General features: G+C 62.6%; 57 protein-coding genes and 1 tRNA gene (2 of these 58 running past the window's edge). 35 read left to right on the top strand and 23 right to left on the bottom strand.

Going from position 1 to position 55,582, the window contains the following annotated elements:
- Positions 1–379 carry the 3' portion of a hypothetical protein gene (locus ACEWFR_RS03375; protein WP_374059713.1) on the top strand. Its footprint begins 206 nt before the window's first position, so the window shows 379 of its 585 coding nt (coding positions 207–585); its start codon lies beyond the left edge, outside the window; it ends in the stop codon at positions 377–379.
- Between the two features lie 388 nt (positions 380–767).
- Here ACEWFR_RS03375 and ACEWFR_RS03370 read toward each other — a convergent pair whose 3' ends face one another.
- From ACEWFR_RS03370 to ACEWFR_RS03355, 4 genes are all read right to left on the bottom strand, one after another.
- Positions 768–1,256, bottom strand: a complete 489-nt coding sequence (locus tag ACEWFR_RS03370; RefSeq protein WP_098723880.1) for a 50S ribosomal protein L11 — start codon at positions 1,254–1,256, stop codon at positions 768–770.
- A gap of 104 nt (positions 1,257–1,360) precedes the next feature.
- Positions 1,361–1,663 (bottom strand): divalent-cation tolerance protein CutA, encoded by a 303-nt coding sequence (cutA, locus tag ACEWFR_RS03365; RefSeq protein WP_374059712.1) that lies wholly within the window; start codon positions 1,661–1,663, stop codon positions 1,361–1,363.
- A gap of 109 nt (positions 1,664–1,772) precedes the next feature.
- Complete coding sequence (locus ACEWFR_RS03360; protein ID WP_098723879.1) at positions 1,773–1,964, bottom strand: HEWD family protein; 192 nt, start codon at positions 1,962–1,964, stop codon at positions 1,773–1,775.
- A 136-nt stretch (positions 1,965–2,100) separates the two neighbouring features.
- Positions 2,101–3,612, bottom strand: coding sequence for a phosphoenolpyruvate carboxykinase (ATP) (locus ACEWFR_RS03355; RefSeq protein ID WP_374059711.1), 1,512 nt, complete (start codon positions 3,610–3,612; stop codon positions 2,101–2,103).
- Positions 3,613–3,887: 275 nt separating this feature from the next.
- On the opposite strand from ACEWFR_RS03355, the gene ACEWFR_RS03350 reads away from it, so the two are divergent.
- Positions 3,888–6,473, top strand: coding sequence for a chromosome segregation ATPase (locus ACEWFR_RS03350; protein WP_374059710.1), 2,586 nt, complete (start codon positions 3,888–3,890; stop codon positions 6,471–6,473).
- Between the two features lie 115 nt (positions 6,474–6,588).
- Here ACEWFR_RS03350 and ACEWFR_RS03345 read toward each other — a convergent pair whose 3' ends face one another.
- Positions 6,589–6,720: a rubrerythrin-like domain-containing protein gene (locus ACEWFR_RS03345; protein WP_374059709.1), complete on the bottom strand. Its 132-nt coding sequence runs from the start codon at positions 6,718–6,720 to the stop codon at positions 6,589–6,591.
- Between the two features lie 236 nt (positions 6,721–6,956).
- Between ACEWFR_RS03345 and ACEWFR_RS03340 the strand changes: the two genes are divergently transcribed.
- The 3 genes from ACEWFR_RS03340 to ACEWFR_RS03330 all read left to right on the top strand — a co-directional run bounded on the left by ACEWFR_RS03340 (position 6,957) and on the right by ACEWFR_RS03330 (position 8,139).
- Positions 6,957–7,139 (top strand): hypothetical protein, encoded by a 183-nt coding sequence (locus ACEWFR_RS03340; RefSeq protein WP_098723876.1) that lies wholly within the window; start codon positions 6,957–6,959, stop codon positions 7,137–7,139.
- Positions 7,140–7,289: 150 nt separating this feature from the next.
- On the top strand, positions 7,290–7,880 hold the full coding sequence (locus tag ACEWFR_RS03335; RefSeq protein ID WP_374059708.1) for a class I SAM-dependent methyltransferase: 591 nt from the start codon (positions 7,290–7,292) through the stop codon (positions 7,878–7,880).
- 118 nt (positions 7,881–7,998) lie between these two features.
- Positions 7,999–8,139, top strand: a complete 141-nt coding sequence (locus ACEWFR_RS03330; RefSeq protein WP_141551609.1) for a rubrerythrin-like domain-containing protein — start codon at positions 7,999–8,001, stop codon at positions 8,137–8,139.
- A gap of 119 nt (positions 8,140–8,258) precedes the next feature.
- On the opposite strand, the gene ACEWFR_RS03325 is transcribed toward ACEWFR_RS03330, so the two are convergent.
- The gene (locus ACEWFR_RS03325) at positions 8,259–8,729 is read right to left on the bottom strand and encodes a hypothetical protein (RefSeq protein ID WP_098723874.1); all 471 of its coding nucleotides are present in this window, start codon (positions 8,727–8,729) and stop codon (positions 8,259–8,261) included.
- A gap of 137 nt (positions 8,730–8,866) precedes the next feature.
- Positions 8,867–9,310, bottom strand: coding sequence for a hypothetical protein (locus ACEWFR_RS03320; protein ID WP_374059707.1), 444 nt, complete (start codon positions 9,308–9,310; stop codon positions 8,867–8,869).
- A 164-nt stretch (positions 9,311–9,474) separates the two neighbouring features.
- Here ACEWFR_RS03320 and ACEWFR_RS03315 point away from each other — a divergent pair, with 164 nt between their 5' ends.
- Positions 9,475–10,266: an HAD-IIA family hydrolase gene (locus ACEWFR_RS03315; protein ID WP_374059706.1), complete on the top strand. Its 792-nt coding sequence runs from the start codon at positions 9,475–9,477 to the stop codon at positions 10,264–10,266.
- Between the two features lie 212 nt (positions 10,267–10,478).
- Positions 10,479–10,706, top strand: a complete 228-nt coding sequence (locus ACEWFR_RS03310; protein ID WP_098723871.1) for a hypothetical protein — start codon at positions 10,479–10,481, stop codon at positions 10,704–10,706.
- A gap of 128 nt (positions 10,707–10,834) precedes the next feature.
- On the opposite strand, the gene ACEWFR_RS03305 is transcribed toward ACEWFR_RS03310, so the two are convergent.
- Complete coding sequence (locus ACEWFR_RS03305; protein ID WP_098723870.1) at positions 10,835–11,290, bottom strand: acyl-CoA thioesterase; 456 nt, start codon at positions 11,288–11,290, stop codon at positions 10,835–10,837.
- A gap of 353 nt (positions 11,291–11,643) precedes the next feature.
- Here ACEWFR_RS03305 and ACEWFR_RS03300 point away from each other — a divergent pair, with 353 nt between their 5' ends.
- The 3 genes from ACEWFR_RS03300 (at position 11,644) to purM (ending at position 15,169) form a co-directional block, all read left to right on the top strand.
- Positions 11,644–13,413: a TraB/GumN family protein gene (locus tag ACEWFR_RS03300; protein WP_374059705.1), complete on the top strand. Its 1,770-nt coding sequence runs from the start codon at positions 11,644–11,646 to the stop codon at positions 13,411–13,413.
- On the top strand, positions 13,413–14,066 hold the full coding sequence (locus tag ACEWFR_RS03295) for a metalloprotease (protein ID WP_374059704.1): 654 nt from the start codon (positions 13,413–13,415) through the stop codon (positions 14,064–14,066). Before ACEWFR_RS03300 ends, ACEWFR_RS03295 begins: the two co-directional genes overlap by 1 nt.
- A 107-nt stretch (positions 14,067–14,173) precedes the next feature.
- On the top strand, positions 14,174–15,169 hold the full coding sequence (gene purM, locus ACEWFR_RS03290) for a phosphoribosylformylglycinamidine cyclo-ligase (RefSeq protein WP_374059703.1): 996 nt from the start codon (positions 14,174–14,176) through the stop codon (positions 15,167–15,169).
- Positions 15,170–15,295: 126 nt separating this feature from the next.
- Here the strand turns inward: purM and ACEWFR_RS03285 are convergent, their stop codons facing one another.
- Together ACEWFR_RS03285 and ACEWFR_RS03280 are read right to left on the bottom strand one after the other, a co-directional pair.
- Positions 15,296–15,799 carry a macro domain-containing protein gene (locus tag ACEWFR_RS03285; RefSeq protein ID WP_374059702.1) on the bottom strand — a complete coding sequence of 168 codons (504 nt, stop codon included), beginning with the start codon at positions 15,797–15,799 and terminating at the stop codon, positions 15,296–15,298.
- A gap of 201 nt (positions 15,800–16,000) precedes the next feature.
- Positions 16,001–16,324 carry a hypothetical protein gene (locus tag ACEWFR_RS03280; RefSeq protein ID WP_374059701.1) on the bottom strand — a complete coding sequence of 108 codons (324 nt, stop codon included), beginning with the start codon at positions 16,322–16,324 and terminating at the stop codon, positions 16,001–16,003.
- Between the two features lie 172 nt (positions 16,325–16,496).
- On the opposite strand from ACEWFR_RS03280, the gene ACEWFR_RS03275 reads away from it, so the two are divergent.
- Entirely contained in the window at positions 16,497–16,664 is a 168-nt protein-coding gene (locus ACEWFR_RS03275) for a hypothetical protein (protein ID WP_176548080.1), read from the top strand.
- Positions 16,665–16,781: 117 nt separating this feature from the next.
- On the opposite strand, the gene dpsA is transcribed toward ACEWFR_RS03275, so the two are convergent.
- Positions 16,782–17,327, bottom strand: a complete 546-nt coding sequence (gene dpsA / locus ACEWFR_RS03270) for a DNA starvation/stationary phase protection protein DpsA (protein WP_374059700.1) — start codon at positions 17,325–17,327, stop codon at positions 16,782–16,784.
- A 203-nt stretch (positions 17,328–17,530) separates the two neighbouring features.
- Between dpsA and ACEWFR_RS03265 the strand changes: the two genes are divergently transcribed.
- On the top strand, positions 17,531–19,000 hold the full coding sequence (locus tag ACEWFR_RS03265; RefSeq protein ID WP_374059699.1) for an aldehyde dehydrogenase: 1,470 nt from the start codon (positions 17,531–17,533) through the stop codon (positions 18,998–19,000).
- A 75-nt stretch (positions 19,001–19,075) separates the two neighbouring features.
- On the opposite strand, the gene ACEWFR_RS03260 is transcribed toward ACEWFR_RS03265, so the two are convergent.
- A complete protein-coding gene (locus ACEWFR_RS03260) occupies positions 19,076–20,206 on the bottom strand; it encodes a hypothetical protein (protein ID WP_374059698.1) in 1,131 nt (376 codons plus the stop codon).
- 83 nt (positions 20,207–20,289) lie between these two features.
- Here ACEWFR_RS03260 and ACEWFR_RS03255 point away from each other — a divergent pair, with 83 nt between their 5' ends.
- The 6 genes from ACEWFR_RS03255 (at position 20,290) to ACEWFR_RS03230 (ending at position 26,320) form a co-directional block, all read left to right on the top strand.
- Positions 20,290–21,255 carry a carbohydrate kinase gene (locus ACEWFR_RS03255; RefSeq protein ID WP_374059697.1) on the top strand — a complete coding sequence of 322 codons (966 nt, stop codon included), beginning with the start codon at positions 20,290–20,292 and terminating at the stop codon, positions 21,253–21,255.
- 84 nt (positions 21,256–21,339) lie between these two features.
- Entirely contained in the window at positions 21,340–22,512 is a 1,173-nt protein-coding gene (locus ACEWFR_RS03250) for a YhjD/YihY/BrkB family envelope integrity protein (RefSeq protein ID WP_374059696.1), read from the top strand.
- Between the two features lie 420 nt (positions 22,513–22,932).
- A complete protein-coding gene (locus ACEWFR_RS03245; RefSeq protein ID WP_374059695.1) occupies positions 22,933–23,355 on the top strand; it encodes a hypothetical protein in 423 nt (140 codons plus the stop codon).
- Positions 23,356–23,540: 185 nt separating this feature from the next.
- Complete coding sequence (locus ACEWFR_RS03240) at positions 23,541–24,560, top strand: metal ABC transporter substrate-binding protein (protein WP_374059694.1); 1,020 nt, start codon at positions 23,541–23,543, stop codon at positions 24,558–24,560.
- Positions 24,557–25,294 (top strand): metal ABC transporter ATP-binding protein, encoded by a 738-nt coding sequence (locus ACEWFR_RS03235; RefSeq protein ID WP_374059693.1) that lies wholly within the window; start codon positions 24,557–24,559, stop codon positions 25,292–25,294. The genes ACEWFR_RS03240 and ACEWFR_RS03235 overlap by 4 nt, the downstream gene beginning before the upstream one ends.
- Positions 25,295–25,300: 6 nt before the next feature.
- Entirely contained in the window at positions 25,301–26,320 is a 1,020-nt protein-coding gene (locus ACEWFR_RS03230) for a metal ABC transporter permease (protein ID WP_374059692.1), read from the top strand.
- 14 nt (positions 26,321–26,334) lie between these two features.
- Here the strand turns inward: ACEWFR_RS03230 and ACEWFR_RS03225 are convergent, their stop codons facing one another.
- The gene (locus ACEWFR_RS03225; RefSeq protein WP_374059691.1) at positions 26,335–26,802 is read right to left on the bottom strand and encodes a hypothetical protein; all 468 of its coding nucleotides are present in this window, start codon (positions 26,800–26,802) and stop codon (positions 26,335–26,337) included.
- A gap of 276 nt (positions 26,803–27,078) precedes the next feature.
- Between ACEWFR_RS03225 and ACEWFR_RS03220 the strand changes: the two genes are divergently transcribed.
- The 3 genes from ACEWFR_RS03220 (at position 27,079) to ACEWFR_RS03210 (ending at position 30,865) form a co-directional block, all read left to right on the top strand.
- A complete protein-coding gene (locus tag ACEWFR_RS03220) occupies positions 27,079–29,205 on the top strand; it encodes an acetate--CoA ligase family protein (RefSeq protein WP_374059690.1) in 2,127 nt (708 codons plus the stop codon).
- Positions 29,202–30,350: a phosphotransacetylase family protein gene (locus ACEWFR_RS03215; protein WP_374059689.1), complete on the top strand. Its 1,149-nt coding sequence runs from the start codon at positions 29,202–29,204 to the stop codon at positions 30,348–30,350. Before ACEWFR_RS03220 ends, ACEWFR_RS03215 begins: the two co-directional genes overlap by 4 nt.
- 221 nt (positions 30,351–30,571) lie before the next feature.
- Positions 30,572–30,865, top strand: coding sequence for a PRC-barrel domain-containing protein (locus tag ACEWFR_RS03210; RefSeq protein ID WP_098723854.1), 294 nt, complete (start codon positions 30,572–30,574; stop codon positions 30,863–30,865).
- Between the two features lie 18 nt (positions 30,866–30,883).
- Here ACEWFR_RS03210 and ACEWFR_RS03205 read toward each other — a convergent pair whose 3' ends face one another.
- Positions 30,884–32,344 carry a DHH family phosphoesterase gene (locus tag ACEWFR_RS03205; RefSeq protein ID WP_374059688.1) on the bottom strand — a complete coding sequence of 487 codons (1,461 nt, stop codon included), beginning with the start codon at positions 32,342–32,344 and terminating at the stop codon, positions 30,884–30,886.
- Between the two features lie 168 nt (positions 32,345–32,512).
- Between ACEWFR_RS03205 and ACEWFR_RS03200 the strand changes: the two genes are divergently transcribed.
- Positions 32,513–32,586 (top strand) — tRNA-Lys (locus tag ACEWFR_RS03200).
- 342 nt (positions 32,587–32,928) lie between these two features.
- Here the strand turns inward: ACEWFR_RS03200 and ACEWFR_RS03195 are convergent.
- On the bottom strand, positions 32,929–34,437 hold the full coding sequence (locus ACEWFR_RS03195; RefSeq protein WP_374059687.1) for a PQQ-binding-like beta-propeller repeat protein: 1,509 nt from the start codon (positions 34,435–34,437) through the stop codon (positions 32,929–32,931).
- A 488-nt stretch (positions 34,438–34,925) separates the two neighbouring features.
- Positions 34,926–36,410 carry a hypothetical protein gene (locus ACEWFR_RS03190; protein WP_374059686.1) on the bottom strand — a complete coding sequence of 495 codons (1,485 nt, stop codon included), beginning with the start codon at positions 36,408–36,410 and terminating at the stop codon, positions 34,926–34,928.
- Between the two features lie 1,101 nt (positions 36,411–37,511).
- Between ACEWFR_RS03190 and ACEWFR_RS03185 the strand changes: the two genes are divergently transcribed.
- From ACEWFR_RS03185 to ACEWFR_RS03175, 3 genes are all read left to right on the top strand, one after another.
- The gene (locus tag ACEWFR_RS03185) at positions 37,512–38,180 is read left to right on the top strand and encodes a helix-turn-helix domain-containing protein (protein ID WP_374059685.1); all 669 of its coding nucleotides are present in this window, start codon (positions 37,512–37,514) and stop codon (positions 38,178–38,180) included.
- 175 nt (positions 38,181–38,355) lie between these two features.
- On the top strand, positions 38,356–39,120 hold the full coding sequence (locus ACEWFR_RS03180; RefSeq protein WP_374059684.1) for an enoyl-CoA hydratase/isomerase family protein: 765 nt from the start codon (positions 38,356–38,358) through the stop codon (positions 39,118–39,120).
- Positions 39,121–39,234: 114 nt separating this feature from the next.
- Entirely contained in the window at positions 39,235–39,648 is a 414-nt protein-coding gene (locus tag ACEWFR_RS03175) for a hypothetical protein (RefSeq protein WP_374059683.1), read from the top strand.
- A gap of 156 nt (positions 39,649–39,804) precedes the next feature.
- On the opposite strand, the gene ACEWFR_RS03170 is transcribed toward ACEWFR_RS03175, so the two are convergent.
- From ACEWFR_RS03170 to pyrB, 4 genes are all read right to left on the bottom strand, one after another.
- On the bottom strand, positions 39,805–41,040 hold the full coding sequence (locus tag ACEWFR_RS03170) for a hypothetical protein (protein WP_374059682.1): 1,236 nt from the start codon (positions 41,038–41,040) through the stop codon (positions 39,805–39,807).
- 261 nt (positions 41,041–41,301) lie between these two features.
- Entirely contained in the window at positions 41,302–42,147 is an 846-nt protein-coding gene (locus tag ACEWFR_RS03165; protein ID WP_374059681.1) for a hypothetical protein, read from the bottom strand.
- 327 nt (positions 42,148–42,474) lie between these two features.
- Positions 42,475–42,963: an aspartate carbamoyltransferase regulatory subunit gene (gene pyrI / locus ACEWFR_RS03160; RefSeq protein ID WP_374059680.1), complete on the bottom strand. Its 489-nt coding sequence runs from the start codon at positions 42,961–42,963 to the stop codon at positions 42,475–42,477.
- Positions 42,956–43,900: an aspartate carbamoyltransferase gene (gene pyrB, locus ACEWFR_RS03155; RefSeq protein ID WP_374060050.1), complete on the bottom strand. Its 945-nt coding sequence runs from the start codon at positions 43,898–43,900 to the stop codon at positions 42,956–42,958. The genes pyrI and pyrB overlap by 8 nt, the downstream gene beginning before the upstream one ends.
- A 232-nt stretch (positions 43,901–44,132) precedes the next feature.
- Here pyrB and ACEWFR_RS03150 point away from each other — a divergent pair, with 232 nt between their 5' ends.
- Positions 44,133–44,759, top strand: a complete 627-nt coding sequence (locus ACEWFR_RS03150) for an RAD55 family ATPase (protein ID WP_374059679.1) — start codon at positions 44,133–44,135, stop codon at positions 44,757–44,759.
- A 118-nt stretch (positions 44,760–44,877) separates the two neighbouring features.
- On the opposite strand, the gene ACEWFR_RS03145 is transcribed toward ACEWFR_RS03150, so the two are convergent.
- The 3 genes from ACEWFR_RS03145 to ACEWFR_RS03135 all read right to left on the bottom strand — a co-directional run bounded on the left by ACEWFR_RS03145 (position 44,878) and on the right by ACEWFR_RS03135 (position 48,363).
- On the bottom strand, positions 44,878–46,104 hold the full coding sequence (locus tag ACEWFR_RS03145) for an RNA-guided endonuclease InsQ/TnpB family protein (RefSeq protein ID WP_374059678.1): 1,227 nt from the start codon (positions 46,102–46,104) through the stop codon (positions 44,878–44,880).
- Between the two features lie 180 nt (positions 46,105–46,284).
- Positions 46,285–47,280 (bottom strand): hypothetical protein, encoded by a 996-nt coding sequence (locus ACEWFR_RS03140; protein ID WP_374059677.1) that lies wholly within the window; start codon positions 47,278–47,280, stop codon positions 46,285–46,287.
- Between the two features lie 105 nt (positions 47,281–47,385).
- Positions 47,386–48,363: a peptidylprolyl isomerase gene (locus ACEWFR_RS03135; RefSeq protein ID WP_374059676.1), complete on the bottom strand. Its 978-nt coding sequence runs from the start codon at positions 48,361–48,363 to the stop codon at positions 47,386–47,388.
- 88 nt (positions 48,364–48,451) lie between these two features.
- Here ACEWFR_RS03135 and cyaB point away from each other — a divergent pair, with 88 nt between their 5' ends.
- The 9 genes from cyaB to ACEWFR_RS03090 all read left to right on the top strand — a co-directional run.
- Positions 48,452–49,009 (top strand): class IV adenylate cyclase, encoded by a 558-nt coding sequence (cyaB, locus tag ACEWFR_RS03130; RefSeq protein ID WP_374059675.1) that lies wholly within the window; start codon positions 48,452–48,454, stop codon positions 49,007–49,009.
- A gap of 80 nt (positions 49,010–49,089) precedes the next feature.
- A complete protein-coding gene (locus tag ACEWFR_RS03125) occupies positions 49,090–50,295 on the top strand; it encodes a methionine adenosyltransferase (RefSeq protein WP_374059674.1) in 1,206 nt (401 codons plus the stop codon).
- 361 nt (positions 50,296–50,656) lie between these two features.
- Complete coding sequence (locus ACEWFR_RS03120; RefSeq protein ID WP_374059673.1) at positions 50,657–50,896, top strand: hypothetical protein; 240 nt, start codon at positions 50,657–50,659, stop codon at positions 50,894–50,896.
- Positions 50,889–51,143, top strand: coding sequence for a hypothetical protein (locus tag ACEWFR_RS03115; protein WP_374059672.1), 255 nt, complete (start codon positions 50,889–50,891; stop codon positions 51,141–51,143). The genes ACEWFR_RS03120 and ACEWFR_RS03115 overlap by 8 nt, the downstream gene beginning before the upstream one ends.
- On the top strand, positions 51,125–51,589 hold the full coding sequence (locus tag ACEWFR_RS03110) for a hypothetical protein (RefSeq protein WP_374059671.1): 465 nt from the start codon (positions 51,125–51,127) through the stop codon (positions 51,587–51,589). Before ACEWFR_RS03115 ends, ACEWFR_RS03110 begins: the two co-directional genes overlap by 19 nt.
- Before the next feature lie 130 nt (positions 51,590–51,719).
- On the top strand, positions 51,720–51,962 hold the full coding sequence (locus tag ACEWFR_RS03105) for a hypothetical protein (RefSeq protein WP_374059670.1): 243 nt from the start codon (positions 51,720–51,722) through the stop codon (positions 51,960–51,962).
- A 143-nt stretch (positions 51,963–52,105) separates the two neighbouring features.
- Entirely contained in the window at positions 52,106–53,359 is a 1,254-nt protein-coding gene (locus tag ACEWFR_RS03100) for an MFS transporter (RefSeq protein ID WP_374059669.1), read from the top strand.
- Between the two features lie 96 nt (positions 53,360–53,455).
- A complete protein-coding gene (locus ACEWFR_RS03095; protein WP_374059668.1) occupies positions 53,456–54,634 on the top strand; it encodes a tRNA sulfurtransferase in 1,179 nt (392 codons plus the stop codon).
- Between the two features lie 348 nt (positions 54,635–54,982).
- On the top strand, positions 54,983–55,582 hold the 5' portion of the coding sequence (locus ACEWFR_RS03090; protein ID WP_374059667.1) for a DUF5804 family protein. It continues 27 nt past the right edge of the window; only the first 600 of its 627 coding nucleotides appear in the window; the start codon lies at positions 54,983–54,985; the stop codon falls past the right edge of the window.

Genomic DNA, 55,582 nt, shown 5'->3' with positions numbered 1-55,582 from the left:
GTGTATCGGGTTACCGGCGCTACTCGTCGTCGCCGGCCTCGCGAGCACGGGGTATCTCATCGCGGACACGAGCGTCGGGATCTTCTTCGGAATTCCGATGGTAATTCTCGGTGTAACGGTCCTGCCGGTGGTGACGGCGATCGGCTTCACCGCGATCGGCCGCACCATCGCCTCACGGTTCGGTGCCGATCGGCTGTGGGTCGGCGTCCTCGTTGGCGCACTCATCAGCGGACTCGCTGGCCTGTCGCTTCCGGCGACCGTCATTCTCGCCGGCCTCGCGGGCGCACTCGGACTCGGTGCGAGCATTCGTGTCCTGTTCGGCGGCGTCGGGACGGCGCGGCCGGACGACCGAACCGTTCCGCCCGCGAACAAGATCTGACGTTCCCGACTCTTTGACGTGCTCGAATCGGCCGCTAACCCGATCAGTACACGTATCGTACACCGGTTCCTCGGCCGTCACTGGTCATCCACACGTCGCTGATTCGCTCCGTGACGACCGCAGTCAACACGCGAGATTCGACCAGCTCGAACGTCACTACAGACAGTCGCGAAAACGAAGCGGCGATTTCGGCCCGCGGGGTACGCTTCCGCGCCGTCCAGAAGAACAACGAAGCGCGAACAGCGTGAGCGCTTCGAGCACTTGCGGTCTACGCTTCCGCTTCGGCCGCAAGTACGAAGAAGTATTTGCTACGTCGTAGTTCAGGCGCTCGCCTCAGCGGCGAGCACAACGAAACACTCACTGCGTTCGTGTTTCGAGCGTGTCCGGACTACGCTGCCGCTTCGTCCGCAAGCACGTCGTCGTATTCGCCGTCGTCGACGAGTTCCTTGAACTCGCGGGCGTCGTTGCCCTCGATGGTGACGCCCATCGACGCGCAGGTGCCGACGACTTCCTTCGCGGCGTTGATCGTGTCGTAGGCGAGCAGGTCGGGGTGTTTCTGCTCGGCGATCGTCTTGACCTGTTCGACGGAGAGGTCCGCGACGAAATCCTTCTGAGGCTCGCCGCTCCCGGTCTCGAAACCGGCCTCGTCCTTGACGAGCGCCGCCGTCGGCGGGACACCGACGTCGATCTCGAAGGAGCCGTCGTCGTCGTAGTCGACGGTGACGGGGACTTCGGTGCCGTCGAACGCTTCGGTCTGATCGTTGATTTCCTGTACGACAGCCTGCACGTCGACGGGGGTCGGTCCGAGCTCGGGACCGAGCGGCGGGCCAGGGTTGGCCTGACCGCCCGGAACGAGCACTTCGATGGTTCCAGCCATACCCGTCACAACCCGTGCGCGAGTTTTAAGGGTTGCTACTTCGGGCAGTCATCGCCTGTGAGCGACTGACGTGCGACCGACCGACTGGGCCTCGAGCGCGAGGGCTACTCGACGCTCTCCGCTCGCCACGTCGCAAACGACTCGAGGGCGTCGTCCTCGTCGAATCGCTCGAGACAGGATACGTCGTCGGAATGCAGATCGCAGACGCGTGCGACGAGATCGTCGTGCGCCTCGTCGGTCGTCTTCGCGAGGAGAATCGCCTCGTCGTCGCGGTGGATCTCGTCGTCCCACCGATACGTCGAGTTCGTCGACAGTCGATTCACGCAGGCAGCGAGTCGCTCCTCGACCAGCGTCTCGGCGATGTCGTCGGCCGCCGCTGACGGCGCCGTGATGTAGACGGTCGGCATGGATGAAGCGACGCTCGAGACGGGGAAACGGGTGCTGTCACAGTGCGGGGACGACCGTTCGTCGCGTCGGGGGTGACCGGGTATCGGGGCGACCGGGTGTCAGGGTCGCTCAGGTATCCGGACCATCGACCGGATTGAACGTGCCGTTGATATCCCACTCGTGAATGCAGTGTGGATTGCCGACCTGTTTCTCCCCGTCTTCGCGAGCGAGTTGCCACGCCCCGAGGGTTTCGTCCCATACTTCACCGCGACCGCACTCTTCGCAGACTCTCGCGGTCGGTTTTCGTACCTGTGCGCTCATTATCGAACCGTGGGAACTCGACACATATAACGGTATTCGTGTGCGGCAAGTGCTGCCCCGCCGGTCGGGGGGCGATAGCAAGTCTGAAAACCGGGTGCCCCGCTCTTGGGGCGACTCTCGAGCGATAATCGAGCGCTCAGTAGACGGCGTCTTCGATCTCCTGACGGAGGTCGTCGAACTCGGCGAGGTAGTCGCGACGCTCGGCGCGCAGGTCCGCGAGCGCGTCGTCGTAGTCGTCGACGTGGTCCGGCACGTAGTAGTCCTCGATGTCGAGCCCCGGGATCGAGTCGGGGATCGTCAGGTCCGTTCGCTCGTCGTCGGTCCACTCGATGGTGCCGCGAGCGGCCTCGGTGAGGATCGTCACGGACTCGGTGACGCCGATATCTTTCGATTTCTCGCCGAGATAGCCCGTGTTGATGACGTAACAGTCGATATCGAGAATGTCGATCAGCTCGTGGAAGATGTTCCCCTCTTTGCCTTCCGAGCCGATAATGAAGGGGTTGGTTCCGACGACGCGGATTGACTCGCCGGCGCGCGCCGGATCGCCCGCGCTGGTTTCGATCGACTCGCCGAGCATGAACGCGACGGCGGCCTGTTCCTCGTCGAGTTTGGCCACCGGGGGCATCAGCGGGTTTCGGGTGATGAAGAAGAGCTGATCCATCCGGCTGAGATCGATCTCGTCGTCGGCGCTCTCGAGTTCTTCGCGCTGGACGACCGCTCGCGAGTTAGAGGTGTGCCGGTCCTCGTCGAAGTGGATAGTTCCGTCGTCGTCGACCGCGACGTTCTCGAGGATCGCCGACTCGGCGGTCGCGGCCTCGTAGAGTTCGGGTTGCTCGTCCTCGCCGAGGCCGATCGTCTTGATGTACAGTCCCTCGCCCTCGCTGCCGGCGACGGAGCCGTCGGAGAGGAGGCCACAGACGTCGTCCTGTAGCATGGACGCGTCTTCGGGCTCCTCGAGCCAGCAGCCATGGGAGGTCAGCGTGGACTTGCCGGTCGCGGAGAGGCCCATGAACACCTGCCCGACGGTCTGGAGTTCCCCCTCGTCGTCGCGGACGCGGACGCGTTTGCTCCCTGCGTGGAGCCCGAGCCCGCCCTGCTGCTTGATTCGATACATGAACAGTCGGAGGAACGATTTCTTGGCCTCGCCGGTGTAGTCACTGCCCAGTACTGCGGTGAATCCGGTGTCGGGAAGGATGCGAATCGCGGTCTCGTCGTAGTCGGGCAGCTGGACGGTGTACAGATCGGGATCCCGTCCGTCGGACGGCTCGAACAGGCTCGCCCACGCGTACGCGATTCGAGCATATTTGACAGGGATGAAGAGGCGACAACAGAACGTCGCATCCGGATGTCGTCCCATCAATCGGTCGATGCAAAGCAGTTCGATGTCGTCAGTGCTGTCGACGGCGTCGTCGATCAGACCGTGGTCGCGGTCGTCGAATTCGTCGTCGACAGCGTTCTTCGTTCGATCGGCGCTTCGAGAGCGGAACTCGCTGACGTACGACGGCGACCCGAACTCGGTCGTCGTTTCGTCGGGCTCGGCGAGTTCGCGAAGTTCCTCGAGCGACGGATTGTACCGGACGTTCGACGCTGTGGTCGGATCCGGAAGCTGACGGACCAGTGGACGGGACTCCGTCCCGGTTTCAGACATACACGTGATCCACCATCATCCTGATAGTTAAACGTGAGGATTTCTCTCCTCGTGTGCTACGGTCTCACCAGGGACGATGTGTCGTACGCTGTCTGTGCCCCGGTAACGGACGGGATACCCGATTTCGAGTCCCCCCGACAAACGACCCGTGTGCAGGAAGCTCACAAGTATTCAGATGTGAGATAATTCTCGGGGGGATCTCTCGCTCCGAGCCGATTTTCATATCTGGTACTTCGGGGGCAACTTCCAAGAGGGCGGTTCGAGTTGCCGGGGGCATGCATTACGGTCTCGACATCGGACCGGGGGCAATCCGGGCCGCCACCGACGCCGGCGACGGCCCGACGATCGACTCGATCCCGCCGGTCGTGGTACCGGTCGACGAGGGAGATCTCGAGGCGGCCGGACCTTCGGGGGCCGGCAGCACCGTCCGGGTGGACGGAACGACGCACGCGGTCGGCGCTGCCGCTCGAGCGGTCGCCGACGCCGATGTCGCCGCGAACACGGAACCGGAGTCGCTGTTCGCGGCCGGCGTCCTCGCGACGGAGACTGCGGTGGACGCGTCGACCGCGCTGAACGCGCTCCTTGACGACGTGATGGGCGATGCCACGGACGGGCGCCTCTGTTACACGACGCCGGGTTCGCTCGTCGACGCGGCGGTACCGACCGACGCACACCGCGAGGCCGTCGAGTCAGCGCTGGCAGATCGCGGGGTCGACGCGACCCCGATCAGCAAGGGCTTCGCCGTCGTCTACGATCAGCTCGCGGCAGACAACTACACCGGGCTCGGAATCTGTCTCGAGTCCCAGACGACGAGCGCAGCGTTGGCGTACTACGGCGTGCCGGCGATGGCCGTGACGATCGCGAAAGGGCACGAGTGGATCGTCGAGCGCGCGGCCGGGGAGACCGGGCACGCGCCGGCACAGGTCGCCGGTGTGCTCGAGGAGTTCGTCCTCGATCCCGACGCGGCGGCGGGCGATATCGAGAACGCGCTTGCGGGAGCCTACGACGCGCTCGTCGCCGAACTGATCGATGCGGTCCGAGCGGAAGCCGACGAGACCGATGTCCAGCAAGGGCTGTCAGTTCCCATCGCGATCGGCGGCGACGGGGCGATCGAGGGCGTCGAGTTTCTCGTCGGCGGCCGGTTCGACGCGGCGGCACTGCCGTTCTCCGTTCGGGGCGTTCGACTCGCGGACGGCCCTGCCGAGAGCGCCGCCAGGGGTGCACTCGCCGCCGCTCGAGACGACGTCGAGGCCGACGATGCGGTCACCTGGTCCGAATCCGCCACAAACAGCGACGGGACTGGCGACATCCCGAACACCGCCGACGTGACCGCGGGAGCCGAGAGAGCCCAACAGACCGAACTCGCGTTCGACGAGGCCGAAGCCGGCGACGTGGCCTCCGATCGCGAGGACGATGCCATCGACCAGCTGTTCGACCGGCTCGCAAACCGCGACGACGAGGTCCGGTCCGTCCGCGAGCGTCTCGAGGCGCTGTCCGAGGACCTCGAGTCCGTCGAGGAACGGACGGTCGCCGCCGACGAAGTGGACGAACTCGACGAGCGCCTCGAGTCGTTCGCCGACGATCTGAGCGACCTCGCGGCCGAGAGCGAGACCCACGCGAGCGACTCGGCCGTCGCCAGTCTCGACGCCGAAATCGATCGCCTTGACGACGAACTCGAGGCGCTCTCGGACGCGCTCACAGCGATCGAGGACGACATCGACGACTCCGACGATGCGCTCGCGGACGTCGCGTCGACCGCTGCAGACGAACGGGCCGATCTCGACGACCGGCTCACCGATCTGGCGGGCGACCTCGAAGCCGTCACCGACCGGATGGCAACGACCGACGAGGCGCTCGATGAGGTGCGGACGGACCTGGAAGACTTCGAGGCGACTGCCGCGACCGAGGCGGCCCTCGAGACCGTCGAGGGAATCGCCTCGCAACTGAGCGACGACGTCGACGACCTCGAGGCGGCCATCGAGCGAACCGGGACGCGCATCGACGGGGTCGCCGGCCGTCTCGAGGAACTACCGACGCGTCTCGACGACGTTTCGGACCGCCTCGAGCGACGATCCGACCGAACCGACGCGCGCTTCGACGCGGTCGAGGCGACGATCGACGAGGAGATCGAAAGCCTCGAGACGACAGTTTACGATCTCGACGAGACGATTTCGACGGTGACTGCGCACCTGAACGATCTCGAGACGCGCGCGGCCGGGACGGAGCGGGTCGACGGTCTCGCGGCGGACCTCGAGACCGTCGACGGACGGATCGACGACGTTCGGGCGACACTCGAGGGAGAGATCGCGACCCTCGACGACGACCTCGACTCGATCGCGGAGTGGATCGACGATGTCGACGCCGGCGCGAACGAAACTGCCGTCACCGGACTCGAGGACGACGTGTCGGCCATCGCCGACCGCCTCGAGTCGCTCCGGACGGACCACGACGAACTCGTCCGGACCGTCGAATCCAGTCCGGACGAATCGGCGGTGCAAGCGCTCGAGGAAGTGCGGACGCTCGACTCCGATATTGATTCCCTGAACGAGCGGATGGCCGCGGTCGCCAAGCAGCATGCGAGTCTCGAGGAACGGATCGAAACGATGGGGACACGGATCGGAGAGATCGAATCCACCGACGGTCGAGACGACGAAATCGAGGCGCTCCGGACGGAACTCGAGGCCATTCGCAGCGAGGCGATCGCGACGCCGGCGCTCCCGTCATCGATTATCGCCGGTGGTGGGGGTGCGGGCATCGTCGCCGGTAGCGCCACCGCCCTCGCCGGCAACGGTGCGATCGGAGTTGGGGCCGCCCTCGTCGGACTCGTCCTGATCGGCGTCGCGATGGGGCTCGCCCGCTGATGGATAGTTCGGTGGTCCCAACCGCTGACGCGGCGTCGCGGGAACCACAAAACAGGGCCACTTCGGCGGCACCGCTCGAGGGAACCGACATCGTACTGACCGGCGCGGGACTCGGCTACTCGCGGATCAACTCGACGTTTCGCATCTCGCCCCCGCACTGCTGGCAGGTGCTGAGGAGTTCGTCACCGACCGTTTCCCGTCGGCCACAGTGGACGCACACGTACTCACGTTGCTCCTCGAGCGTCATGTGGTAACATACATACTGGTTTGGGTTAACTCTTTCTGTGGTAAATCCGCGCCAAACGGACACCGAGGCCGATGGCCTGACCGCGACCGCTGCCGCTCGTCTCGTTCAGTGAATTGAACTCGACTGAACCGATTCGAATCGACGGGGCTATACTATTGTCATTATATGCCATACTAATTATAATAGTTCCTAACGGACGGGACTTATATGATAGTTCCTGAAAGATTCCGGTACCGATGACAGCCACCACGTCGACAGACTGGAGCGACCCGATCACCTGTCCGTTCTGCGGAGACGAGCTCGCCTCGCCCGGTGCCGGATTCGTCGATCACATTCACGACAATGCCGAGTGTGAGAACGGGTTCGAACACTGGCGGGAGAACATCGCCGGTGACCTCGCGGGCGAGTGGACCGGGTAAGCCGACAGCCGATCGGTCGACGTTCGAGTCGGTTCGGTTTCCTCGCTTTCTCCGATCAGTCTGAGCGCTGATGACTGTTTTACCCCCGTTTACGTCGTGTCCCGTACTCGATAACACAACGCGGAAGTCCAGTCGGCCCGGACCAGTCGTATGGGCTATCACACGTTTCCGGTCGATCGCGCGGACGCGCTCGAGGATCCCGGTCGCTACCGATACTGTTCTCGCGAGGAACTACTGGCGATGCTCGAGCCGTCGGCCGACGGCGTCGTGGCCGATCTCGGCTCGGGAACGGGATTCTACGCGGACGACGTCGCACCGTTCGTCGAGACGCTGTACGCCGTCGACGTGCAATCTCCGATGCACGATCGGTACCGGAAGAAGGGCGTCCCCGAGAGCGTCGAGTTCGTCACGGCCGAGGTTTCGTCACTGCCGTTCGACGACGATCACCTCGATGGCGCGTATTCGACGATGACGTACCACGAGTACGCGCCCACGACGAGCGGGGGTGCAGAGACCGCGAGCGACGACCGCGGGTCGATCGACGAACTCGCACGCGTGATCCGTCCCGGCGGCCGACTGGTGACGGTCGATTGGTCCGCCGACGGTGATCCGGAGATTGGCCCGCCCCTCGAGGAACGGTTCGGACTCGACGAAGCGACGACCCAGCTCGCGAACGCCGGCTTCGACATTGAGCTGGCCTCTGACCGACCGGCGACTATCGCTATCGTCGCGACGCGCTGACGACAATATTTGTACGATCGGTCAGTATATTATCGGATTTGGCCACTTCTAGTTGTCCGATCGCGATAAAAAGTATTTGTACGTAACGCTTTTCCACGATGGTGTGTGACTATCTACCATGGTATACGACGATCCGTACACGCCCGAACGAGCGTACTACGAATGCCTGGACTGTGGCCACCGCGAGACGACCGACTCGCTCGAGTCCTGTCCGGAGTGCCACGGTCGCGTCCGAAACATTGCAGTCGCACGAGAGTGACGGCATGGCCAGTCTCTGACGACTGGTTCAGTTCCTCCGACGAGCAGTGGGGCTGGCGTGGTTCGTCCTCGCGTCGGTCCCACTGCGCTCGTCTTTCGCTCGAGGACGCCACTGCAGACTCAATCGAAGTCGGGCAGATCCTCGGGCGGCTCGTACTCGGCCTCCCAGTCGACGTACTCCTCCTTGAGGATGACCGAAACGATCTGGCCGAACTCGGTGAGTTCGGCGTTGATCGACGACACCGTCCCCCAGGTATCGAGGTCGGGATGATACTCCCGGGCCTGCCAGTCCTCCGGAATGCCGGGCGCGTGATAGCCGACACGATCGGCGAAGTCGTCCCAGAAGAAATCAAACCCCGCGAAGAGGTCGAGATCGCGAGCGATTCCGTACTCCCGCTCCTCGAGATCGGTGTCCGCGCGCCACTCGTCGAACGCTTCCGTCCAGGCCCCCTCCTCGAGAAACCCCTGTAGCTCCTCGCGGCGGTAGTCGATCTCTTCGTCCCCGTCGGCGCTGACGGTCGCGTCCTCGTACTCGTTCGGGTCGACGAACTCCAGTTCCGGCGGCTCGGGGGGTTCGACCTCGAGTGTCATACGCGGTCGTTGGTCGGGTCGCCGGATAAGAATTCCCACGTCGCGTTGGACCAGTCACGGCCGGTCGTCCCGCGATGCCGTCTCCGTGGATGGTGAGACGACGCGCTCGAGTGACGGCTGTCGCCCTGCTCGGCTCGTCACTCCCAGGTGTAGCCGAACTCCGATCCGTTGCGAAGGATGTAGTCGTTTTCCAACACTTCGCTTACCGTCCGACCGAGCGAATCTAACTCCTCTTCGATATCCTCGACGTCGTCTTCGTCGAGTCCGTCGTGGGCTGCATCGTCCGGAACCGTCGGTGCGCGATAGCCGACGTCTTCTGCGGACTGATTCCAGTAGAAGTCAAACTCCTCGATCAGTCCAAACTCGAGGACGGTCTGAAACTCGTCCTCAGCCATGTAGGTGTCTGCAGCCCATTCGTCGAAGGCGTCCTCCCAGGCACCCGCTTCCAGAAAGTCGGACAGGGCTTCTCGGCGAGTGTCGTCGCCAGTCCACTCCTCGGGTTCGTCGACGGCGTCGTAGTCGCCTGGGTCCTGCGGTCCACTGAGCGTCGGCGGATCGGGAATCTCGACATCGAGTGTCATAGCTACTCGTTCGGTCGGCAGCGGTATGGGCTTTCCCGTCGGGCAGCCAGCTTCGCCCGTCGTATCGGTACTTAGCGACCAAATGTCGACTCTGGGCCCGACGATTCGTGGACGCACAACCCCTATCCAAACACTCAATCGCCGGCCGACCGTACCGGCGGGCAATGACAGCATACGAGGCGGTGATCCTCGACGTCGACGGGACGATCGTTCGAGGCGAGGAGTTGCTCCCCGGTGTGACCGATGGCTTGCGCGCACTCGAGACGGCGGGCTGTTCGCGACTTCTCTTCTCGAACAATCCGACGCGCGGGGCCGACCACTACGGCGAGCAACTCGCGCCTCACGGAATCGACATCGATCCGGCCACCGTTCTCACCTCCGCGACCGTTTCGGCGGAGTATCTCGCGGCGACTCACCCCGACGAGCGGGTCTACCTCGTCGGTAGCAAACGACTCGAGGCGATCCTCGACGACGCGGCCGTCGAACTGACGGCCGACCCCGACGCGGCCGAGGTCGTGCTGGGATCGTTCGACAAGGACTTCTCGTACGGAACGCTCTGGGAATCGCTGCGGGCGCTCGAGGGGGATGTCCCCTTCTACGGCACCGATCCCGACGCGACGATCCCGATCGACGAGGGGGAGATTCCGGGCTCGGGTGCGATTCTCGCCGCGATGGAAGCCGTCGCCGGCCGCGAACCGGATGCAGTCCTGGGAAAACCGTCATCCATCGCGGCCGCGACGGCCATGAACCGGCTGGATGCCGATCCCACGAAGACCCTGGTCGTCGGCGATCGGCTCGACACCGATATCGCGCTCGGGAATCGTGCCGGCATGGAAACCGCCCTCGTCCTCACCGGCGTCACCGATCGCGCAGCCCTCGCCGCGGCCGATGTCGAACCCGATCACGTCCTCGAGTCACTGGCTGCGGTCGAGACGCTCCTCTATCGTAGCCACTGAACGTCAATGTACACCTAATCGCATAACGACGTTGCGATTAGTGTGTAATTCGTTTCAGTGGCTACTATGGGCCCGTGAGCCCCCACCATCGCGTTTTTGCGGTGCTGTCTGCTCTGGTTGTACTGTCCGCATGTCCTCGTGCTCGGCAGATCGACCGCCTCACCGCACATTCAAGAGACATATTTATCCGTCATAGTCACCATATAGAACATATGAGAGAACGTATAACAGCAGTGTTGCTTCGCGCACGGTACGCAGCGATCGGCGCGGCAGTCGGTGCGGGAATCGGCGGACTGTTCAGTCGAAACGCCGCGAGCACCGGCGGTGCGATCGGCGGCCTCGTCGGTGCCACCGTCGCGGAAACGCGCGGGACCCTCGAGGGCGCCCTCGAGGAGGTCAAAGAGCGCGACCCGCGAACTGATTCGGTCGACACCGAGTAGTCGGGTTCGACTCTCCCGATCGTATTCGAATCGAAACTCGCTCTAGAACGTCCCCATCCTCACGGCGATCGGAACTGCTCTGGTTCGCGGCCGGAATCCGCGACACCCGTTCCAGATCGACCAGCACCTCACGAACCGTCGGCGGTCCCCGCCTCGCTCTCGAGCGCCGCCCGCCGCAGCCGCTCGCCCTCCTCGGTGGTGACGGTCAGATCGGGAACCGTCGTCGGCGAGCTATCGTCGTCGATCGCCACGTAGACGAAGTACGATTCGGTTGTCTGCTCACGTTCGCGCGTCCGCAGGTCCTCGCGCTCTGTGATCAGCCTGACCTTCACGCTCGAGGTACCCGCATCATAGACGTAGGCGGTGATGAACGCCGTGTCGCCGACAGCGATAGACCGCTCGAAGTTCATCTGATCGACGCGGGCGGTGACGCAGGTCTCCCCCGAAAACCGCATCGCCGACATCGCACCGACCTCGTCCATCCACTTCATGACGTGGCCGCCGTGGGCCGTCTCCAGCATGTTGGCGTGGTTGGGCTGTACCATCTCCCGGTTTTCGATCACCGTCTCGATGAGGTCCGTCATCAGCCGACGTTTTTCGACGCCGGCAATCAGTCTTGCTTTGACCGGATCGCGACACCCCCGAGTAGCCGGCGATCGCTGTCAGGGAAGTGGCGATCACCCGCTGGGAAGCCGTGATCCCCCTCGGCCAGTAGTGATCGCTGCCGGCGTTGGGCTCGAGACCGTAAATGGGTCCGCTGAACGCGTGACCCCGATCGAACGCGGGAATCGGTGGCGACCGTCGGCCCGCCGTCCCACCGTCCCACCGTCCCACCCCATTGATCCAGGTCTCGCTCGTCCGATCGGAGCTACAGTCTCGAGATGGGGACGCTTCGCGGTTCGATACTGGTAAAAGTCGCCGCCGAGTTGAGCCGGTAATGAGCGATGCAGGCGAGGCCGACGTGCCGGAGCCGCCAGCCCCTCCCGACCGCGAGCGCGGCTCCGTCGAGGTCCTCGGGACGGCACACGTCTCGCAAGCCAGCGTCGACGAAGTTCGCGAAACGATCGACCGGGAGGACCCCGACGTCGTCGCCGTCGAACTCGACGACGGTCGCTACCGGCAGATGAAAGGCGGGACGCCCGACGACATCGAAGCGGAGGATCTCCTCTCGGGCAACACCGTCTTTCAGTTTCTCGCCTACTGGATGCTCTCGTACGTCCAATCCCGACTAGGCGACCAGTTCGATATCGAGCCCGGAGCCGACATGCGAGCCGCCATCGAGTCCGCCGAAGCGAACGGGAGCGGCGTCGCCCTGGTCGACCGCGACATTCAGGTGACGATCCAGCGCTTCTGGAGCCGCCTCACGTTCACCGAGAAGCTGAAGATGGTCGGCGGACTCGCGCTCGGGGTGACCGATCCGCGAACGATCGGCCTCACCTTCGGTGCCGTCACCGGGATGGTCATCGGGCTCATCTTCGGCGCGTTTCTCGCGCCCGTACTCGGCGTCGGTGACCTCTTGTTATTCGGCGGGCTCGCCTCCACTCCGCTGCAGTACGCCGGCGGCGCCGCCATCGGCGCGTTCGCCGGCCTCTTCGTCGGTCTCATCTTTCTCCCCTCGCTCGAGTCCGTCGAGCAATACACAGGCGGCGCCCTCTCCGGCTTTTCGGGACGATTACTCGCCGGACTCGCCATCGGTATCGTCGGCTGTCTCGCACTGGTCGCGACTGGGACGTTTGTCGGACCGTTCTCCGCGGCGAGCGTCGAGAACATCGGCGTCTACGCGGTTCGCGGAACGGTCGGAACGCTGGCCGGACTCGGTATCGGCGTGACCATCGGTGCGATCCTCGGTCTCTCCCTCGACACGTTCGGCGGCGACGTCGAGGAAATCGAGGAGGTCGACATCGAGGAGATGACCGACGGCAACGTCGTCGACGCCATGATGGAGGAGTTCCGCCAGTTCAGTCCGGGCGGCGCGAACGCCCTGATCGACGAGCGTGACGCCTACATCGCATCCAACCTCCACGAACTCCGCGAGCAGGGGTACGACGTCCTCGCCGTCGTCGGTGCCGGTCACAAGGCCGGCATCGAACGACATCTGCTGAACCCCGAGGGAATTCCGTCGACCGAGTCGCTGTCCGGCACCGCCTCGAGCCGCCGGTTTTCGCCCGTGAAGATCGTGGGCTACCTGATCATGGTCGCCTTCTTCGCCTTCTTCTTCCTGTTGCTCATGGCGGGGGTCAGGAATACGTTCCTGCTGAAGGTGTTCGTCGCCTGGTTCCTGTTCAACGGAATCTTCGCGTTCACGCTGGCGCGGCTGGCCGGCGCGCGCTGGACCAGCGCGGGCGTCGGCGGCGCGGTCGCGTGGCTGACGAGCATCAACCCGCTGCTCGCGCCGGGCTGGTTCGCCGGCTACGTCGAACTCAAATCCCGACCGGTCAACGTCAGGGACATCCAGACGCTCAACGAGATCATCGACGACACTGATCGACCGGTCGACGAGGCCATGTCGGCGATGTTCGATGTGCCGCTGTTCCGGCTGATCATGATCGTCGCGCTCACGAACATCGGGAGCATGATCGCGACGGCGCTGTTCCCGTTCGTCGTGTTACCGTGGCTAGCACCCGAAATCGGTGGCGTCGACGCGCTGATGGGGCTGTTGCTCGAGGGCGTCGAAAACAGTCTCGAACTGCTCCGGGGGCTGCTGTAATGAGCTATCGAACCGAGCGGGATCCCGATCCCAAACTGGCGTTCAGCGACACGGAACTGCGCGATCTCGCCATTGCTTGGATCGCGCTGAGCGTCGCGTTTGCGCTGATACGAGCACCGTTCCACAGGGGAGTAACCAGTTTCGAAGAGTTCGTGCTCTCGATCGGAGTGAGTTTCCTGACCGTGGGCGTCGGATTCCTCCTCCACGAACTCGCACACAAAGTCGTCGCGATCGAACACGGTCAACTCGCGGAGTTTCGAGCGGACTATCAGATGCTTGTCCTGGCGCTTTTGGGTGCGGTCGTGGGGTTCCTGTTCGCCGCACCCGGGGCGGTCTACCACCAAGGCCAGATCACGACGCGAGAGAACGGGCTCATCGCGATTGCAGGACCGGTGACGAACCTCCTGCTCGCCCTCCTTTTTCTCCCGTTACTGCTCTTTTACGGAGCCCCCGGCTTCTTCGCTGGCATTCTTGGGGTGATAGGACAGATGGGAATCGTCATTAATCTCTTCCTGGCCGCGTTCAACATGATTCCCTTCGGGCCGCTGGACGGGAAGTCCGTCCTCAAGTGGCACAAGGGCGTCTTCGCACTGGTGTTCGTTCCGAGCGTGGTGTTGGCCGTGTTCGCAATCGCCCGCCTCGGACTCTTCTGATACTCCCTCGAGACGAATCTCGACGATACCTCGAGCACTCCCCTCGACAGTGTCGATCCCTCCGCCGGACCGGTGACCTTTTGCTCGCCCCGAGAGGTCCTTCGAGTATGACCGACACGGACGACGAGGAAACCGACGAGGACCGACTCACGTACGCCGAGACAGGCGTCGACATCGACGCGAGCGAGGACGCGACCGCGGCGCTGCTCGAGGCCTTCGGGAGCGACCTGCGGACCGAGTACGCCGGCCTGCTCGATATCGGCGACCGGTATCTCGCGCTGGCGACCGACGGGGTGGGGACGAAACTGCTCGTCGCTGAGGCGATCGAGGACTTCTCGACGATCGGCATCGACTGCATCGCGATGAACGTCAACGACCTCGTCGCAGCGGGCGTCGAACCCGTCGCATTCGTCGACTACCTCGCGATCGACGAGCCCGACGAGGAGCTCACGAACCAGATCGGCGAGGGGCTCGCGGTCGGCCTCGAGCAGGCCGATCTCACGATGCTCGGCGGCGAGACGGCGGTCATGCCGGAGGTCGTAAAGGGGTTCGATCTGGCGGGGACCTGCGCCGGCCTGGCCGACAAAGACGAAATCTTCGCGGGCGAGGCCGAGGTCGGCGACGTGCTGGTCGGCTTCCCCTCGAACGGGATTCACTCGAACGGGTTGACTCTCGCTCGCGAAGCGACGACCCGCGAGCACGAGTACACTGACGAGTTCCCGCTCGATCCGGAGCGGACGATCGGCGAGGAACTGTTGCGGCCGACTCGAATCTATACGGATCTGCTCGAGCCGATGCGCGAGCACGAGGTTCACGCGGCGGCCCACGTCACGGGTGGCGGCTGGACGAACCTGCTTCGGATGGGCGAGCACGAGTACATGATCGAGAATCCGCTGCCCGCTCAGCCGGTCTTCGAGTTTGTCCAGGAGGAGGGCAACGTGACCGACGAGGAGATGCACCGGACGTTCAACATGGGCACCGGGTTCGTCGTCGCGCTGCCCGAGGACCAAGCCGACGGGCTGGTCGCGGTGACCGACGGACAGCTCATCGGCCGCGTCGAAGACGGCAATTCGGTCGAGATTCGCGGGCTGTCGCTGACCTGATCCCTGGAAACGCGGCTACACGATCTGAGGGCGTTCCAGTCAGGCGCGTTCGGCGGGACGATACTACAGCGGTGATCGCGGCCACAACCGAGTCACAGACGGGGGGTTTCCGTCTCCAGTCCTCGCCTACACGGTTTCGCCCGTCGCTTTCCTGACCGTCTCGACCTCCTCGTCGCTGTAGGCGATGAACCGCACGTCCTCGAGCGAATCGGGCTCGTACGCGGCGATTTCCTCGCCGATGATCGCGGCACCGTCGGCGAGATCGAATCCGGCGACACCACAGCCCAGCGCTGGAATCACGAGCGACTGGCAGCCCAGTTCGTCGGCGTTCTCGAGGGCGTTGTGCGTGGCCTTCCGGATGCTCGACGCGGTCGCTTCGCCGTCACCGTAGTGGGGCATTGCGGCGGCGTGGATGACGTACTCGGCCTCGAGATCGTAGGCGTCGGTGACCGCGACCGCACCGAGGTCGACGGGACCCTGCTCCATCGCCGCTTCGTTGATCTCGTTGCCAGCACCGCGTCGGAGCGCGCCGGCGACGCCGGAGCCCATCCGGAGGCTCGTGCCGGCGGCGTTGACGAGCGCGTCGGCGGACTGTGCGGCGATATCACCCTGGATGACGTCGTACTCCATATTCGGAGGTTCCGTATCGAGGCCAATGAAACTGATCGTGAGACGGCGAATTGAGCCGGAAGCAGCGTGCGTTCGATTCCCGCACGGGGTTCGATTCCCTCACGGGAGTCGACGCGCATCAGACGGAGTACTGACAGTCAGTTTCGTCGCACCTGCATGGCGGACCGCGGGGGCGCCGGGACACGGTAACAGCAGACCGTCTCAGTCCGTCCGAACCCAGTCGGTTCCGGTCGAACCGGGCGAGATATCGGCGTTGGCGAGTCCGTAAAACTTCTCGCGCCCGACGGGCGTTCGAAGGCGGAGGACGCACGTGTAGTCGGTCACTTCGAACGCGGTCACGGTTCGAGCGGAACGTCGGTGTGCGAGCCGAAAGAGCGACTCCGTGCTGGTGTCGACGGTCACGCGGCTGCCGAGGGGCCAGCTCAGCGACTCGACGCGTTCGGTGTCGACGTCGAACAGGTGAGCGATCAGGTGCCGTCCGCGCAGACCCATTGCTCCCTGTGAGCGGTTCTCGTGTGAACTCATATGATGGGGATTTTGTCGCATCGGGAAAAAGGATGTTATCTCCGCGCGAGATAACCCCACGGGCTCGACACTACTCCGCGCGAATCACCGGTTCGATTCCGAAACCCGTCAGCTCTCAGTATCCTAGGTCGACCAAAACCTTTTTAGATTTAGGCTCACCTAACTCCACGTGATGGACGTGCCCGCTCGCAGGGAGGACCCTGAACACGACGAAACAGTCGAAGAGCCGGCGGCGGTCGTGACGAGTCACGAGACCCGCCCCGGAAAGATCGTCTTTACCGAACGAGACAACTGCGACGGCTGGATCGCGACGGATCTGGCGGTCGACCTCGAACGCTGAGCGCGCCCCCGCTCGAGGTCTCGCTCGGTGCGACAGTATCGCGACGCGAACGCTCTCTCGTTCTGCGAAAAATCGGTTGCCGCTAGCGACCGTCGACGCGGTTTCGTGCTCGAATCCTCAGTGGGTCGCTTCCTCGAGCACCAGCGTGTCGTCCTCGAGGTAGTGCTCGAAGTGGTGGCCGTCTTCCTCGAGCGTGACGAGGATCTCTCGGAGGATCTCGGCGGTCGCGGGATCGCCCAGGTTTTCGGCGAGTTCGATACTGCCGCGCATCGACTCGATGATCTCGCCGTACATCTCGAGGTCGTTCTCGAACATCGTTCGGATGTCGTAGACGTCCTCGCCCTCGAACTCGACGGTCGCGCGGTCTTCCTGGTTCGACGGTCCCGAAACGGGGACGCCGCCTAGCGCCTGCGCGCGCTCGGCGATCACGTCGGCACCTTCCTCGACGTGTTCGTAGGCCTCCTCGAGGAACTCGTGGAGGGGCAGGAACTCCGCGCCCTCGACAACCCAGTGGTGTTTCTTCAACTGGTGGTAGAGGACGTAGGAGTTGGCCAGTTCCGTGTTGAGCGCGTCGACGATTTGCTCGGCCTTTTCCTGCTCGAGGCGAAGTTCGTTCTCCTCGACGCTGTCTGCCGATTGGCGGACGGTCTTTTGAGTACTCATCCTACTCTTCAGTAGGCGCGCATTCCACATAAAGCCTTCCCCTGAGTGAAGATTTCTTTGGTATACCTAAAGTTGTTTTCTCGATATACAGCTATTTATTCGCCCGGGAGGTCTGAACGTGTTACCGAACGACACCATCAATATATTCTTTATTTTTTCGAGTCTGAGTAAACATTTTCAGTGATGCGCTCCAAGGGACGACTATGGCAACCAGAATCGCACAGCGGCGAGAGCGGCTCTACGTTGACGGCGAGTGGCTCGAGACCGAGAACGTACTGTCGGTTTCGGACCTCGCCGGGGGCGGGACCTTCGCGCAGGTCGCCGCAGCAGGGCCGACGGAGGCTCGAGCCGCCCTCGCGGCGGCCCACGAGATCAAACCAGAGATGCGGGAGACCACGGTCGTCGAGCGCGCCGAGTGGTGTGAAACGATCGCTGACCGACTCCGTGAGCGCGAGGAAGAGATTGCGGAAGGTATCGTCCGCGAAGCTGGAAAACCGATTTCGTCGGCTCGCGGCGAGGTCGGACAGGCGGCCGAGCGCTTCGACCGAGCAGCCGAGGAAGCGCGCAACGTCGTCAGCACGGGCGAGTATCGCGAGGGATCGACGGCGGGTCACGAGGGCTGGCAAGCGATCGTCAAGCACGAGCCGATTGGTGCCGTCCTCTGTATCACGCCGTACAACTATCCCCTGGCGACGACGGCGTTACAGGTCGCGCCCGCGATCGCGGCCGGTAACAGCGTGCTGCTCAAGCCCGCCAGCAAGACCCCCATCTCCGCAGCGATCCTCGCCGACGTTATCGCCGACGTCGACGGGATTCCGGACGGCGCGTTCAATTTCGTCCCCGGTCAGGCCAGCGAGATCGGTGACGTGCTCGCCGGCGACGACCGCGTCAACGCGATCGCCATGACCGGCTCCTCGGGCGCGGGCAAACACGTCGCCCGCGAGAGCGGCATGGTGAACCTGCATATGGAACTCGGCGGCAACGCCCCGGCGGTCGTCTTCGACGACGCCGACCTCACCGACGTCGCGGGCAACTGTGCCAAAGGATCCTTCAAGTACGCCGGCCAGCGCTGTTCGGCCATCTCGCGCGTGCTCGCCCACGAGTCGATCCACGACGATCTCGTTGACTTGATCGACGGCCAGATGGACGCCTGGCAGGCCGGCGACCTCTTCGACGAGGACACCGCCTTCGGTCCGCTCATTAGCGAGGACCAAGCCGACTGGGTCGAAACGCTTGTCGAGGACGCCCTCGAGAAGGGAGCCGACCTCGTCCGCGGTGGCGAGCGACGCGCCCCCGAGGGCGTGCCGGACGAACTCGCCAACCAGTTCTTCGAACCGACGCTGCTCGCGAACGTCCCGCACGACGCCCGCATCGTCGACGAGGAGCAATTCGGACCCATCGCCGCGATCACGACCTTCGAAGACGAGGCCGAGGCCCTCGAGATCGCGAACGGTTCCGACCTCGCGCTCGACGCGGCGGTTTTCACGAGCGACTACAAACGCGCGATGCGGATGGCAGAGCGCATCGACGCCGGTGCGGTCCGGATCAACGGCGCGCCGAGCCACGGCCTCGGGGACGTGCCCTTCGGCGGCAACAAGGACTCGGGGATCGGCCGCGAAGGCCTCGACGCCTCGATCCACGCAATGATGCGCGAGAAGAGCATTATCCTGTAGGCCGGCCGACTGCTATCAATTCGCTATCGGTTTCGACACGCTGTTCCCATCTCGAAAGCGCTCTCTGAGCCTCTCTCAGAACGAGACGGGTTCGGTTATGAGGACGTTCTCCTCGCCGTCTCTGACGGCGACGACGGTGATCGTCGCCGACGTGCCGGACTCGTACTCGATCGTCTCGGCCTGGCCGACCTCGGTCAACTCGACGCGGACCCCGCTCTCGTCGCGCACCTCGACCCGTTCTGCGGTGCCACTCGAGTGATACATCACGACGACCGCGTTCGGTTTCCGATTGGTATCGAGGCTCACCCCTGCATACGGTTCCGTCGGTTGGCTACCGCGTTCGGCGAACATGTCCTGATACTCGTACTCCTCGGTCGGGATCGTTTGCGTCGCGAAGCCGACGTTGCCATCCGTTTCGACCGTCACATCGTCGGGCTGGTCCGTGAAAGATTCCTCAAACTCGTCCGTTCCATCGGCGTCGACATAGACGGCGATACGTGAATACATCGTCGTCTTGGCACCGAGCGTCCACGAAACGGCGGCCCCGGCACCGTCGTCGCCCCCTTCGTATTCACCCCATAGGAACGTACTGTCGCCGACTCGATCTGTCAACTTCGCGAAGTTCCCGTGCGTATCGATTCGGCGATCGGTTCCCTCGACGCCCGCCTTGAGGATCGCCTCGAGATTCGCGCCGTCGGTAGGGCTGACGACAACCGTCTCCGCGGAGACGGCGACAGAGACATCGTCGCGCTCGAAGACCTCGAAATCGCCGGCCGCCGACTCGAGGTCGGCGTCGACTGCACCGGGATCGAACGAGCCGGAAACGACGACGTTCCCGGCAACGCCCTCGGAACCGAACCTGCACACGGAATCTACTGCCGACTCGCCGTCCGTTACCTGCTCGACGACCTCGCGACTCTCTCCGTCCGGCAGCGTCGGAACGGATTCGACCACGTCCGCTCGCAGCTCGTTCTTGTACTGCCGAACCGCAGTGAGGTCCCGGTAGTGAAACAGGAGTTCCGAACTCCCCGATGCGGGGACCCAGCGCTCGAGGAGAGACAGGTCGCTCCCATCGTTCCCGTCGCTCTCGTCCGGTTCCTCCGAGTCAGCGGCCTCGTCATCTGAAAGGCGGTCGAGACAGCCCGCACTCAGTGCGGTGAGGCTTGTTCCGGCCGCGAGCAGTCTGCGACGTGAACTGTATTTCATACAAGTATATTACGTTTGTAATCGCCCTTGTATATAGCTTACCTGTCGACAGAACTACCGCCGTCGGCGGCGGACACTCGAGCATGTCCCACGACGTCCTCGTCGCCGGTGAAACGCTCATCGACTGGATTCCAGAGCAGTCTGGGCCGCTCGAGGACGTCGCCAGTTTCGAACGCCGCCCTGGCGGGGCCCCGGCGAACGTCGCCGTCGCGCTCGCCCGTCTCGAGCGCCCGCCGCTGTTCTGGACTCGCGTCGGGGCGGATCCGTTCGGCCGGTACCTCGAGCGCATCCTCGAGAACACCGGTCTCCCCATTCGGTTTGTCGAGCGCGATCCGGGTGCGAAGACGACGCTCGCGTTCGTCACCCACGACGAGACCGGCGAGCGCGCGTTCACCTTCTACCGGGACGGAACCGCCGACACGCGCCTCGAGCCCGGCCGGATCGACGACGAGACGCTGGCCGACTGCGAGTGGGTCCACGCCGGCGGCGTCACCCTCTCGAGTGGGCCGTCGCGCGCGGCGACGCTCGACCTGCTCGAGCGAGCCGCGGCCGCGGGCTGTACGGTCTCGTTCGATCCGAACCTGCGGCCGGAACTGTGGCCGAACCTGGAGACGTTCGCGAGCGTGGTGGGCGACGCGCTCGCACACGTCGATGTCTGTCTCGCGACGGCGGCGGAGCTCGAGGCGCTCGGTTTTGATGGTGGGTCATCGACCGAACACGCGCGGGCAGCGATCGAAGGCGGACCGGTCCACACCGTCTTCGTGACCAGGGGTGACAAGGGTGCGGTCGCCGTCGCGGACGACGGCGCGCCGTGGGCCGCGAACGCAGTTGCTCACCCGGGGTTCGATGTCGAGACTGTCGATACGACGGGGGCCGGTGACGCGTTCGTCGCCGGAGCGATCACCGCCCTGCGGAACGGGCGAGCGCTCGCGGACGCGGTGGCGTTCGCGAACGCGGTTGCCGCGACAGCAACCACTGGCAGGGGAGCGATGGCGGCGGTACCGACGCGCGAAGCGGTGCGCCCGTTGCTTGAGGACAGGTCGGATTGATGGATCGACGTTCGGAGCACCGACCAGGTGAACCGCGTGGTTGCAAGCCGGAGTCCTATCCGGATTTGTGGCGGAGAATGCGGTATGGGTATCAACGTTCGCGGCGCGGTTCCCTTCGCGAAGTCGGTCGTCGCGGGGATCCAGGAGAAGAACGTGACGTTCATGGCCGCAGGAATCGCCTATCAGGCGTTTATCTCGCTGATTCCGCTGCTCGTCCTCGTCTTCTTTCTCGTCTCGTTCGTCGGTGACGAGGCGCTCGCCCAGCAGGTCTCTTCGATGACCGAAGGATTCCTCCCCGAGAGTGGGCAGATCATCCTCGAGGACGGGATCGAAGGCAATACCGGCAGCGTCGGCACGTCGATCATCGGGCTCGTCGCACTCGTCTGGGGATCATTGAAGATCTTTCGGGGATTGGACACCGCTTTCTCGGAGATCTACGCGTCGACCGAGGAGAACTCACTCGTCGATCAACTACAAGACGGTGCCGTCGTCTTCGGGACGATCGGCGTCGCGCTGGTCGCCGCAGCGATGACCACCATTGCGTTCGCGTTCTTCCCAAACATTCCCTTCCTCGGAGTGTTGAACCCGCTGTTGCTCGTGGTCGGGCTGACGATCGCATTTCTCCCGATGTACTACTTCTTCCCCGACGTCGATGTCTCGGCCCGGGAGGTACTCCCGGGCGTTATCGTCGCCGCCATCGGCTGGGCTGCCCTTCAGGCGCTCTTCCAGATCTACGTCGCCATCTCGAGTAGCTCCGAGTCGGCCGGCCCGATCGGGGCGATCCTCCTCTTACTGACGTGGCTCTACTTCGGCGGCCTGATACTGCTCGTGGGCGGCGTCGTCAACGCGACACGGTCTGGGCACATCGAGATCGAATCCGACGAGACGGCCGCCGGAGACGGATCGCTCGAGACGATTCCCGAAGATGCGGACCGCGATCCCTTCGTCACTTCGAACCGGTACGAACGCGACCGTCTCGAGGCTCAACTGACCGAACTCCGGCGGGAGCGCGATCAGTTGCGAAACGACCGGGACGCCCAGCGAACCCGTCGGTACCGACTCGAGGATCGCGTCGACGACCTCGAGGTCCGGATCGATCGCCTCGAAGCGGACAAGGGGGAGCTCGAGGACGAGAACGAGCGACTTCGGCGCGAACTCGCGGCCCGTCAAGGACCGTCGTGGCGACGGCGGGCGCGCGGCGTCCTGCGGCGAGCCCGGACGCTAACCGTTGGGTCCGTCGAGAGTCGAAACGAGTAGCGCTGGACCGGTAAGCCGTCGACCGGTAGAGAACGAGTTCCTCGTCTCGAGCTGCTATCTGCGGTGCGATACAGCAACCTCTTTTACCTGGGTCCTCCCTCATTCGCTTCGCTCCCTCGGTCGAACCCCGGTAAAACCCGTTGATGCTGTCAGAACGAACGCGTTCTGACTGCTAATCAGAACCGGTAAGCGGTTCTGATGATGCCAAAAGACCGCCGTCGCGGGGTTTCACCCCGCTCCGGCGGAAAACCGCTCGCGTTGCGAGCGGATGCTTGCATACCGCCCCGCGTTCAATGCACACGGCTACGCAGCGGATAATTCAACCAGAATCCAGCGAAACGGACCCAGCGGGAGCGATTATCTACCATGGGTTCGATTCGAGTCGGGACATCTTTGTAAGTCCCCGTTCCACCGAAAGCCGTGTCCCATCCAGTTCGTGACGCTCGGCGACGGATTCAGACGGATCACGCGCCGATCGTCGCTGGGATCGACGCCTGCGCTGACGCGGTCGCCGACCCCTGGGATACCTCGAGAACGACGGACAGCCACGCGGTCGCCGACGGACTTCGCCGACTCCTCGAGGAAACCGGAATACTCGAGGCCCTGCCTGGGGTCCTCGCCGACGCGGTCGAGGCTACTGGCTACGACCTCCGGGCGAGTCCCGTGGCGGGACCGCCCTACGTCGTCGTGACGAGTTGCGGCCCCGTCCTCCGAGCGACGATCGATCCCGGGCGGCTCGTGATCCGATTCGACGCGTTCGAGGTGGTTCGCGATTCCGATCCGGACCGCCCGTCGGCCTATCGTCGACTGGACGGGACGCAACTCGAGGTCTCGCTCGAGTGATCGTATCGTAGGTCGTCCCAACCCGTCGACGACATAGGATTGACTTCGCTCGAGACGACCGGACTACTAACTCAGTTCGCTATATCGCCAGTTATTGTTAACAGACTCGACCATCTCGCGTTGCAGTTAACAAAAACCACTCCCAGGATAATAACTCTTATACTCCGGCGGGACCAGTCCCGAGTATGAACCCGACACGACGCGCGCTGCTCAAAGGGGGAGCCGGCGCGCTCGCGGCCGGCACCGTCGCCGGCTGTCTCGACGACATCGACGCGACGAACGCGGACCTCGAGACCGGCTACGCCGCCTTCTTCACCCTCTGGGACTGGGCCGAGCAGGTAAGCGGCGACGCGGTCGATTTCGAGAACCCGGTCGGAACCGGCCAGCCCGGCCACGGCTGGTCGCCGAGCGGCGATCTCACTCGTGACATCGCCGACGCCGGCGCGTTCGTCTACTTCGATACGCCGGAATTTTCGTGGGCCCAAGATATCGCGGCGACACTCGAGTCCGACTACGATACCGTCGCCGTGATCGACGGGTTCGAGGGACTCGAGGGGGAACTGCTCGGCTGGGACCACGAGGTCGACGCCCATGCTCACGACAGCGAGGACGACCACGGCGACGAGACCCCCGACGGCCACGATCACGACCAGTCGTCGGTGGATCCCCACGTCTGGCTCGACCCCGTGCTCGCGGAGGATATCATCGATACCATCGCGTCGGGACTCGCCGATGCCGACCCGGACAATGCCGAGACCTACGAGGAAAACGCCGCCGCGTACACGGACGACCTCGCAGCCCTCGACCAGCGATTCGAAGACCTTGTCGACGCAGCTGACCGTCGGATCGCCGTCTTTGCCGGCCACGACTCGTTTACCTATCTCCAGGAGCGATACGGGTTCGAAATCCACACGCCAACCGGCGTCAGCCCACAGGAACCGAGTCAGAGCGATATCTCGGCGACGGCCGAGCTGGTCGACGAGGAGGGAATCGAGACGATCCTCTACAGTCCCTTCGAGGACCGCGACGGACAGTACCCGCCGCTCGTCAACACCATCCTTCGGGACACCGACGCGACCGACGCGATGGCGATCACGCACCTCTCGGGCACCCTCGCGACGTGGCAGGACGAGGGCTGGGGCTACCTCGAGCAAATGGAAGAAATAAACGTCCCCGCGTTCAGAGAGGCACTAGACGCACAGTGACCGTCGTCGACCTCGAGAACGTGACGTTCGCCTACGGCGAGCAGCCGGCGGTGAAGGACGTCTCGTTACGGGTCGAAGAGGGCGATTTCCTCGGGCTGATCGGCCCCAACGGCTCGGGGAAGACCACCCTCCTACATCTCATGCTCGGACTGCGCAGTCCCGACAGCGGCTCGATCGAACTATTTGGCGAACCCGTCGATGCCTTCGACGACGGCGAGCGGATCGGCTACGTCTCCCAGCAGGCGACCAACCGCGGCGGCTCGATGCCGGTCACCGTCCGCGAAGTCGTCACGATGGGCCGGTTCGCCCACGCGGGCCATAGCCGACTGACCGATGAGGATCGCGAGACCGTCGACGAGGCCCTCGAGACGGTCGCCATTGCCGACCTCGCGGACCGGCAGGTCAACCAGCTCTCCGGTGGTCAGCGCCAGCGGGCCTACATCGCACGCGCGCTGGCCTCCGAGGCCGACCTGCTGGCGCTCGACGAACCGACCGTCGGCGTCGACGCCGAATCCCGCGACGCGTTCTACCAGTTGCTCGAGTCGCTCAACGAGTCGGGGATCGCGATCATCCTGATCGAACACGACATCGGCGTCGTCACGGACCGGGCGAGCCGGATCGCCTGCATCAATACAGAACTGTACCACCACGGCGACACTGAATCGTTCGTCGAGAGCGACGCGCTGACCGAGGCCTACGGCGCGACGGGACAGGTCGTCCACCACCACCACTGAGATCCGATGACGAAGCACAACTCTCACCGTCGTCGGCTCGAGCACGTCGGAATTGGCCTCACCGCAATCCTCGCAGTCGCGATGGTTGGCCTCCTCGCTATCGACGCGTTGCGCGGGGTTCCCGTTGTTGGCGAACTGTACGATCAGGCCAGAATTGCGGGCTGGTGGGCGGATTACTACCTCGGGACGAACGTCTTCTACCATCCGTTCATGTGGCGTTCGATCGCGACGGGGATCCTCATCGGGGTCGTCGCGCCGCTGGTCGGCACCTATCTCGTCCATCGGGAGATGGCGCTGATCGGCGAGACGCTGGCACACACGGCCTTCGCCGGGGTCGCGGTCGGCCTCCTCGTGAGCGCGACGACGGGCTGGGACGGTTCGCTGATGCTCGTCGCGCTGGTCGTGGGGATTCTGGGTGCGCTCGGGGTCCAGTGGCTAGCTGAGCGGACCAACACCTACGGCGACGTGCCGATCGCGATCATGCTGACCGGCAGCTTCGCCGTCGGCACGCTGATTATCAGCTACGGCCGCGGGATGACCGGATTCAACGTCGAGGGCTACCTCTTCGGAAACATCTCGGTCGTCACTCCCTCGGGCGCGCGACTGATGGCCGTCATCAGCGTGGTCGTCGTGGTCGTCACCGTCGCGACCTACAAGCAACTCCTGTTCATCACCTTCGACGAACAGGCCGCCCGCGTCGCGCGGCTCAACGTGACGTGGTACAACACCCTGTTGATCGTGATGACGGCCGTCGTCGTCGTCGGCGCGATGCAGATCCTCGGCGTGATCCTCGTCGCCGCGATGCTCGTCGTCCCCGTCGCCGCGGCCACGCAGGTCGCCCACAGCTTTCGCGAGACGCTCTACTGTTCGATCCTCTTCGGACAGGTGGCCGTCATCGGCGGCTTCGTCTTCTCGGTTTCCCAGGGACTGCCCACCGGCGGCTCGATCGTCGTCGTCGCCATCGCCTGCTACCTGCTCGCGATTTTCGCCTCGAGCCGGTCGACGGCAGCCATTTCGACTCGCTGACGGGCCGTGAACCGTTACGTGCGGGCTCGAGTCCGAGATCCGTCGAGGAGTTGAAAGACGACGCCGAGCATCGAGCAGCCGATCCCGATCGGGACGAGTACGAGCCCGATTCCGGGCCCCCACGCGGGACCGGGGACCAGTATGTTGAACACTCGTGCGACCAGCACGGGGACGACCAGCAGAAGAATTGAGAGGCTCCCGGCGACGGCCCCTATCGTGAGCGCCCGTTGCGACCGTTCGGATGGCTCCCGCAGACGCGTGACGAAATACAGCGATCCCGATTCCACGAGCGCGAGGAGGCCCGCAATCACGGACAGCAACACGAAGATGCCGGTAAGACCGGCCGCGAACCCGTCACCGGGCGGGTTTTCTGGAATCGCCGCGAACAGCAACGCCGCGGTCAGGAGGCTGACCACACCCAGCGCTGCGGTGCCGGCAGCGACAGTTCCGGACCGACGGAGAGATGTCGATGAGATACACACTACTACTGACAGATGTGTGATAAACGTTGCGCGTTACAGCAGACGGGTGTGGATCTATAGTAGCCACTGCAAGTCACTGCATACCTAATCGAACGACTGCGTTGCGATCAGTGTGTGAATCGTTTCAGTGGCTACTATATTTCGCCTCACTCGGCATCGTGTGACGATACCCGGTGTCTCGAACGACGACCGACGGCCGTCGTCCGGAACCGTCCGACTTCCATTCGGCTGGAACACGCCGCACACTTAACACGCTACTTCGCTAACCTGCGAACGATGGGACGGTTATCTGCACTCTTCGATCCCGAGACCGTCGCCGTAGTCGGCGCGACCGACCGCGAGGGCGCGGTCGGCCGGGCGATCCTCGAGAACCTGCGCGACGAGTTCACGGGCGAGGTCGTGCCGGTCAACCCGTCGCGCGATGAGGTGCTCGGGCTCGAGTGTTATCCTGACGCGTCGAGCGCGCCGCCGATCGATCTGGCGGTGGTCGTGGTTCCGCCCGAGATCGTGATCGAGTCGATCCGCGACCTCGCCGAGGCGGGCACCGAGAACGTCGTCGTCATCACTGCCGGTTTCTCCGAGACGGGCGGCGAGGGTGCCGAGCGCGAACGGCGACTCCGCGCCGTCGCCGGCGAACACGACCTCAACGTCGTCGGGCCGAACAGTCTGGGGATCATGGCCACGTCGAACGGGATGAACGCCACGTTCGGCCCCGAGAGCGCGCTCGAGGGCTCGATCTCCTTTATGAGCCAGTCGGGTGCGTTCATCACCGCCGTCCTCGACTGGGCCAACGAGCAGGGAATCGGGTTTCGAGACGTGGTCTCGCTGGGCAACAAGACCGTCCTGGACGAGACGGATTTCGTCCGCGAGTGGGGTGACGACCCGGAGACCGACGTCATTATCGGCTACTTAGAGGACATCGGTGACGGTCGGGGTTTCATCGAAGCCGCCCGCGACGTCAGTTCGGACACCCCGATCGTGCTCGTCAAATCGGGCCGGACGAGTGCCGGCGCGCAGGCCGCCTCCTCGCACACCGGCGCGATCGCCGGCAGCGAACGGGCGTACGAGGCCGGTCTCGAGCAGGCCGGGGTCATCCGTGCCCGCTCGGTCCAGGAACTGTTCGACTACGCGCGGGCGCTTTCGGGGCTTCCAGAGCCCGAGACCGACGGCGTTGCGGTCGTGACTAACGCTGGCGGTCCCGGTGTCCTGACGACCGACGCCGTCGGCGACTCGTCGCTCGAGATGGCCTCCTTCAGCGACGAGACGATTGACGCACTCGCGGAGGCGATGCCCGACGAAGCCAACGTCTACAACCCGATCGACGCGATCGGCGACGCCGACGTCGACCGGTTCGGCGAGGCCCTCGAGATCGCGCTCGAGGATCCGAACGTCGGCAGCGCCGTGGTCGTCGCCGCGCCGACCGCGGTCCTGTCGTACGACGACCTCGCCGAGCGGGTAATCGAGACGCTCGAGGCCCACGAGACGCCCGTCGTCACGTGCCTCATGGGCGGGAAACGGGCTCGCGACGCCGAGGAAACGCTACGCGAGTCTGGGGTTCCGAACTACTTCGATCCCGCTCGAGCGGTCTCGGGACTCGACGCGCTCGCTGGCTTCCGCGATATTCGCGAGCGGACGGTCGACGAGCCCGTGACGTTCGACGTCGATCGCGAACGCGCCCGCAAGATCCTGGCGCGCGTCCAGCGGCGGGACGACAACCGCCTCGGCGTGGAGTCGATGGACCTGCTCGAGGCCTACGGCATCCCGACCCCGCAGGGGGAGATCGTCGACGACCCCGACCGCGCCCGCGAGGTCGCCGAATCGATCGCCGGCGATGTCGTCCTGAAGATCGTTAGTCCCGACATCTCGCACAAGTCCGACATCGGTGGCGTCAAAGTCGGTGTGGCGGACGAGGACGTTTACGACGCCTACGAGGACGTGGTCGCTCGAGCGCGAAACTACCAGCCCGACGCCACGATCATCGGCGTACAAGTCCAGGAGATGCTCGACCTCGAGTCCGCGACCGAGACCATCGTCGGGATGAACCGCGACCCGCAGTTCGGCCCATTGTTGCTGTTCGGGCTCGGCGGCATCTTCGTCGAAATCCTCGAGGATACCTCGGTCCGCGTCGCGCCGATCGGCGAGGGCGAGGCCCGCGACATGGTCGATGAGATTCAGGCGGCACCGCTGTTGCGCGGTGCACGCGGCCGCGAGACCGCCGATATCGAGCGCGTCGTCGAGACGATCCAGCGACTCTCCCAGCTGGTGACGGACTTCCCGTCGATCCTTGAACTCGATATCAACCCGCTCGTGGCCGGCCCGAAGGGCGTACAGGCGATCGATCTGCGACTCACCGTCGATCCGGATGAACTCGACGCAGACATATCCGACACGGAGGAACCATGACCGACACCGATCCAGAACCCGATTCCACGGACATCGAAACCGATACTGATACCGAAAGCGGCACCGACAGCACGTCCGGCGACACACCCGTCGAGACGCTGCTCGTCAGCTCGCTCGAGGAAAGCACCGGCAAGACGGCCATCACGCTGGCGCTCGCCCGGCTCGCGCGGGACGAAGGGGACAGTGTCGGCTATATGAAACCGAAGGGGACCCGGCTGCAGAGCAACGTCGGGAAGACCCTCGACGAGGACCCGCTGCTCGCCCGCGAACTGCTCGAGTTCGAGGCCGAGATGCACGACCTCGAGCCCGTCATCTACTCACCGACGTTTATCGAGCAGGCGATCCGCGGGCGCGAGGATCCGGACGAGCTGCGCGACCGCGTCCGGGAGGCGTTCGAGACGCTCGCGGCCGATCGCGACCGGTTGTTCGTCGAGGGCGGCGGCCGGTACGATGTCGGCGGGATCGTCGACCTCGCGGACCCCGATGTCGCCGACCTCCTCGATGCGCGCGTGCTGCTGGTTGCGCCCTACGAGATCCCCGCAGATGTCGACGACGTCATCGCCGCCGCCGACCGGTTCGGCGACCGACTCGCCGGCGTCGTCTTCAACGACGTTTCCGACGCGGCCTACGACGGGCTCGAGACGGACGTCGTCCCCTTCCTCGAGGGGCGCGGGATTCCGGTCCACGGGGTGCTCCCGAGCGAACGGGAGCTGTCGGGCGTGACGATCGCCGAGCTCGCGGACGAACTCGGCGCGTCGGTACTCGTCGACGAGGGGCAGGACAACTACGTCGAACGCTTTACCGTCGGCGCGATGGGGCCCGATAGCGCCCTGCGCCACTTCCGCCGGACGAGAGACGCCGCCGTCATCACCGGCGGCGACCGCGCCGAGATACACACCGCCGCGCTCGAGGCTCCCGGCGTCCGCTGTCTCATCCTTACCGGCGGCCACCGGCCCTCGAGTGCGATCGTCGGGCAGGCCAGCGAGAAGGGCGTCCCGATCCTCGCGGTGCAGACGGACACCCTCACGACGGTCGAACGCGCCGAGGACGTCGTCCGCAGCGGCCGGACTCGAGATGCCGACACCGTCGACCGGATGCAACGGCTGCTGTCCGATCACGCCGCCGTCGACTCGATTCTGGGATAGGCTCGAGCGTCGGTGGATTCGGGATCACACTCATCTCGACCGACTCGTGTCGTTTCGGGTCGGCTACTCCCGTCTCAGCCGACTTGGCCACCGATAGCACCGGTCGTAACTGCCGATGCACCGGTCGTAACTGTCGATGCACCGGTCGGCCCGGTCGCGTTCGATGTGACGACTATCGCGTCTGACTAAAAGTTAAGAGTCCACCGCGCATGGGGCCAGACATGGACGACACTCCCCAAGAAATCACGTCCCTCGTCGGCCGCGAGGTTTACTCGAACAACGGCGTCTTCGTCGGCGAAGTCGAAGATCTCCGACTGAATATCGACAGCGAAGCCGTCACCGGACTCGCACTTGCGAACCTGAACAGCGAACTGTTTGCAGACGAAGCCCGCAGCGGACAGGGAATCATCGTCCCCTACCGCTGGGTCCGCTCCGTCGGCGACGTCATTCTCATCAACGATGTCGTCGAACGCGTCCGCGAACCCGACGAAGAAGAAGACGAACTGCTGGCGTAACTCGAGTCTGCGATCGTCTCAGCTCCCGTTCGAGCCTTCGCTGCTACCTCCTTCGACACCCATCGCGTCGAATAGCGTCCGCTTGACCGCTTCTTCGGTCAACTCGAGCAGCGTCTCTCGCGTGTCCTCCGAGATCTCGATTCCGGTGAAGATCCCCAGCGGGATCTCCGCGCTGGCTTGCGTGGAGTGGCCGGCCGTCTCGCCGATGTCCCCGTAGGCGTCGTCGAGCACCTTGCCGATGTTGATGCGGATGTCCTTCGAGCGACCGGCGAGGAAGATCGTCTCGTCGGCGATCCCGAAGACAGCGGTCGTGGTGACGCCCTCGAGGTTGAGCAGGTGGCTGGCGGCCTGGGTCAGCGCCTCGCGGTCGCGGACGAAGCCCGCGTTGGAGACGAGGTGACTCCCTTGGACGTCCCGGTTCGTGATGGCCTCCGCGAGCACGTCCAGCGTCTCGGGTGACATCGACGGCGACTCCACTTGCTCGAGGGTGTCGTGGTTCGCGAACGGATAGAGGTAGGCGGCGGCGGTCAGATCGGCGGGGGTGGTGTCGCGCTTGAAATCCAGCGTCTCCGCGCGGATGCCGTAGAGCAAGGCCGTGGCGACCTCCTCGGAGACGTTCATGTCGAACTCCTGGATGTACTTCGTCATGATCGTCGACGTCGAGGACATGTTCGGTCGGATGTCGACGAACTCGGGTTCGACCCCGTTCTCGGTCTCGGATTCGTGGTGATCGATGACGATGTCGATCGGGAGGTCCATCTCGCCCGAGGTCGCGTGATCGACTAAGGCAACGGTGTCGTAGATCGAGTGGTCCTCGATCTCGTCCCACTGGACGAGGTCGATCCCGAGCAGATTGACGAACGCTCGGTTCTCCTGGTGGCCGACGTCCCCGAGATAGATGATATCGGATTCGATGCCGAGATGCTCGGCGATCGCCTGCAGCGCCGCTGCACTGGCGATCGAGTCCGGATCGGGGCTGTCCTGAGTGACGATCGCCAGCCGCGTCGATGTCTGCTCGACGATCTCCGCGAGCTTCCCCGCATTGTACTCGAGTTCGCCCGACTCGAGGGCGCGCAGGGCGGATTCGGCGATGACCGTGGAGGGGTTGATGACGATGTCGGCCCCGAGTTCGGAGAGTTCGTCGCCGGAGACGGGATCGCTTGCGCGGGCGACGATGAACTGATCGCCGTTGCTCTTGCGGATGTGTTCGACGGCGCGCTTGTTGGACTCGACGTCCGAGGCGAGGATGAGGATGACATCGCGGTCGGCAACGAGGTCGGCGACGCCGGATTCCCGGATGTCGGCCGTCCGGGCGTCCAGGTCCTGGTCACGGAGCGATTCGACGCGGCTCTCGTCCTGATCGACGATGAAGACGTCCTTCCCCTGTTCGACGAGTTCCTCCGCGACGGCGTAGCCCACGCTCCCACAGCCCAAGATAGCGTAGTCAGAGATCGACGAAATCGTAACCCCCGTACTCATATGCCCGAGTGGTCGGACCGGCCGCACTTAACGCTCCCGAAGAGTGGCACAAAATGACGGTTCAGCCCGGGTGACTCGAGACCGAGTGACTGTCACGCCCGTGGATCACTGCCACGCTGCCCGCCAAGGGAAACGTATTTGAACGACCGAGGGAAAGTCGCAGGTACAGGGCCGGTAGCTCAGTCCGGCAGAGCGTCTGACTCTTAATCAGACGGTCGCGTGTTCAAATCGCGCCCGGCCCGCTTCTTTCCTTCACGAAAGTGAGTCACACTAATCGGCAGACAACGTCATCTCTGTCTCTGAAGCAGCAACTCTCCCTGTTGAGTCGAGTCTTTCAGTAAACGACGTCCCGTCACGTCTAGCATCTATTAATAGTTCACACAAACCCTTCAGTACTGTTAATTGTTAACATTCCATCCTCCGAGGCGATTGATTGACACTCCGAACAGACAATTGACAAAGTTCCAACTTAGTCAGAGATGTCTATTTTTGAATAGTAGTGTGTGAGGCGCAACCAGGACGATAGCCCGTTTGAATGACAATCAATCCAGATGAGGGTATACGCTTCCACCGAAAGTCCCCTCTCACTTCTGCTCGTTAGATTCGTTCCTAGCCAATAGATATCCCATTCCGAAGATTGTTGCTAACGTGCCAGCGATTCCCGGACCAGGAACACTATCGGAAGATTGGGTGTCGAAAGAGATATTATCATCATCATCTCCGTCAGACTCTTCTCGAGGAGCTTCGAAATTCCAGACTTCTGTTCCCTCGGCCCGGTCAACTGCGTACAAAATCCCACTCTCAAATCTGAAAAATACCAAATCATCTTGAGCGACCACTTCCAAAGGTACGTCTGGCTCTGAACCAGTGGCTGTCCAGTACCGTTCGCCTGTTTCTCGATCCAGAGCGTAAGCCGTCCACCCGGAAGATGTCCCACCGGATGCAGTGTAGACAGTGTCACCGATGGCGCGAACCCACCCTCCGAACGGTGAATTAACAGGGGCACGCCAGTCTATATCCCCAGAGTCTGCATCAACTGCGAAAAGTTGAGCCTCCATTTCTGAACTCGCAGCCCAGACATAGATCCTGTTTCCGACAGCTATCGCTTTCGAAATCCCCAACCTCTCGACTGTTTCAGAGATTTGTATCTTCCATTTTGGATCACCCGTCGTCACGCTTTGACCGATGAGCTCTCCTTCTGTCTCACCATAGACATCTGCATCAGTACTGACAATTGAGGCAGTCCCAACAGTAACACTGGGTCGCGAAGTAATACCGTAATTGGAATACTGCCACTGATGTTCACCGGTGATCGCATCGAACCCATGAATTCCGTGGTACTCGGAACTCAGCAAGAGTGTCGTACCGGAAACTACCGGAGGATAGAAATCTGGGCCATAATCGGTGAAATCGCCTGCCTCTGGGACAACCCATTCACTTCGGCCAGAGTCTGCTTCAATGGCGTATAGCCTGTCATCAGTTGTAGCATAGAGAAGCCCGTTGGCTGCTACCATCGGCGACTGCACCGTTTTATTTGGTTGTGCAGATTCCCACTCTTGGTCGCCAGTTTCTGCATTGTACGCACGAATCGCTCCGCCATCTGCTCTAACAAAAATCATCCCGTCAGCAACGGTCAGTTCATTGTTCGTCCGGAGTGCATCGTCAGTGATCGACCAGTAATCTTCGCCCGTTTCTGGATCAATAGCGTAGATCATCTCCGTAGATGCTGCCAGAAGTGTGTCTTCAGCACTCGTCAGCGATTGAAATGGTCTATGTGTGTCCCCCTCAAACGTCCACTCTATGTCGCCCGTTTCCCTATCAACTGCGTATACTTCCCCATCAATTCGGGTGAAGATGAGCGTCTGTTCCTCTGTAGGGTCTGACTGATCATTAGTTGCCGCTACACTGGCCATAATCGACGATGTGGATGTTACCGACAGTATCCCCACTCCCGTCATTCGAAGCAGTGTACGACGATCCGGCCGTGTAGCGAACCTTGCTAGAGGGGAGTTCGATTCGGCGGTCGAAACTCTCTTCTTCGAATTTGGATTGTTACATTCTGCATTTCTCTGGTCCGGTTCATTGTCTCTCATAGGTTCTCACAACACGTTGGAAATGCGCTACTCGAGATCATATGAACACATTAAATTACTGGTAATTAAGAGTTGTGAGCTTTACTGCAATAACCGAAGTAGAAAGAGTTCTCAACAACAGGGACCGCTCTGCCAAAATAGTAGCTTTCATCGTGATCGAGATAGCGGTCTGGCGAGTGCTTCTACGCCTGTTCGCGCAGCTGCACAAGCCATCTGGCTATCTTTGAGCAGCGAGAGAATCCCGCCGTTCACGGCGGGCGAAGATGTCACCTGTGATCTGAGACCGTTTTCTCGGCGATCAAGTGCACGCTCGGCGACGCCGGGCGTGCGCGAATCTGGTATTGAGATTTCCGAAAAGTCGCCGCGGTGTTTTCTGTCTACGACATCAAGCGTACTGTGAGCTAGACAAATCCAACGCCGTATGGTGATTCACCACGGCCATTTAGAGTGAATTAAATCGACCCGACTTAATGTCGGTCGCTACCGCCTTACCGAGTGTCTCGAACCCCGTCGGGGAACTCGTTGTTCGCGAGGGAGACGGAACCGGAGTTGCTGATGATAGTCAGGGAGCTTTTGTCTATCACGGAATTGGCGTAACAGTTCTCGATTGTCACGTCATCCGCGCCGTTGACGACAATTGGTGTGTGCGTCGTCGTGAACTCCGAGTTGACGACGGCCGCGTCGTCGCCCCGCAGCTCGATGCCGCGTCGCTTGTTGGGGCCATGCTGTTCGACCGAGAGTCCGTCGAACCGACAGCCGTTTCGCGTACAGAGGATCGCGTGGCGCATCGTCGAACCGTCCGCGTCGCCGGTAATTCGAACGTCTTGCAGGTCGACCGCTCCGGCGTCCTGCCCGTGGATCTGAACCGCGTTTGCGCTCCCGTCGATCTCGATGTCGACGTCCTGGATCGCCGTCGCTCCCGCCTCGGGGTCGATCCGAATCCCGTTGTTCAACCCGTCGGCGACGGAAATCTCCGAGTTCACGATCGAAGTGGTGTCGACGCCGTTCATGATCCTGATCGCGTCGCCGTTCGGTTGGGGGATGTCGATACTGATGCCCTCGAGAGCGAACTGGTCCCCGTGATCGAGCCGAATCGCGTGCTGACCGTTCGAGTCGTGCGGATTCTCGTCGACGACGATGGTCGCGTCCCTGATCGTGCCCGTCGCGCCACCGAGGCGGATCGAGGCGGTCCCGCTGTTTCGGAACCGGCCGCCGTCGACGTCGATTCGACCGGTTTCGTTGGAGGCGTACAGTCCGGTGCCCGGAAAGCCGCCGAGCACGCAGCCGTCGAAGACGAGCGTTCCGCGATGATTTGGGTCGACCCCGATACCGGTCGGTCCGCGCCACATGTTCCCCGCGTTCGGCGTATCGTCGACGTGAAGGCCGCCGTCGGCCGCACAGAAGCGTTCGACGAGACCGCGCCCGTCGGGGTCGGTGATGTCGAACCACCCCGGCCCCCACGTCCCGCTGTCGTGGACGCCGCGGATGAAGACGTTCCGCACGACGAGACCGTCCTCGACCACAGCACTGAGGACGCGGATCCCCGTGTCCGACGCCGTCTGGTCGATGTCGAATCCCTCGAATCGGAGCTCCCGTCCGGGGGTGTTGCTCGTTCCCATCCGGAACAGGCGATACTGCGGGCCGTCGAACTCGTGGTAGGTCGCCGGGACCAGCGTCGCGTCCTCACCGACGAACCCGACGTTTTCGAACCCGGTGAGCCGCAGTTGCTCGTCCATGTAGTACCGCCCCGGCGGGAATGTGAGGAGCGTGTCGTCGTCGACGTGTTCGCGCAAGACGGGCGTGATAGACTCGTCGCCCTCGTCGTCCGCGCCGGCCTCGACCACGTCGATGACGGTCCCGTATTGCTGTTCGTTCTGTTCCGCGCTCTGTGCTCCCGCCACCCCGGCAACTGAGAGCGTCGAACCGAGTCCGACGACACAGCCTTTCAGATACGATCGCCGACCGAACCGCATAGTTCGTGAGTCGTTTGAAGTCACGACTCCCCTTCGGAAACGGGGACTATTACGTATAATCGAGGTAATTCAATCCGAACCCGTTGAAATGAACGAACGATCGCCAGGGCCGTTCCTGACGGGCTCTCGAGCGGATACGAGCGGAATAGGCGCGCCGGCCGCTCGAGTCCTTAGCACCGAATTAAGCGATTGCACAGACTGACTCGACAGGCGAAACAGTTTCGCTCGCCCGGAGGATCGTCGCTGCGTTCCGAACGACCGACGGAGGCGACGATGCACACCGCACGCTCGAGAGACTCCGTCCGCCGACACCGTCACGCGAGGGACTTGCGTTCGGGCGAACCGGTCGCGCGAGCGTTCGTCTCGAGTCCGACGCCGAAGCCGTCGCCGACGACCTGGCGGTCGACCGGATCCGCGTCGAACTATAGTAGCCACTGTAAGTCACTGCACACCTGATCGGACGATAGCTGTGCGATCAGTGTGTGAATCGTTGCAGTTGTTCCTATATTCTGACGAAGCGACTCATCGGTTCGAACAGCAATGTGCCACCAGAGCGGGTGATCGAACGGGGCGTTTGTCCAGCCACGACGATCGGTTCGGATCGGCTCCGAGAACCCCTCGAGCGGTGCTCGCCACGGGCAGTCAGGTCAGCGCCGTCCTGGCCGGACATTCGTTGCCCCATCCGTCATGGCACAGCCGGTCGTTGCCACACCGTTTCTCGTCGTCATCGCTCGCGCGCAACCCCATCGCCGCCGGGATCGTTCTGACGTGGGTTTGCCGTTGGGCCGGACGATCGACGAGTTCGGTGTGCTGATGGTTGCGTACACGCCACGAATCACGGTGACGTAAATCCGCGTCTCGATACTCGCGAGCGAGGTCGATGCGATGTTCCAATCGCGCTCGCTCTGGCCACGATCGCGGTCACCGTCACTATCCAACTGCTGGTCGGAACGGCCTGACGTCGTAATCCGCCGTCTCTGCGACGCTGTCGCGTTTCTCAGTTCGCGAACCAATCATACAGAGTGATAGTCACTCTAATCTCCTCTAAGTGCTTTGGAAGTGGGGTTATGGATGTCCTCGTGCTATTTACGGGTGAGATTCATGACATCTATCGCAGACATCGAGATTCCGGCAGACGGAACCGGAACCGGCGAGCTGTTCGAGTCCGTCCCTTCACTCACGTGCGAGATGGAGCGAGTGATCGCCTCGAGCGGCCACGGCCTCTGGCTCTCCGGCCCATCACAGTCGGAGGTCGAGGACGCACTCGACGAGGCGGGGGCGATCGGAAATTACTCCCAGATCAGTAGCGACGAGGACCGCTGGCTCTACGACATCGAATTCGAACCCGACACCGTCGACCCCTTCGAGATCGTTCTCGAAGAGGGCGGAACGGTACTGAGCGCCTCGGCGTCCAACGGCACGTGGCTGCTCAGCGTCCGCGTGGTCGACCGCGAGAGCGTCAGTTCGCTGTACGATCGTCTCGACGACAACGACGTGACGCCGACGATCGTCCGACTCTTCGATCTGGCCGAGGAAAGCCACTCCCAGTGTGGCCTGACGGCCCGCCAGTACGAGACGCTGGTCGCGGCGATCGATCACGGCTACTTCGAGATCCCGCGCGAGGTCTCGATGCAGGAACTGTCCGAGGAACTGGGAATCTCCCATCAGGCGCTCTCCGAGCGCCTGCGCCGCGCCTACCGCGCGCTCGTCACGTCCGAACTCAACGTGACCGAAGAGGACACCGCCGCACCGGCGATTCCGACGAACTGAACGCGTTCGTTTCCAGACGATCCCGTCCGACGTCCGACTCGATGTTTTTCACCGGCTGGCGACCGACGGAGAGTGGCCCACGAGTTGAATACGCACCTCGAGGCGCGCACAGCACTGACGGTGACTCGTGCGGAGACCACCTACCATTACTATCCTCGCATACGACACGGACGACATGAAGATAGACAGCGACGACGGCGTGTTGCGACTGACGTTCGACCGCCCGGACGCGCTCAACGCGCTCACGACGGAGACCGCGGACGAACTGGCTGACGCGATCGAAGGGGCCACTCCGGAGACCGCGGACGTGATCGTCATCACCGGCGCGGGCGACGCCTTCAGCGCGGGCGGCGACCTCGAGTCGCTGGCGGAGACGCCCGGATCGTCCGCGGATGCCTACGAGGAGGTCACCGAGACCTTCGGCCGCGTCGTCGAGGCGATGCTCGAGTGCCCGGTCCCAATCGTCGCGAAAGTAAACGGCGACGCCATCGGCGCGGGGCTCTCGATCGTCGCGCTCGCGGACATCGCCTACGCCGCCGCCGACGCGACGTTCTCGTGTGCGTTCGTCAGGGTCGGCCTGATCCCCGACACCGGCGGGACCGTTATGCTCCCCCACATCGTGGGACTTCGAGCCGCGAAGAAACTCGCGTTCACCGGCGAGTTCTTCGACGCCGAACGCGCGGCCGACCTCGAGTTGGTCAACGAGGCGGTCCCCGCCGCGGAACTCGACGACCGGGTCGCAGAGACGGTCGACGGCCTCGCGAACGGCCCCACGGCCACGATCGGTATGATGAAACAGGCGATGCACGAGAACCTGGGTCGGTCGTGGGACGACGCGCTGGATTACGAGAACTTGCTGCAGGCCCAGGCCCGCACGTCGGGCGCTCACGAGGAGGGCGTGACCGCATTCCTCGAGGATCGGGAACCGAAGTTCGAGTGATCGAACCGGACTCGCGTTCGTCCCGATCATTCGTCTCGTAATCCGAAACGCGTCCGGTCGCAAGCGTCCGCAAGCACCACGGCCTTGCACGAACCTACCCTTCGTCAAAACGCAATGTCCCCACAGATTACCGACGACGACGTTGGCAAGTCCGTCGTCAACGCGGACGGTGACGAGGTCGGAATGGTCGCCGACGTCCAACACGGTACGGCCCACGTCGAACCGGATCCCGGAATCACAGATTCGATCAAGGCGACGCTCGGTTGGGGCGATAGCGGTGAAGATACGTACCCGCTTCAGGAAGCGGCGATCGGTCGCGTGACCGACGACGAAATCCACCTCGAGCGAGACCTCTCCGGTGCCAACACGACCGGCGGGACCGGCGATATGGATACCGGAACCGGAACTGGAACGAGGGACGATCGCGGTATCGATCGGGACGAAAACGATATCAGCGGCAGCGACGACGAGGGCGTGATACGGGACGACGACGATGACGATCTCCTCGGCGACGATAACACCCGATAATACCGTTCCTCGGATTCCTTCGGATCGACCGTCCCGGCTGTACCCCGATTTTCGTTTTTTCGTCCCGTGACTGACGCTGAGTTCGTGGAACCTGATTCACCTCGAGAAACGCCTCGGGCCGCACGTCACCGAAGGGTCCGGGTTCGGTTCCTCTCGCTACTCTTCATCGATACCGTGCTCATCGTCGGCGTCACCCTCTGTTATGGCCGATCGCGCGGATCGCTCGTTGGACGGGCGATCCATTTCCTTTGTCTCTTCGGTCTCGTCGGTCACGTTCGTTTCGCCGCGATCGCGCTCCCGGGCCGCGTCCGCTTCGGAACTGCGCGGAGACGGTCGCCCGCGCTGGGCGTGCTTCCCTTGTTGACCCCGATCCGTTGAGGGGGGCTGTTCGCCCTGGCCCCGCCGATCCGGATCGATCCGCTGTGAGTACTGCTCTCGCAAGCGGCCCTGGCCGGTCTGCATCGGTGACTGTCGTTGCTGTGCCGACTGTCCGCGTTCCCGCTCGGTGGCTGGCTGCGACCGATCAGGTTCACCCGTTTGGGGCTGCCCGCCGAACTGCTGAAACTCGGACTGCCTCGAGTGGCTCGGCTCGGTCGTCATCGGCTGTTGCTGGGAGCGGGTCGCACCGGCCGATTCACCGCCGTACTCCCCCGGCGAGATCCACTCGCCGGTCTGTGGGTACTGCTGGGGCTGCTGGGACTGCTGGGGCTGCTGAGACTGAGAGCGGTCGCTCGTCCCCTGCTGACTGCTGGTCTTCATTCCTTCTCGTTGCGCCGGTTGCCCTCCTTGTTGCTGACCCGGCTGCATCCCCTGCTGTTGCCCTGTCGACGTTCCGGCCGCCTGACCGATTCCCTGCCGATCCGTCGCTCCCTGTGCGCTCGTTGGCTGCCCAGTCTGCTGGCTTCCAGTCGACTGGCGCTGCAGTCCCTGGGCCGAGGGATGGCTCCCTCGAGCCTGGGGCGACTGGGATTCCATCCGGCCGTACGTTCCGTGCCGAGCGCTCTCCTGTTGGCCCTGCCGTCCGCGGCCAGTGGACTGCCCGCCCGTCTGCCCCCGATGGTCTCCTCTTTGCCCCATCTGATTCATTTGGGGTTGGGAAGCGGCCTCGAACCCCTGTTCCATGACCCGCTCCATTTCGGGCATCACGGCCTCCATTCCCCGCAGATAGCGCTGCATCATCGACTCCGTGAACTGCTGGCCGGGCGTATTCTGCAGCATCGACCGCGTCATCTCGAGCTGTGCGGTCTCTTGCCACTCGAGTGCACTGAGCGTCATGCGGGCCATGTTCCGCTGAAGTTCGATCAGCTGCACCATCGCCTGCTGGCTCTGGTCCATCATCGATTCCGCCATCTGCTGTGTGTCCGTCGACTGCTGGGAGTGGTTCTGTCGCATAGTAGTCACCTGAGGATCCGCGGTCGCCGCCGTGATCCTCGGTCACGACTGAGCGCGACCGAGACGCAAATAAAGGGCTGCGTCGGTTCCGTCCGGAACATGACGCAACTACTCGTAACCCGGGCGAACGCGAGTAAACTGAATACGTGCAGGATATGTCCGATGCCGTCGAACCGATTCGAGAACGCGCTGTTGGGCGAATTTCGCACCGAGAGCGGGAAGTAATAGTCGCTTGGGACCGACAGTGGACGCCGACCGCGGTCAGGACTCCGATCCACCGCCCGGTTCGCCGTGAGTTACGCCCTCGCGTTCGTCGGCCTGCATCCGCCGCAGGGCCGCTCGTCCGTTGCTCGCCTCGTAGCCGAAGAAGACCCCATCGGCGTACTCCTCGGCGACCTCGGTCGCGTGAATCAGGTTGTCGACATCGACGTTTACCGCGTACAACTCGATATTAAACGGAGTCTCGAGCGCGCTCTCGAACCCCTTCGCGATGGTCTCGAGCCAGTAGGTCGTTCCGTAGGCCGTGTCGTACAGCGGGACGACGAACTCGTCGACGTACTCCTCGACGGCCTCGAGGTCAATGCCGGCGCGCTCGTAGAGGTGGCCGGGGTAGGGGTCGGGATAGAGTGTCATGTAAACCGTTCCGGGGATGTGTTCGACGGCTTCTTCGACGAATTCGGTGATGACGCTGGCCCGCCACTTCATGCGGTCGTCGTATTCGCTCGCTTCGAACGCCTGCTCGCAGACGCCGCAGTGACAGTACTCCGCGCGGGGGAAGCCGATGTCGTCGAGGCGGACGTCCCCGTTTTCGGCGGCGCAGTCGTCAATAATCTCGAACAGGCCCTCTCGGTAGTCCTCGCGGGACGGACAGATATAGGCCCAGTCGAAGTACGCTCGCTCCCGGTCGGCGGGTCGGCCCATGTCGTCGACGGGGAGCAGCGACGGATCGGCATCGGCAGCGGCGTTGTCGCCGAAACAGGAGACCATGTTCACCCCGTCGGCGATCGGTTCGGCGGACCGGCCGGTCACGTCTTTGACCTCGTAGAAGCCGCGGTCGAACTCCGGCCACCGTACTTCTTCGGCGTTACGGGTGACGACGCCGTACATAACTCGGAGTACGCCGCCATCCCCGTAAGCCGTTCGGAATCGGATCTATTCTTCGGTCGGTTCGTAGTCGACTTCGACGTCCGACGAGCCGCTGAAGGCGACCTTGTAGAGGACGGCGATGACGAACAGGGCGAGTACGACTTTGACGGTACGTGACATGTACAGCGAGTAATACGGACGGCAAATACTTAGATATTCTGGATGGTCTTCTCACCGAGATAATCGGAGACGAACGCCACGTCGACTCAGCCGGTCTGCTGTACCGATGTACCGGCGTACCCGAAGGACGGTCGTCGGCGCGCCGGGAACCCGGTACAGCAATCCGTCTCAGGTATCGATCAACGATGCGATCTCGTCGCGAACGATCGTCTCGCAGTACGAACAGCGCACGCCGTCCTCGAGCACCGAAAACCGCGAGGTGACGGGCTCGTCGCCGGTCGTGATACAGCCGGGATTCGGACAGGAGAGCACGCCCTCGACGACGTCGGGGCGTTCGACGCGGTGTTTCTCCACGACGTCGAAGTCTCGGACGATGTTGATCGTCGCGTCGGGCGCGATCAGCGAGAGCACGTCGACTTCGTCCTGACTCAGTTCGCGACCTTCGACCTTGACGATGTCCTTGCGTGCAAGGCGATCCGAGGGGACGTTCATCCCGACGGAAACCTCCTCGCCGTTGGTGCCGTCGATACCGAGGATGGCGAGGACGTTCAGCGCCTGGCCCCCGTGCACGTGATCGATAACGGTTCCGTCGCGGATCTTGCTGACCCGTAGCTCGTGATCGTCGTTGCCGTCGTGGTGGTCGTGACCGTTACTCATCGCCGTCACCTCGAATTTCCGCGTCGTCGCTCAACAGGAGATCCAGCAGCGCCATTCGGATCGGAACCCCGTTGTGCGCCTGTTCGAAGTACGCCGCGTGATCGGTTTCGTCGATCTCGGGCGCGATCTCGTCGACCCGGGGCAGCGGATGCATCACCGTCAGATCGTCGCTTGCGGCCTCGAGCGTCTCGGCGTCGATCTGGTACTCGCCGGCGACCTTCTGGTACTCGTTCTCGTCGGGGAAGCGCTCGCGCTGGATCCGCGTGACGTAGAGGACATCGAGCGAGGGCAGGACCTCCTCGAGGGCGTCGTGCTCTCGAATGCCGGTCCCGTCTTGTTGCTGGTGGAGGTCGTAGACGACCTCCCGCGGTAGCTGTAGACTCTCCGGGCTGATGAAGTGCTGGCGGGTATCGAAGTTCGTCAGCGCGTAGGCCAGCGAGTGGACGGTCCGACCGTACTTCAGATCGCCCATGATGCCGATGGTCAGGTCGTCGAGTCCGGCGTTCTCCCGGATCGTGTAGAGATCGAGTAGCGTCTGAGACGGGTGGTGACCCGCGCCGTCGCCCGCGTTCACCAGCGGGACGTCGACGAACTCGCTCGCCATCGTCGCCGATCCCTGCTTGGGATGGCGCAGGACGAGCGCGTCGGCGTACCCCTCGATGACGCGGACGGTGTCGGCGAGGGTCTCTCCCTTCGTCACACTCGAGGACTCGACCGAACCCATGTCGACGATGTCGCCGCCGAGTCGCTTCATCGCGGTCTCGAAGCTCATCTTCGTCCGCGTGCTCGGCTCGAAGAAGAGCAGGCCGAGCACCGTCCCCACGTGACGGTTCGCGACGGCCGACGGGTCGGCGTCGATCTCGGCCGCGTAGTCGAGAACGGTCTCGATGTCTGCCCGCGAGAGTTGTTTGCTCGTGATGAGGTGATCGTGGCGCATTCGTTCGTGTAGGCTGTGGCGGTCCCCTTGAATCTCCCCATTCGATGCCGCCCCCATCGCGTCGGTTCTCGTCGGACCGCCCTGCCACGTCGATCCTCGGCAGGGCGGTACTGTCACGTCGTTTTCCAGATTTCGTTCTACTTCAACTGCGAGCCAGCCACGGAGCTTCGGACCGGGCGACCCCCTGAGGGCAAAGAGTTATACAGACACTACAGTAATTGGTCATAATTGTATGGTCGGTCGGCTAGATACTGGAATCGACGTACTCGATCGAAAGCTCGACGGCGGACTCCCACCGGGATGTCTCGTCGCGTACACCGCCGAGCCGGCCAGCCAGTCCGAACTCCTCCTCTACGAACTCACGGCCGCACGCGGAACCCTCTACCTCTCGACCGAACGCTCCGACGACGCCGTCCGCCACGCCATCGAGTCCTCCCCGTCGTCCGTCGGTAGCCCGACCGTCAGACACGTTACCAGCGACACCCCGATCGAGGAGGCGACGCGACTGATCGGTGCGCTGCCGGACGGTGCCAACCTCATCATCGACACGATGGATGTCTTGGAGCAACGCGACACCGAGGAGTACGTCGATTTTCTCAACGAACTCAAAGCCACGATGCTCGAGACCGGGAGCATCGCCCTCTTGCACTGTCTCAAGGGAGACGACGAACCGGCGAACCGATCGCGGACCGTCCACGCCGTCGACGCCGTCTTCGATCTCCGAACCATGATCGCCGGCAATGAACTCGAGAACCATCTGACGATCCCGAAGTTCCGCGGCGGCAGCCAGCCGACCGAAGCGATCAAACTCGAACTCACGGAGGAGGTCGCGATCGACACGAGCCGCGATATCGCGTAAACTACCCTACCCTACTTCGCTCGGTCTGACGACCTCGCTCGTTGAGGGGGAGGGCTTTCGCGTGGACTCCAGTTCTATGCCATCCCCAGATCCTTCGGATCTGGTGGGTTGCGCAAGACTACGTCTTGCGAACACCGTCTGTGGTAGCAGGAGGGGCGTACTCCCCACTCACGTTCAACATCCCGCGATTCAGCGCAACGTCTACAGGTGCGCCTCCGTCGGCTGCGTTTTGCCGCCGACGGAGATACCGAAATCCGATGTTCTTCGCCGCGTTGTAGTCCGCGTGGTTCTGATACCCGCATTTTAAACACTCGAAGTGCTCGCCGTCGCGGTTGTCCTCGTGGGTACATCCACACGTCGAACACCGTTGAGACGTATGGTTCGGCAGAACTTGTACGGCTTCAACACCGTGTTCAGCCGCCTTGTACTCGACGTATTGGAACAACCGGCGGAACGCCCACACGTGTTGCCACGTCGCCTGCGGGATATTCTCGCGGATATGCGTCAAGTCCTCGAAGACGATATGCGAACAGCCGTATTCGACGGCTTCCTCAATGAGTTCGTTCGCTACGCCATGAAGATATATTTCGAAGCGTCCGTACTCCTTGCGACCGACGCCTTCGATGGCTTCGTGTGCGGCTCGCGTTCCGTGCTGTTGAAGCGAGCCACGGCGCTTTTCGTACTCTCGTCGCCAATGGTTAAACTCATCGGCGGACCAAAACGTGCCGGTGGACGCAACTGCGATGTTGTTTACCCCGAGATCCACACCGAGGACTGTTCTGTGCTCGGTGTCGAGTTCGGGGTCGTCGGCTTCGATCTTCCGCATCGAGGCATGAAGGAACCACTCGCCGTCCCGACGCTGTAGGTTCGCCATGCGGAACTCGTAGTCCTCGTCTTCGAGGTACGTCCGCGGATGGCGTTCGGGGTCGTCGGGGAGGGTGTAGTCGCACTCGACACGCCCGTTGACGGTCGAAAGAGAGACGTGGTCGCGGTGGAACGTCGCACTTCGCTTATCGTAGACCGCGCTGTCGGCGGAGAAGTAGGGTTGGGACGTTCGTTCACCGCGTTTCAGTCTTGCTACACCGCTCTTGACGGCTTCGACCGCCCGGCGAACACCCTTCTGAACGAGGTTCGCGGTAAGGTTGGTTTCATCCCGTAGTTGGTCGTACAGGGCGCGTTCTGCTTTGGCCTTTGAGGTAACGTGGTATCCGTCGCCGCTACCATGCCAACACCATTCGCTCGCGGTGTTCGCACAGTGTTTGAATTGCCCAACAGTCTCACGAAGGGACGCATCGGCGTCCTGAGGCACGTCGAGCTTGATTACGGCGGTTCGACGGTATTCCACGACGGTTCACATACCGTGGCGATGTTACTTAAACGTCCGGGAGTGGTCCTGTCTGAGAGCGTGGTTCGTTGTGGTGTTGTCGGCTCCTCCCCTCCCTACTCCGTTCGCTCCGCTCACTCCGTTGAGGAAGGGGCCTCCGCCTCGTAATTTAGGTGAAATCGCCGCCGATCCCCCGTTCGCTCACGGTTCTTGCTCGGGCGTCGTAAACGGCGTAATCGCGGCGGTCCGCTCGGTGACCGTCGCCGTTCGCAGGATGTACGCGAACAGCAACGAGAGGGGGAAGACGCCCACTGCGACGGTTGTCGGAAAGAGGACCGCACGAACCGGTTCTCCGAAGGGCGGCCCCGCCGCCGCGGTCAGGACGAACAGCGTGGCGATGGCGGTGCCGACGGCGGGGACGCCCGCGTAGAGCAGGTATCGCGAGAGCCGGGAGAGTTCGACCTGCAGGTACATCGATTTGAAGTACTGACGGGCGATGTCCATCTCCCGCAACCGATCGCGAACGTCGCTGATCGCCTCGTCCACCGTCGCGGGGATGTCCTCCCCGTGCGTTCGCTGGACCGACTCGAGCCGCTGGATCTCGTGTGCGAAATTCGTCTCGAGTATCATCGAGAGCGTGTTGAAGATACCGTCCGCGGACGCCTCGATGTGGGCGTCGATTCGGTCGAACTCGTCGGTGATCTCCGTCGTGATCTCGTCGATCTCGTCCCGGGCGTCCGCCGGCACCGAGCCGACGGACAGCCCACCGAGCCGCTGGGCGTCTCGACGCGTGCTCTCCGCGACGAGCCGGAGAAACCCGGCCGGCTCGGCCGGCGCGGTTCGGTTCGTAACCGCTTCGACCTCCTCGCGGAAGTCGGTCGTCCGCTCGATCTCCGACTCGAGTTGCCCCGGGGTTCGGAGCTCTCGCGAGAGTACCAGCTGATTGATCGAGACGACGACGGTTATCAAGGTGAAGTTGCCCGATATCAGTCCGCTGAAGACGTATAACAACGGTTGCGTGTCCACCAGCGGTGCAGCGCCGCTGATCGACAACAACAGATACGACGACCCGAGCGCGGCCGAGAGGACGGCAGCGATCGCGAACCGATTACCGGTGAGCAATACCCATTGTATCGGCTGCCCGACGCCGGTTCCCGATTTTGATCCCCCGCGGTCGTCGCTCGTCGCATCGTCCATCGTGGTCGGCCGACCCTACGTTTCCCTGGACGAAAAAGGCGAGACGCGCACGTTCGTGGCTGTCAGTGGCGTGACCTGCAGAATGGATAGCGGCCGCAGACTGCGTTACTCTTCCGCGCCTTCGAGCTCTTCGACGATCTCGTCGGCGTCGACGTCGGCGTCCTCGAGCGCTTCCTCGATGTCGCCGCCGCCCATACCGCCCATGCCGCCCATCATTCCGCCCATGCCCATGCCACCCATACCGTCGATGACTTCCTGGACGATGACGCGGTCGACGCCGACCTTGTCGATGATGTCCTGGCCGATCTGCTGTTTGCCCATCATCCACTGCTGGTTCATCGTCATCTGGGGCGTGGCCTCGAGGTAGAGCGTCTCCTTCTCGACGGTTTCGGTCTCGAACTCGGGCTCTGCGGGTTCGTCATCGTCGTCCGCGTCCTCGTCGGGCTCGACGGGAACCTCTTCCTCGACTTCGTCCGTGTCGATCCAGAGTTCGGGCTCCATCCCGAGGTACATCTCGAACAGGCCGGTAGCCTGCTGTTCGCGGTCGTCGACCTCCTCGGTGACGGTGTACTCGTACTCGACGTCCTCGCCGGCCAGCGGGTGGTTGAAGTCGACGCGGGCGCGGCCGCCGATGATCGTGCTGATGTAGCCCTGCTGGCCGTCGATCTGCACGTTCGCGCCGGGGTAGCGGTCGTCCTCGTCGATCTTCTCGGCGCTGACGGTCTGGACATCGTCCGGATCGTACTCGCCGAAGGCGTCCTCGGCTGAAACGGTCACGGTGCCGGAGTCGCCGGGTTCGGAGCCGACGATCGCGTCCTCGACGGCCTCGAAGATGTGGCCCTCGCCGACGACGATCGTTCGCGGTTTGAACTCCTGGCCCTCCTGGTCGACGCCCTCTTCCTCGGCGACCTCGGGGTCGGTCGTGTCGACCAGCTGTTCGTCTTCGACGGTGTACGCGGTGTACTCGAGTTCGACGAAGTCGCCCTCCTGAAGCCCCTCGGCTTCGTCGGCGGCTTCTTCGACTGCTTCTTCGTCGACGTCATCGGCCTGCTCCTCGAGCTCGGCCTCTTGATCCTCAGTCATACGTTGTACGTCCGGCCGTCTACATTTAAGTACGACGTTTTCGGGCGAGAGCGACCGATACTTACGACCGCCGTCCGTCCCCCCGGCCATGTACGAGGTCGAAGTGAAGGTCCCCGCCGATCTCGAGGCCGTTCGAGACCGTCTCGAGGCCCTCGAAGCGACGCCTCGCGGTGCCGTCGTCCAGGTCGACACCTACTACGATGCGCCCCACCGCGAGTTCGCCGAGACCGACGAGGCGTTGCGTATTCGCTCGGAACGACCCGAAAACGCGCCCGATGAAACCCGCGTCACCTACAAGGGGCCGCTCGTCGACGACGAGTCCAAGACCCGCAAAGAGGTCGAGACGACCGTCGCGGACCGCGAGACGATGGACACGATTCTAGCGAACCTCGGCTTCGAACCCGCTGCAACCGTTCGCAAGGATCGAGAGCGATTCGCGCTCGAGGGCTACACGGTCACCCTCGATTCGGTCGACGACGTCGGCGAGTACGTCGAGGTCGAGACAGATGTCGACGGGGAGGCCGAACTCGAGGCGGCTCGCGAGGGCGCATACGACGTGCTCGAGCAGATAGGGTTGGATCCGAACGAGCAACTCAGAACGTCGTATCTCGGCCTCCTGCTCGAGTCAGAAGCGACTGGCAGTTGACAGCCCCATTACCCGCAAGCATTTTCTGGCCCGTATCTGTTTCCGCAAGTTATACGAACTCGGTCCGTCAACTGCCGTCAATGAGTAAGCGGAACATCCGGATCGAGTCTATCGAGCGGCAAGCGGTCGAAGACCAGGAAGTCGAAATCGTCGAACGAAAGGGAATCGGACACCCTGACTCCATCTGTGACGGGATCGCCGAGAGCGTCGCGGGAGCGCTCGCACGCGAGTATCTCGACCGCGTCGGCGAAGTGCTCCATTTCAATACCGACGAAACGCAACTCGTCGCCGGCGAAGCGGCACCCGCCTTCGGCGGCGGCGAAGTCGTCGACCCGATCTACCTGCTGATCGTCGGCCGCGCGACCAAACACTACGAGGGCCAGACGATCCCCGCCGAGACCATCGCGCTACGGGCTGCCCGAGAGTACCTCGAGGAGAACATTCCCCAGTTGACCGTCGGCGAGGACGTCGTCGTCGACGTGAAACTCGGCGAGGGCAGCGGTGACTTACAGGAGGTCTTCGGCGAGGACGAAGTGAGCGTCCCGATGGCCAACGACACGAGTTTCGGCGTCGGCCACGCGCCGCTGACCGAAACGGAGGAGATCGTCCTCGAGGCCGAGCGACGACTGAACGGCGAGTACGCGGCGGAGAATCCGGCGCTCGGTCCGGACGTGAAGATCATGGGCAAACGCGAGGGCGAGGAGATCGACGTCACCGTCGCCGCGGCGATGGTCGACGAGTACATCCCGAACATGGACGGCTACGTCGAGGCCGTCGAGTCCGTCCGGGAGTTCGTCGACGGTGTCGCGCGCGAGCACACGGACCGTGCGGTCAACGTCCACGTCAATACGGCCGACGACTACGAGGAGGGATCGATCTACCTCACCGTCACCGGCACCTCCGCCGAGCAGGGCGACGACGGCTCCGTCGGCCGGGGCAATCGCGCAAACGGGCTCATCACGCCCAACCGCTCGATGTCGATGGAAGCGACCAGCGGGAAGAACCCGGTCAACCATATCGGGAAGATCTACAACCTGCTCTCGACGCAGATCGCCGAGGAGGTCGTGGGCGACGTCGACGGCATTCGCGACCTGCGCGTGCGCCTTCTCTCCCAGATCGGTCGCCCCATCGACCAGCCACACGTCGCCGACGTGCACGTCGTCACGGACGACGGCGTCTCGGTCTCGGACGTCGAGGCCGACGTCGAAGCGATCGTCGACCGGGAGCTCGCGGACGTGACCGAGATCACTCGCAGCGTGATCGACGGTGAGCTCACGACGTTTTGAATTGGAAGGTCTATCTAGTAGACTAAGTACATATTTATTAATTGAATAGTGCTATATTAGACGTCTTATTTCTATACATGTTTGGAGTTATTCGACCATTTTGATTGGGACCACACATAGATCAAATATTTCACCAACTCTTTGGTGAATATTTACTCACGACTATCTATTTGATAGCCAAATATTGGGCACTATAATATTTACGCCATTCTATATGAAATATCAAACAAGTCTTCATATGATAATGGGTTTTTTATATCTCTAGCAGTTCTTTCTAAGGATATATTCAACCGGCCTATTAGTATAAGTTATATATGGGAATCAATCGATAGATATATGTTTCAAGAAATTATATTTAAAGATGATATCGGATAAAAACAATCGGAGTAGAAGAAAGATACTGACAACTATAGGTGCTGGAACTATTATTGGGAGTGCTGTTGTTCCTAATATGACCGCAGCTAAGCAAAGTGACCCTCATCTAAGAAAAGAACTGAATCGCCCAAAGACGGAAGAAAATGTGGACTTACAAAAATTCAACCCTCACAACTTATCTGAGGTGAGAAGTGTAGGGAAAACCATCGAAAGAATGAATGAATGAAGGAAAAGTGGATAGTCTCGGCAAACACTTGTCTGAAAAGCAAAAGGAATCGGTCGCAGATGCTTTCAAACTCACAGATATGAGGATTACTACTGCACGGCATTCGTCCGCAACTAGTGAAAAAAGAAAGATGCCACGGAATAAATCATTGAGTGTGATGGCTGGCGGGCAAAATACGGATATCATAACGACATCCTCTCAATCGATCCGTGATGACATTGGAAAGAAATGGGGGTGGAAGAAATGAGCTCATGCGGAACTGGTATGGTTGAAATTAGTGATGATGAAATACTCGCAGTTGAGATCACGGGTACGGGACCACTTGGTGACGTATTCGTTTGGCGAGCAGAACTTGATTACTCCTGGTCATATTGTGTTGAAGACTGTGACAATTGCATCGGTTTGCTAACAAATGATTCTATTGATGATTTTGACGGATCTTCATATTCTGTTAGTTCATCAACCTGGTGGTCGTATGAAGGGAATGTTACGAACGATATCGATGTCGAAACAGATGAATATACCCCGTATGTCAATATGATGCGGCAGGATCTATATAATGGTGGAAATATCTTTGGTTTTCCAATGGGTGCTGCTAACCCGTATGTTGAATTGAAAGGCAATGCACGAGGAGGGAAAGAAATTCTAGATTGGGGTCACGATACTAGAACCGGGTCAATAGAGGAATTGTGAATAGATACCCAGGATACAGCACCACATACTATATTAGTATATTTATGAGATAGGAGTATCGACACTAGCATAATATCAATATCACTTCGTTATAGTTATTGCAATCACGATTCAAGAGTTAAATCCTGATATGGGACCATCTAAATTGGTAGGCTCAAGCGAAGAAAATACACCAACTAATGACGAGTCCACATCCACACTTAATGTTTTATCCCAGTGGATTATCGTAATTCTTGGACTCTTTCTCGGCCTCGTTCTAACTGTTGGTGCGGGAATGAGCGCTGGCGGAACCATAAATACAGCACTTTTCATGTTGGGAATAGCAATGTCAATTGCGTCTATATCAATAATATTGATATCAATTGAATTCTGATGAGGAAAACCAACCGTCCACTATATTAAATTCTATTGGGATGATTCTGGAGTGTCAGGATGAATTAAAGTGTATCACTTGATACGATCGAACCTCTTACTGAAGTAACTCACGTTTCAAAACAATACTCGAGAGGATCATCGGTGTCACGGGTATCTACCAGTTCGAATCACGTCGTCTACGCCGTCGTCGCGAGCACCTTCTTCGTCGGCTTCGGCGGCGGCGTCGTCTTCCCCATCCTGCCGAACCTCGGCGAGGTGCTGGGGATTTCGGCGTTCATGGTCGGCGTCATCCTTTCGGCGAACCGCTGGACCCGGCTGGTCGCGAACGGGCCGGCGGGGGTGCTCGTCGATCGGATCGGCACTCGGAAACCGTTCGTCGCCGGGTTAGCGATCGAGGGGCTCGCGACGTTCGGCTACGTGATCGCGATCGAATCCGCACTGCCGGAACTCTGGTTCGTCATCGCGAGAGTCACGTGGGGGATCGGCAGTTCGCTCGTGTTCGCGACGGCGTACACCATCACCGCCGACGTCAGCGAGGCCAGTTCGCGGGGAACGAGCATGGGCATCGTTCGGGCCGGGATCACCTTCGGCTTCCCCGCCGGGATGGTGCTCGGCGGCATCATCAGCGAAGTCTACAGCAACGTCGCGGCGTTCATCCTCGCGGCCTCCTTCGCCGGCCTCGCGAGCATTATCGCCTACTTCATCGTCCCCGAGACGCACGTCGAGTCGGTCGACTCGTCGATCAGCCCCTGGGACTTCGAGACGACCCTGCCCGCGCTTACCGTCGGCCTAGTCAACTTCGGGCTCTACTTCGCGTACATCGGCGTCCTCTTCTCGACGCTCGTCCTGTACCTCGAGGTCGAATCGCTCACGCTCTCGCTCGAGTTCGCGGGCTACGGCATCGACTACGGCGAACAGGGAACGTCCGGACTGCTGATGGCTGTCTCCGCCCTCTCGGGAGCGGTCTTCACTATTTCGGGCGGGAAGATCAGCGACGCCGCCGGTGCTCGCATGCCCGTCCTGCTCGCCTTCCTCGCGACCAGCTGTGCCGGGTTCGTCGTGCTCACGGTCGCGCCCTCGTTCGGGGCCGTCATCCTCGCCTGCGGGTTGATCGGCGCGGGCCAGGGCGGCGTCGGCGGTCCGTTGACCGCACTCCTTGCGGATCTGACGCCCGAGGAGCGGATGGGTCGAGCGATGGGGACCAACAACATCTTCGGCGATGTTGGCGGCGGTCTCGGCCCGCTGATCTCCCTGCCCTTCGCCAATGCGGTCGGCTACGACGTGCTGTACGCGCTCAGTGCGATCGTTCCGCTGCTGGCCGGGGCGGTTCTCGTCGCCGGGATCTACGCCTACACGGGCAGCCTGAGCCCGACGGTCGAGGAATCGATCGTCTGAAGCCGAGAAATCGATCGTCTGAGGGGGATTCGCGTCCGCTCGAGACCGATTCGCCCCTCGTAACCCCCTTATAGCCGCGGCCGACTAGCACAGTCCATGCACCCGCCGGGAGCCGACACCGTCCTCGTCCGTCACGGGGACGTCAACACCAAGAGCAACAGGGTCAAGCGGTACATGGAGGGGCTCCTCGCGGAGAACCTCGAGGCGGTCCTCGCCGACCGATCGATTCCCGGCGAGGTCGAGCGCCGGTGGAATCGGCCGCTGATTCACACGAGCGAGGACGCCGTCGAGGCGGCGACCGCAGCCGCGGCGGACACTTTCGGCGTCGTCTCCGCGAGTCCCGCCCTGACCGTCAGCATCGAGAAGGCGCAGATCCTCGAGGCCCTGGAGGAGACCGCTCGCGAGCACTACGACGGCGGGACGTTCGCGGTCGACGCGCGCCGGTCGGACAAGACGCTCCCCTACGATAGCGAGGAGCTGGCCCGCGAGGCCGGCACCGCCATCTGGGAGACCGTCGCGGACGAGTTCGAGCCCGAAGTCGACCTCGACGATCCGGATCTCACGTTCGGCGTCGAAGTGCGCGAGGACGTGGCCTTCGTCTACCTCGAGCACGTCGACGGCCCCGGCGGTCTCCCGCTCGGCTCGCAGGAGCCGGTCATCGCGCTGGTCAGCGGCGGCATCGACTCGCCCGTCGCAGCCTACGAGATGATGAAACGCGGGAGCCCGGTTATCCCGGCCTACGTCGACCTCGGCGACTACGGCGGAATCGACCACGAGGCGCGCGCGCTCGAGACGGTTCGGATCCTCTCCGAGTACGCCCCCAATTTCGACATGCAGGTCTACGAGATTCCCGGCGGCGAGACCGTCGACCTCCTCGTCGGCGGGATGGAGCAGGGCCGAATGCTCTCTTTGCGGCGCTTTTTCTATCGCGCCGCCGAGACGCTGGCCGAGCGCGTCAACGCGGACGGCATCGTCACCGGCGAGGCCGCCGGCCAGAAGTCCAGCCAGACCGTTCGAAACCTCGGCGTCACCAGTCGCGCGACCAGATTGCCGATCCACCGTCCCCTCCTGACCCGCGACAAACAGTATATCGTCGCTCAGGCCCGCGAAATCGGGACCTACACGGACTCGACCATGGACGCCGGCTGCAACCGAGTCACCCCCGATCAGGTCGAAACCAACGCCCGCCTCGAGCCGCTGCTTGCCGCGGAACCGAACGACCTGCTCGAGCGCGCCGAGGAAGCAGCGAAGAACGCGGATCTGGTCGAGCCCTGATGCTTCGAATACGTTGCTTTCCCGTCGCTCGTAGACCGCTTGGCTTACCACCGCTGGGTGGGACTGAAAGGGGCTGGGCGGGTCGAGGAAGGACGGCGATGCAAGGACCACAGGGAGCGAGGAACGAGCGACCGAGGACCATGGTTCGAAAGACGCAAAGCGTCTTTCGTCATCACGAGAGAGCTTCGCTCTCTCGAACGACAGCGAGCCGCCCGACTCGAGCCGTCCAGGGGCTTTCATCACAGTTGTGGTCCCATGGAAAGCTGTGTATCTGAGAGAATACGCTCCACTGGAATTCACATCTAGAAGCCGAAACCGACATTACACCGTCGCACCCACCACAATACAGTGACCCGCGTCTGTCTCGTCGGCAAAGACGGGAGCAATCTCCAGTACGAACTGCTCTCCCGAGAGACGTCCCGCGAGGCTCTCGCGACGTACGACCTCGAGCGACCGTTCGAGAACTCGCTCGCCGTTCGGACGGTTAGCGTCGGGGCTGCCGTCTCGTTGTTGAACGACCTCAACTGGTATCTCACGCGGTTCGTCGACGAGGCGCTCGTCCAGGAACCCAGTATCAGCGACGCGGAGTGGCTCTCGCGACCGCTGGCCGAACGGCTCCGAAACGGCGAAACCGAGCCGGCGGAAACAGCCGAGTTCTGCAAGATCTACGGTCTCGAGCGGATCGGCGCGGGGACCGAGCCGGACGACGGTAGTGCTACCGAGCCAACGGGGTCGAATCCCGAGACCGACCGCGATTCGACCGCTATGACCGACGCGACGGGCGGAGACGAGAGTGAGAGGACGGACGATTCCGACTCGAGCGAAGCCGATCGATCGAGGGCCGCCAAGCCGACCCATCGGCTCGTCGAACCGCTGTACGTGCGCCGGACCGGTGGCGAACTCCCCGAGTACGATCTCAGAGACGTCGAGGACACCCTTGTCGTCCGC

This window comes from Natrinema sp. H-ect4, from assembly GCF_041894845.1.
Classification (GTDB): Archaea; Halobacteriota; Halobacteria; order Halobacteriales; family Natrialbaceae; genus Natrinema.
Note: the sequence above shows the minus strand (reverse complement) of the source record. Positions and strands in the feature narration are given on the sequence as shown.

What these genes read in the sequence shown, in the direction of transcription:
- ACEWFR_RS03345 (WP_374059709.1), bottom strand. Translation starts at nt 6,720, where the DNA reads ATGACGCTCGAGGAGCAACGTGAGTACGTGTGCGTCCACTGTGGCCGA.
- ACEWFR_RS03355 (WP_374059711.1), bottom strand. Translation starts at nt 3,612, where the DNA reads ATGTCTGAAACCGGGACGGAGTCCCGTCCACTGGTCCGTCAGCTTCCG.
- ACEWFR_RS03190 (WP_374059686.1), bottom strand. Translation starts at nt 36,410, where the DNA reads ATGCGGTTCGGTCGGCGATCGTATCTGAAAGGCTGTGTCGTCGGACTC.
- cyaB (WP_374059675.1), top strand. Translation starts at nt 48,452, where the DNA reads ATGTACGAGGTCGAAGTGAAGGTCCCCGCCGATCTCGAGGCCGTTCGA.
- ACEWFR_RS03135 (WP_374059676.1), bottom strand. Translation starts at nt 48,363, where the DNA reads ATGACTGAGGATCAAGAGGCCGAGCTCGAGGAGCAGGCCGATGACGTC.
- ACEWFR_RS03230 (WP_374059692.1), top strand. Translation starts at nt 25,301, where the DNA reads ATGACGAAGCACAACTCTCACCGTCGTCGGCTCGAGCACGTCGGAATT.
- ACEWFR_RS03215 (WP_374059689.1), top strand. Translation starts at nt 29,202, where the DNA reads ATGACCGACACCGATCCAGAACCCGATTCCACGGACATCGAAACCGAT.
- ACEWFR_RS03330 (WP_141551609.1), top strand. Translation starts at nt 7,999, where the DNA reads ATGGTATACGACGATCCGTACACGCCCGAACGAGCGTACTACGAATGC.
- ACEWFR_RS03350 (WP_374059710.1), top strand. Translation starts at nt 3,888, where the DNA reads ATGCATTACGGTCTCGACATCGGACCGGGGGCAATCCGGGCCGCCACC.
- ACEWFR_RS03315 (WP_374059706.1), top strand. Translation starts at nt 9,475, where the DNA reads ATGACAGCATACGAGGCGGTGATCCTCGACGTCGACGGGACGATCGTT.
- ACEWFR_RS03300 (WP_374059705.1), top strand. Translation starts at nt 11,644, where the DNA reads ATGAGCGATGCAGGCGAGGCCGACGTGCCGGAGCCGCCAGCCCCTCCC.
- ACEWFR_RS03140 (WP_374059677.1), bottom strand. Translation starts at nt 47,280, where the DNA reads ATGGACGATGCGACGAGCGACGACCGCGGGGGATCAAAATCGGGAACC.
- ACEWFR_RS03285 (WP_374059702.1), bottom strand. Translation starts at nt 15,799, where the DNA reads ATGGAGTACGACGTCATCCAGGGTGATATCGCCGCACAGTCCGCCGAC.
- ACEWFR_RS03120 (WP_374059673.1), top strand. Translation starts at nt 50,657, where the DNA reads ATGATATCGGATAAAAACAATCGGAGTAGAAGAAAGATACTGACAACT.
- ACEWFR_RS03210 (WP_098723854.1), top strand. Translation starts at nt 30,572, where the DNA reads ATGGACGACACTCCCCAAGAAATCACGTCCCTCGTCGGCCGCGAGGTT.
- ACEWFR_RS03265 (WP_374059699.1), top strand. Translation starts at nt 17,531, where the DNA reads ATGGCAACCAGAATCGCACAGCGGCGAGAGCGGCTCTACGTTGACGGC.
- ACEWFR_RS03305 (WP_098723870.1), bottom strand. Translation starts at nt 11,290, where the DNA reads ATGACGGACCTCATCGAGACGGTGATCGAAAACCGGGAGATGGTACAG.
- ACEWFR_RS03105 (WP_374059670.1), top strand. Translation starts at nt 51,720, where the DNA reads ATGGGACCATCTAAATTGGTAGGCTCAAGCGAAGAAAATACACCAACT.
- ACEWFR_RS03175 (WP_374059683.1), top strand. Translation starts at nt 39,235, where the DNA reads ATGTCCCCACAGATTACCGACGACGACGTTGGCAAGTCCGTCGTCAAC.
- ACEWFR_RS03370 (WP_098723880.1), bottom strand. Translation starts at nt 1,256, where the DNA reads ATGGCTGGAACCATCGAAGTGCTCGTTCCGGGCGGTCAGGCCAACCCT.
- ACEWFR_RS03340 (WP_098723876.1), top strand. Translation starts at nt 6,957, where the DNA reads ATGACAGCCACCACGTCGACAGACTGGAGCGACCCGATCACCTGTCCG.
- ACEWFR_RS03280 (WP_374059701.1), bottom strand. Translation starts at nt 16,324, where the DNA reads ATGAGTTCACACGAGAACCGCTCACAGGGAGCAATGGGTCTGCGCGGA.
- dpsA (WP_374059700.1), bottom strand. Translation starts at nt 17,327, where the DNA reads ATGAGTACTCAAAAGACCGTCCGCCAATCGGCAGACAGCGTCGAGGAG.
- ACEWFR_RS03240 (WP_374059694.1), top strand. Translation starts at nt 23,541, where the DNA reads ATGAACCCGACACGACGCGCGCTGCTCAAAGGGGGAGCCGGCGCGCTC.
- ACEWFR_RS03115 (WP_374059672.1), top strand. Translation starts at nt 50,889, where the DNA reads ATGAATGAAGGAAAAGTGGATAGTCTCGGCAAACACTTGTCTGAAAAG.
- ACEWFR_RS03205 (WP_374059688.1), bottom strand. Translation starts at nt 32,344, where the DNA reads ATGAGTACGGGGGTTACGATTTCGTCGATCTCTGACTACGCTATCTTG.
- purM (WP_374059703.1), top strand. Translation starts at nt 14,174, where the DNA reads ATGACCGACACGGACGACGAGGAAACCGACGAGGACCGACTCACGTAC.
- ACEWFR_RS03310 (WP_098723871.1), top strand. Translation starts at nt 10,479, where the DNA reads ATGAGAGAACGTATAACAGCAGTGTTGCTTCGCGCACGGTACGCAGCG.
- ACEWFR_RS03360 (WP_098723879.1), bottom strand. Translation starts at nt 1,964, where the DNA reads ATGAGCGCACAGGTACGAAAACCGACCGCGAGAGTCTGCGAAGAGTGC.
- cutA (WP_374059712.1), bottom strand. Translation starts at nt 1,663, where the DNA reads ATGCCGACCGTCTACATCACGGCGCCGTCAGCGGCGGCCGACGACATC.
- ACEWFR_RS03125 (WP_374059674.1), top strand. Translation starts at nt 49,090, where the DNA reads ATGAGTAAGCGGAACATCCGGATCGAGTCTATCGAGCGGCAAGCGGTC.
- ACEWFR_RS03150 (WP_374059679.1), top strand. Translation starts at nt 44,133, where the DNA reads ATGGTCGGTCGGCTAGATACTGGAATCGACGTACTCGATCGAAAGCTC.
- ACEWFR_RS03220 (WP_374059690.1), top strand. Translation starts at nt 27,079, where the DNA reads ATGGGACGGTTATCTGCACTCTTCGATCCCGAGACCGTCGCCGTAGTC.
- ACEWFR_RS03275 (WP_176548080.1), top strand. Translation starts at nt 16,497, where the DNA reads ATGGACGTGCCCGCTCGCAGGGAGGACCCTGAACACGACGAAACAGTC.
- ACEWFR_RS03180 (WP_374059684.1), top strand. Translation starts at nt 38,356, where the DNA reads ATGAAGATAGACAGCGACGACGGCGTGTTGCGACTGACGTTCGACCGC.
- ACEWFR_RS03185 (WP_374059685.1), top strand. Translation starts at nt 37,512, where the DNA reads ATGACATCTATCGCAGACATCGAGATTCCGGCAGACGGAACCGGAACC.
- ACEWFR_RS03165 (WP_374059681.1), bottom strand. Translation starts at nt 42,147, where the DNA reads ATGTACGGCGTCGTCACCCGTAACGCCGAAGAAGTACGGTGGCCGGAG.
- ACEWFR_RS03320 (WP_374059707.1), bottom strand. Translation starts at nt 9,310, where the DNA reads ATGACACTCGATGTCGAGATTCCCGATCCGCCGACGCTCAGTGGACCG.
- ACEWFR_RS03095 (WP_374059668.1), top strand. Translation starts at nt 53,456, where the DNA reads ATGCACCCGCCGGGAGCCGACACCGTCCTCGTCCGTCACGGGGACGTC.
- ACEWFR_RS03295 (WP_374059704.1), top strand. Translation starts at nt 13,413, where the DNA reads ATGAGCTATCGAACCGAGCGGGATCCCGATCCCAAACTGGCGTTCAGC.
- ACEWFR_RS03325 (WP_098723874.1), bottom strand. Translation starts at nt 8,729, where the DNA reads ATGACACTCGAGGTCGAACCCCCCGAGCCGCCGGAACTGGAGTTCGTC.
- ACEWFR_RS03170 (WP_374059682.1), bottom strand. Translation starts at nt 41,040, where the DNA reads ATGCGACAGAACCACTCCCAGCAGTCGACGGACACACAGCAGATGGCG.
- ACEWFR_RS03335 (WP_374059708.1), top strand. Translation starts at nt 7,290, where the DNA reads ATGGGCTATCACACGTTTCCGGTCGATCGCGCGGACGCGCTCGAGGAT.
- pyrB (WP_374060050.1), bottom strand. Translation starts at nt 43,900, where the DNA reads ATGCGCCACGATCACCTCATCACGAGCAAACAACTCTCGCGGGCAGAC.
- ACEWFR_RS03195 (WP_374059687.1), bottom strand. Translation starts at nt 34,437, where the DNA reads ATGAGAGACAATGAACCGGACCAGAGAAATGCAGAATGTAACAATCCA.
- ACEWFR_RS03260 (WP_374059698.1), bottom strand. Translation starts at nt 20,206, where the DNA reads ATGAAATACAGTTCACGTCGCAGACTGCTCGCGGCCGGAACAAGCCTC.
- ACEWFR_RS03250 (WP_374059696.1), top strand. Translation starts at nt 21,340, where the DNA reads ATGGGTATCAACGTTCGCGGCGCGGTTCCCTTCGCGAAGTCGGTCGTC.
- ACEWFR_RS03255 (WP_374059697.1), top strand. Translation starts at nt 20,290, where the DNA reads ATGTCCCACGACGTCCTCGTCGCCGGTGAAACGCTCATCGACTGGATT.
- pyrI (WP_374059680.1), bottom strand. Translation starts at nt 42,963, where the DNA reads ATGAGTAACGGTCACGACCACCACGACGGCAACGACGATCACGAGCTA.
- ACEWFR_RS03110 (WP_374059671.1), top strand. Translation starts at nt 51,125, where the DNA reads ATGGGGGTGGAAGAAATGAGCTCATGCGGAACTGGTATGGTTGAAATT.